Raw genomic sequence first — 55,693 nt, 5'->3', positions numbered from 1 at the left:
TCCTTGGCCTCTATCGACAACGGGGTCAAGGCGCATGGTAATCAGCAGGCTGGCACAGGGCAGCCCGCATATCGGTCATTTACTGGGGTTATCGACGCGACAAGGCTTTGCGCAACGACGCCAAGGTGGCATCGCTGGCACGCTCGGTCTCATGCAACTCGGTTTCCCAAGCCGCCTCGCACGGCGCCAGGTCGGGATGCTCGCGCAACTGCAGCAGCCATTGAACACGATCATGCCAATCGCCCAGATCCCCTTGCGCCTGCTTGAGCAGCCTCTGAAGCTTCTTCCCTGCATGGCGCAACTGCGGGTAGGCCTCATCGCCGTAGCGCACCCGCTTGATCAACAGACGCAAGCGATGCCGGTCGTGGGCCGGATCGTCGATGGCCGCTTCCAGCTTGCGCCATTGCTTGCGCAGGCGTTTGTCGATGCGCGTGCCCAAGTCATTCGCCAGGCCTTCGCGTTGCGAAGCACGCAGGAACAGGGGGAATGAATCCAGTATCGCCAGCAGCCGGGTCAACTGCGGGCTGGCAGCGACGCTGGCGAAAGCTGCCGCCCTGCCCTGCAGGCGCCGCTGCCCGGCCTGCACGTACCCAGCAGAGATCAACTGATCGGCCAGCACCTCACGGTCGCGCAGAGGCGTGGTGAGCGTGCCCAGCGATTTCGCTGCATCCTCCAACTGTTCGACACCCGGCAGCGCGCGCAAGGGTCGCAGCAGACTGCGCAGGCGCCTGACACTGGTGCGCAGGTCGTGCAGGGCTTCGCTGTCGGTATCGGCGGCCAGGCGTTCCCGGCAGGCCAGTAGACGCACCTGCAGGGCCAGGACCTGAGCGACTACATGATCGAGCATCGCGGGCATATCAGCCTCCTCGGTCAACGGCCTGCACGGGACTCACGGATATAGAAACGTGCCCGCTCGGCTTTGCTGCTGCACCCCTCGAACGCCTCGAACTGCTGCTGGGTCTTGGCTCCAGTCAGCAATGACAGCGCCTTGGAGTAGCTCACGGTACCGGCAAACCCTTCGGCCTTGGCGAGGTCGAGTTCCTTCCAGGCCGCATCCAACTGAGTCGCGCAACTGTCGCGATAGGCCGTCTTGCCCGCACAGCCAGCAAGGGCCAGGGCAATCAGGGGAAGGCAGATCCAGGCTTTCATCGGGCATTACCTCAAGAAGGACAAAACAGTCGCTGTTCGACGGCCGGCAACGTGAAAAGTGCCATGCTCAGCGTAGCCCAGCGCGCAACGACATTGAAGCACCGGCACCAATGGGTGCATTGTTGGAATACGCGCGAAATGCCTTGGGGGAAAAAGTATGAGCAAGCGTGTCGCACTGGTGCTCGGTTCGGGCGGTGCCCGGGGATATGCGCACATCGGCGTGATCGAGGAGATCGAGCGTCGCGGCTACGAAATCGCCTGCATCGCCGGTTGCTCGATGGGCGCGGTGATTGGTGGCATCTATGCCGCCGGCAAGCTCGACGAATACCGTCGCTGGATAGAAAGCCTGGACTACCTCGACGTGCTGCGCCTGGTGGATGTGAGCTTTCGCCTGGGCGCCATTCGGGGTGACAAGGTATTTGGACAAATCCGCAAGATCGTCGGCGAGATCAACATCGAACAACTGCGAATCCCCTATACCGCCGTCGCCACCGACCTGACCAACCAGCAGGAAATCTGGTTCCAGGAAGGCTGCCTGCACCAGGCCATGCGCGCCTCGGCGGCGATTCCCAGCCTGTTCACGCCCGTCATGCAGGGCAACCGCATGCTGGTCGATGGCGGTATTCTCAATCCATTGCCGATCGTGCCGGTGGTGTCCAGTCACTGCGACCTGATCATCGCGGTCAACCTCAACGCCACCAATCAGAAGCAGTACCAGTTGCCGGTGATCGAACGCCCCGCGGCGTTCAGGATGCGTTTCGAATCGGTGATCAGTTCGCTGGGGTCGCGCATGCCGTTTCGCCGCAAGCCGGCCGAGCAGCTGATGCGCATCGAGCAGGAAATCGTCGCCGAACGCATGAGCCAGACAAACCCGTGGCTGAGCGACCCCGCCGACCCGGAAAGCCAGCAACCGGCAGCGGCCCCGGAACGCGAAGGCGCCCCCAAGTCGGCGACCGGTTCGTTCATCATCGATAACGTCGGACCTGCATCGCTACTCGACCTGATCAACCAGAGCTTCGAGGTGATGCAGACCTCGCTGGCACAGTACAAGATCGCCGGGTATCCGCCGGATGTACTGATCAACGTGCCGAAGCGGGTATGCCGGTTCTTCGAGTTCTACAAGGCGCCGGAGCTGATCGCACTGGGGCGTGAGATTGCGCGGGATACCCTGGACAGTCATGAGGGGGAGCAGCGCTAGGCAGGAATATCGGCGCTGACTTTTTCGCGGGCCTGACCGCGAAAATACCTGGAGATGCCGAAAACGAAACAGGCCGCATAAGCGGCCTGTTTCGTCACGACAACAGCACTCAGTAACGGGTGATGTCGGCGCTGGCTTCAAGTTGCTTGCGGAAGGCAGCGAAGTCCTGCTGGCCGGCGCGCGAAGCGAGGTAGCGACGAATCTGCACCTTCTCCTCGTCGGAGGCGGCAGCACCTTCGTTGACACCCTTGAGCTGCAACACTACCAGGCTACCGTCACCCAGGACGACACTGCCGTAGACCGGCTTGTCCTTGGACTCAGGCTTGGCCATGCGGAACGCGGCCTGCAGTTCGGCTGGGTCGATGCCTTCCTGGTTGCGGGTCACCGCCTCCTGCACCTTCCACTTCTGCCCTTCCTGGTCGGCGCCCTTGGCGATCGAACCATCACGCAGGCCGGCAATCAGCTTGTCCGCCTTGGCCTTGAGCTCGGCGGTCGCCTTCTCCTTGGCCAGGTGTTCTCTGATGTTCTTCGACACAGCTTCCAGCGCCAGTTGCTCCGGCTTGCGGTGCTCTTTCACACGCAGCACCACCACGGTCTCCGGGTCCAGCTCCAGGGCACTGCTGTTGGCGCCTTCGTCCATCACCTCTTCACTGAACGCAGCCTGGATCACCGAACGGTTGGCAGTGATGCCCTCGCCGCCTTCACGGCCGAACGGTGCCGAGGTCTGTACCTTCAAGCCCAGTTCCTGAGCAGGCTGCGCCAGGTCGGAGGCTTCGAAGGCCGAGTCTTCCAGTTGCTTGGTGACTTCAACGAACTTCTGCTCGACCTGCTGGGTTTTCAGCTCGTGGGTCAGCTTGTCCTTCAGGCTGGCGAAGGTAGGCACTTCGGGCGCCTCGACGCCCAGCAGCTTGATCAGGTGATAGCCGTACTCGGTGCGAACCGGTGCCGACACCTGGTCCTTGTTCAACTTGTACAGGGCATCCTCGAAGGCCGGGTCATAGACACCCGGACCTGCAAAGCCGAGGTCACCGCCATTGGCCGCCGAGCCCGGATCCTGGGAGAACTCCTTGGCCAACTTGGCGAAGTCTTCACCCTTGGACAGGCGCTGCTGAATCTCTTCGATGCGGGCCTTGGCCTGGGCATCATCGGTCTTGTCGTTGACTTCGACCAGGATGTGCGCAGCGCGGCGCTGTTCCGCGAGGTTGGCGATTTCCTTTTCGTACAGCGCCTTGAGCTCGTCTTCGTTGACCGAAACCTGGTCGAAGAACGCAGCTTTCTTCAGCTCGATGTAATCGATGACCACCTGATCAGGGGTCATGAATTCCTTGGCGTGCTGATCGTAATGCGCCTTGATCTCTTCATCGCTCACCTTGACTGCGGCCGGGTTGGCCTTGAAGGTCAGCGAAGCGAAATCGCGGGTCTGGTTTTCCAGACGGGCGAAGGCGTCGACTTGTTTGTCGGTAACGAAGCTGCTGCCTGCCAGGCCGGTACGCAGCTGGCCGATGAGCATTTCCTGGGCGAGCATTTCGCGGAACTGCATGCGGCCGTAGCCCATCTGGCGGATGACGGCGTCGAAGCGCTCGGCGCTGAACTTGCCATCGACCTGGAACTCAGGCGTCTGCAGGATCAACTGATCCAGTGCCGCCTCGGAGAAAGAGAACTTGGCGTCTTCGGCACCCTGCAACAGCAGCTTGCGGTCGATCAGCCCCTTGAGTGCCGCCTCACGCAGCATCTTCTCGTCCAGCATCGCCGGATCGAAATCCTTGCCCAGCTGTTGCATCAGCTGGCGGCGCTGCATGTCAACGGCCTGGCTCAGCTCGTTCTGGCTGATGGTCTGGCCATTGACCTTGGCGGCATCCTGGCTGTGGCTGGCCGCCTGGAAGATGGCCTCGAAACCGGTCAGTGCCATCAGCACGACGATGAGGCCAATGATGGTCTTGGCAATCCAACCCTGTGAATTGTCCCTGATATTCTGCAGCATGCGTCCCCCAGAAACGGTCGTACCACTGCATCGACAACCGCGGAGAGTGGGTAGAATCCTGATAAAAGAAAGGCGCATCCGAGGATGCGCCTTTTCTTAGCAAACGTGGCAGGCGGGAACGTTTGCGGCCCCCGCCGCTACGTGCTCGGACCTGGCCAGGCCGGGTCCGGCTGAAAGAGACGACTTAGTTGACGGCGTCTTTCAGGCCTTTGCCAGCTTTGAAGCCTGGAACCTTGGCGGCAGCGATCTTGATCGCCTTGCCGGTTTGCGGGTTACGGCCGGTGCGCTCAGCGCGCTCCTTGACGGAGAAGGTACCAAAGCCAACCAGAACGACGTCGTCGCCTGCTTTCAGGGCACCGGTTACGGAATCAATTACTGCGTCCAGCGCGCGGCCGGCTACAGCTTTCGGGATGTCAGCAGAAGCGGCGATAGCGTCAATCAGTTCCGACTTGTTCACTCTAAGTCCCCTTATATCTCTATTGAGTTTGTTTCTAAGTATGTAATGAAAAGCTTATGAAACGATCATTGGGTGGCCTGTTGACACTGGCGTGCCGCTTTATAGCAAGGGCCCGAAAAAGCTGTCAACCGAAGGCCCCCAATGAGATACGAACTAGTGCGTGCTAATTCTTTCCTTAGCATCGCTGTCGCGCTTCTCTTCTTTCGCGACAATCTCCGGAGCCACATCTGGCAAGGGCTCCGGGGCGTATTGCAGCGCAATTTGCAGGACCTCGTCAATCCATTTAACCGGTTTGATTTGCAGATCCTGTTTTATATTTTCAGGAATCTCCTTCAGGTCACGCACATTTTCCTCGGGAATGATGACTGTCTTGATCCCGCCGCGGTGCGCAGCAAGCAGTTTTTCCTTCAGCCCGCCGATGGCAAGCACCTGACCGCGCAGGGTGATTTCACCGGTCATCGCCACGTCGGCACGCACCGGAATCTGGGTCAGCGCCGAGACCAGTGCAGTGCACATGCCGATACCGGCACTCGGGCCATCCTTGGGCGTAGCGCCCTCGGGCATGTGGATGTGCACGTCGTGCTTCTCGTGGAAATCGGCAGCGATACCCAGGCTGCGGGCGCGGCTGCGTACCACGGTCTGTGCGGCAGTGATCGATTCGACCATGACATCGCCGAGCGAGCCGGTCTTGATCAACTGCCCCTTGCCCGGAATCACGACCGCCTCGATGGTCAGCAGCTCACCGCCGACCTGGGTCCAGGCAAGGCCTGTGACCTGGCCGATCTGGTCCTGGGTTTCGGCCAGACCATAACGGAACTTGCGCACACCCAGCAGGTGCTCGAGCTGGTCACCGGTAACCTTGACCTTCACCTGCTTGTTGCCGGCATGCTCCTTGACCACCTTGCGGCAGACCTTGGCAATCTGGCGCTCCAGACCACGCACACCGGCTTCTCGGGTGTAGTAGCGGATGATGTCGCGGATCGCGGCGACGTCGACCTCCAGCTCTTCCTTCTTGAGGCCGTTGGCCTTGACCTGCTTGGGCACCAGGTACTTGACCGCAATGTTGACCTTCTCGTCCTCGGTGTAGCCGGGCAGACGAATGATCTCCATCCGGTCCAGCAACGCTGGCGGAATGTTCATCGAGTTGGAGGTGCACAGGAACATCACGTCCGAGAGGTCGTAGTCGACTTCCAGGTAGTGATCGTTGAAGTTGTGATTCTGCTCCGGGTCGAGCACCTCGAGCAGTGCCGAGGCCGGATCGCCGCGCATGTCGCTGCCCATCTTGTCGATCTCGTCGAGCAGGAACAGCGGGTTGCGCACCCCGACCTTGGTCATCTTCTGAATCAGGCGACCCGGCATCGAGCCGATGTAGGTACGGCGGTGACCACGGATCTCGGCCTCGTCACGCACACCACCCAAGGCCATGCGCACGAACTTGCGATTGGTGGCCGCGGCGATCGACTCGGCCAGCGATGTCTTACCCACGCCGGGCGGCCCGACGAGGCACAGGACGGGACCACGGATCTTCTTCACGCGCTTCTGGACCGCGAGGTACTCGAGGATACGCTCCTTCACCTCTTCCAGGCCGTAGTGGTCCGAATCGAGGATCTCTTCAGCCTTGGCCAGATCCAGACGCACCTTGCTCTGGGCTTTCCAGGGCACCTGCACCAGCCAATCGAGGTAAGAGCGCACCACCGTGGCCTCGGCGGACATCGGCGACATCTGCTTGAGCTTGTTCAGCTCGGCCTGGGCCTTGGTGAGGGCATCCTTGGGCAGGCCAGCAGCATCGATACGCTTTTTCAGCTCCTCGACTTCGTTGTGGCCTTCGTCGCCGTCGCCAAGCTCCTTCTGAATGGCCTTCATCTGCTCATTCAGGTAGTACTCGCGCTGGCTGCGCTCCATCTGCTTCTTGACCCGGCCACGGATGCGCTTCTCGACCTGCAGCAAGTCGATTTCGGCGTCCAGCAGCGCCAGTACGTGCTCGACACGGGCAGACAGGTCGATGATCTCGAGGATTTCCTGCTTCTGCTCGATCTTCAGCGCCATGTGTGCGGCCATGGTATCGACCAGGCGCCCCGGCTCTTCGATGCTGTTGAGCGAGGACAGCACTTCGGCAGGCACTTTCTTGCCCAGCTGAACGTACTGCTCGAACTGCGACAGCAGGCTGCGCACGAACACTTCGGACTCGCGCTCGGCCGCCTCGACCTCGTCGATCAGGCTGACTTCGGCGCGAACGTGGCCTTCGACCTCGGTGAAGCGCTCGACCGCACCGCGCTGCTCGCCTTCGACCAGCACCTTGACGGTGCCATCAGGCAGCTTGAGCAGTTGCAGGACGGTAGCGATGGTGCCGACGCGATACAGGGCATCTTCGCCCGGATCATCGTCGGCTGGATTCTTCTGGGCCAGCAGGAGGATCTGCTTTTCGCCCGTCATTGCGGCCTCTAGGGCTTCGATGGACTTCTCGCGTCCCACGAACAGCGGGATAACCATGTGCGGATAGACGACGACATCGCGCAATGGCAAAAGAGGCAAGTCGAGGGTGGTCTTCATGATTTCGCCTCTACAGCGGCCTTGTGGCCGGAAACCGGTGGAAATAGTGCTTGGAGCTAATGTGGGGGCAGGTCCGCAAAAATACAAGCGCTGGCGCCAGAAAAGCAGAAAGGGGCCCGCGGGCCCCTTTCTGCTTCAACGTATCAGGCGTGCGACTCAGGCGTCAGGCACGGCCTTGGCTTGCGGCTCGTTGTTCTCGTAGATCAGCAGCGGCTGCGAAGTACCGTCGATGACGCTCTCGTCGATCACCACCTTGCTGACATCCTTCTGCGAAGGAATCTCGTACATGGTGTCGAGCAGCACGCCTTCGAGGATCGAACGCAGGCCACGGGCGCCGGTCTTGCGCTCCAGAGCCTTGCGAGCAACGGCCTTGAGCGCGTCGCTGCGGAACTCGAGGTCCACGCTTTCCATCTCGAACAGCCTGGCGTACTGCTTGGTCAGGGCGTTCTTCGGCTCGGTGAGAATCTGCATCAACGCAGCTTCGTCCAGCTCGTCGAGCGTGGCCAGAACCGGCAAGCGACCGACGAATTCCGGAATCAGGCCAAACTTGACCAGATCGTCCGGCTCGACTTCGCGCAGCGACTCACCCACCTTCTTGCCTTCCTGCTTGCTGCGCACTTCCGCGCCGAAACCGATACCACCTTTGGTGGAGCGGTTCTGGATGACCTTCTCGAGACCCGAGAATGCGCCACCGCAGATGAACAGGATGTTACGCGTGTCGACCTGCAGGAACTCCTGCTGCGGGTGCTTGCGGCCACCCTGGGGCGGCACGGAAGCCACGGTGCCCTCGATCAGCTTCAGCAATGCCTGCTGCACGCCCTCGCCCGAGACGTCACGGGTGATGGACGGGTTGTCCGACTTGCGCGAGATCTTGTCGATCTCGTCGATGTAGACGATGCCCATCTGGGCCTTTTCCACATCGTAGTCGCACTTCTGCAACAGCTTCTGAATGATGTTCTCGACGTCCTCACCCACATAACCGGCTTCGGTCAGGGTGGTGGCGTCGGCAATGGTGAACGGCACGTTCAACAGGCGCGCGAGGGTTTCGGCGAGCAGGGTCTTGCCCGAGCCGGTAGGCCCGATCAGGAGGATGTTGCTCTTGCCGAGTTCGACCTCGTCGCCCTTCTTGTCACGCTGGTTCAGGCGCTTGTAGTGGTTGTACACCGCTACGGCAAGCACCTTCTTGGCGCGCTCCTGACCAATGACGTACTGGTCCAGGATACCGCTGATTTCTTTCGGCGAAGGTAGTTTGTGCGCGTTGCTCTCGGCCTGGGCTTCCTGCACCTCCTCTCGGATGATGTCGTTGCACAGGTCGACGCACTCGTCGCAGATAAATACCGAGGGCCCGGCAATCAATTTGCGCACTTCGTGCTGGCTTTTGCCGCAGAAGGAGCAATAGAGCAATTTGCCGTTGTCCTCGCCGTTACGGGTGTCAGTCATTCGATCGATCCAATCCGGTAGGCTTGCAACACAAGATGAAGGCAATTGCGGGCTTTTTCAAGTCCGCAGGCGGGCCCTTTCGGCGCCCGCCCGCTCTGGCGCCTGGGCTCAGGATACCAGTTGCCGCTTGTCGTAGACCGAGTCGACCAGGCCGTACTCGGCCGCGCGCGAGGCGCTCATGAAGTTGTCACGCTCGGTGTCGCGCTTGATGGTCTCGAGGTCCTGGCCGGTGTGGAAGGCCAGCAGCTCGTTCAGGCGCGCCTTGATGCTGAGGATTTCCTGGGCATGGATCTCGATGTCGGTCGCCTGGCCCTGGAAGCCGCCCAGCGGCTGGTGAATCATCACGCGCGAGTTCGGCAGGCAGTGACGCTTGCCTGCCGCACCGGCTGCCAGCAGGAAGGCGCCCATGCTGCAGGCCTGGCCGATGCAGATGGTGGAGACGTCCGGCTTGATGAATTGCATGGTGTCGTAGATCGACATGCCTGCGGTGACCGAGCCACCCGGCGAGTTGATGTACAGATGGATATCCTTGTCCGGGTTTTCCGCTTCAAGGAACAGCAGCTGCGCCACAACCAGGTTGGCCATGTAGTCCTCTACAGGACCCACCAGGAAGATCACACGCTCCTTCAACAGGCGCGAGTAGATGTCGTAGGCACGTTCGCCACGGGCGGACTGCTCGATAACCATCGGGACCAGACCGCCTGCGGCCTGGATGTCAGAGCTCTGCTGAATATAAGAATTGCGGGACATGTCCTGCACTCACTCCCAAATAGTCATGGCTTTAATAACGCACAAGCCAGCCCGAAGGCTGGCTTGTGGGGTTTCCTACGAGAGTAGCAAATCACTCAGCTTCGGCAGGAGCCTGTGCTGGCTTGACAGCCTCTTCGTACGAGACCGACTTGTCGGTCACAGTCGCTTTCTGCAGGACAGTATCTACAACTTGCTCTTCCAGCACAACCGAACGGACTTCGTTCAGTTGCTGGTCGTTCTTGTAGTACCAGTTGATGACCTGCTCAGGCTCCTGGTAAGCGGAAGCCATTTCCTCGATCATCTCGCGAACCTTGGCATCGTCCGGCTTCAGCTCGAACTGCTTGACCACCTCGGCGACGATCAGGCCCAGGACCACACGGCGCTTGGCTTGCTCTTCGAACAGCTCGGCCGGCAGTTGCTCAGGCTTGATGTTGCCACCGAACTGCTGGACAGCCTGCACGCGCAGACGGTTGACTTCGTTTTCCAGCAGGGCTTTCGGCACGTCTACCGGGTTGGCGGCCAGCAGACCGTCCATGACCTGGTTCTTGACCTTGGCCTTGATGGCCTGGCGCAGTTCACGCTCCATGTTCTTGCGAACTTCGGTGCGGAAGCCTTCCAGGGTGGATTCCTTGATGCCGAACTGGGCGAAGAAGGCTTCGTTCAGCTCTGGCAGCACAGGTGCGGAAACGCTGTTGACAGTGATGGTGAACTCGGCGGCCTTGTTGGCCAGATCCAGGTTCTGGTAGTCCTCGGGGAAGGTCACGTTGACGACGCGCTCTTCACCGGCCTTGGCGCCAACCAGGCCATCTTCGAAGCCCGGGATCATGCGGCCGGAACCCAGTACCAGCTGGGTGCCCTTGGCCGAACCACCGGCGAAGGCCTCACCGTCGATCTTGCCGACGAAGTCGATGTTGACCTGGTCGTCTTTCTCGGCAGCGCGCTCGACGGCCTCGAAACGGACGTTCTGCTTGCGCAGCACTTCCAGCATGTTGTCCAGGTCGGCGTCAGCGACGTCGGCGTTCAGGCGCTCGACGTTGATCGACTCGAAGCCGGCAACGGTGAATTCAGGGAAGACTTCGAAGATGGCGACGAACTCGAGGTCCTTGCCTTTCTCGAACGACTTAGGCTCGACAGCCGGGGCGCCAGCCGGGTTCAGCTTCTGCTCGACCACGGCTTCATAGAAGGAGGCCTGGACCAGGTCACCGAAGGCTTCCTGGCGGGCAGCGTCTTCGTAACGCTGACGGATAACGCTCATTGGCACCTTGCCTGGACGGAAGCCCGGGACCTTGGCGCGACGGGCAGTCTGTTGCAGACGCTTGTTGACTTCGTTCTCGACGCGCTCGGCCGGAACGGCGATGGTCATGCGGCGCTCGAGAGCGGAAGTGTTTTCAACAGAAACTTGCATGGATATTCCTCGTTGCACAGACGTTAGCCGGCGATAGCCCGACTCCAGAATCAAGGGCGAATATTCTAGTGACTCACGCACCAGAAGTCACCCCACTCGGGACGACGGACAACCACGCCGGTCGATTTCGTTTACAGGCCAGCGCAAAAACGCGCCAGGCCTCGTTACTCAAGGGATGCGCGCCATCTTTGAGGGCGCATTCCGAAAAAACCTGTCAAACAGTTACAACTGCAGAATCGGGCCGTTACTGCGGGTCGATTTCATTGAACTGGCAATATTCTTCCCACGACATACCCAACGCCTCAGCCACCTCGCGGTGAGTCTCCAGGCGCATGGCCTGCAATTGCTCCGGGTTTTCGGCGATCAACTGCAGGGCCAGCTCCCAGGGCTCGATACCCTGCTCCTGAGCCGCATCCTCGAACGCCCACTCTACCTGCTGGGCCTGCTCGCGCGCGTCAAGCTCGCGGATCTCCTCGAGCAATTGCGGGTTGGCTTCGCGAAAGCGCTGCAGCGCCAACGCCTGGCGCGCTTCTTTGGCAATCATCGGTATTTCCCCTGCCGGTCACCGACCGGTGTTTCAACCGGCTGAAATCTATCAGCTTTTATAGCGTTGCCACCAGAGGGCAAGCCCCTCAATCCTTCCGCTCGACAGGTGCGCACGCCAGCGACCGCTGCCGCCAGCTCGGCCAGGCCTGTTGCCAACCCCGCTCATGCGTCACACCCGGCAGGGAAACCAGTTCGAGGCAACGCGCCTCGCCCAACTGCCGAGCATAAAACGCCGCAACGTCAGCAGGCACCTGGCGATCCTCGGCACCCAGCAGATGGCGCTGGGGAATACGCGCCAGGCGTTCCCGATACTGTAAAGGCTCGAGCGAACCTTCCAGCGGCGTCAGCTCAAGCATTCGCGCCCATTCGGCCGGACTCAGATTGCCGGCCAGGGTCTGGACCTGCCACACATCCTCACGCCGCCCCGCCAGCAACAAGGCAAGCGCTCCGCCGCCGGAGTAGCCCACCAGCTCGAAGCCCTGATTGCCATAACGCGCTTTCAGCCGGTCGAGCGCTTGACCAAGACTGTCCAGCACCTCAGGGGAGAAGCGCCGACTGGTCCACAGCGCCGGCGTGCATCCAGGGACGCTGACGAACTGACAGGGCCTGGCCATATATAAGGAAGGTGTCGGATCCTGCATCGCCAGGTCGACCACTAGACTCTGCCGCGGCGTAGGGTCCAGACTCGGCTGCGAGGGCGTGACCCAGGCATGGCCATCACCCTCCAGATAGACCCGCAGCACGTTGGCGGTAGGCATCTGCGCGGGCGCCACGACCAGCAGTGGAAAGCTTTCCAGCGCCAGCACCTGCACCTCACGACCGTACTCGGCAGCCCTGTGCTCGAGCGCCTCGCGCGGCGACTGGCAAGCTGCGAGCACAAGAGCACCCACAACAGCCAGTACACCCCTGCCCCACATCGAAATCAGACGAAGCTGAGGTTGTGACGCTGGGCGCCATAGACCACACGAGCAGCGGTGATCAGTTGGTGAGGGATCTCGACGTAAGGTACGTCGGAGTTGCTCAGCGCCATGTCGAACAGCTGCACCAGCACGGAATTGCGGCGCACCAGGATCACATCAGACCAATCGGTATTGGTCATCGCCACCGGAATGAAGTCCGAACGCTTCATGAAGCTGCCGAGCGCTTCGAGCACACCCAGGTTCTGCTTGGTGCCATTGTCACTGAAGCAGCAGTCGTTGAGCATCATGATGCCGTCCGGACCAAGCAGCTCCTGGTAATACATCATGTCGCGCAGGACGTACTCGTACTGGTGGTTGGCATCCACGTAGACGAAATCGAACTGCTCGATGCCGGTCTGCTCACGGATTCTGTCGATCGCACCGATGGTTTCGGAGCGAATTACCGTGACCTCGGGCATGTCGACGAACTTTGATACACACTCCTGGTACAAGCGGTCCCAGGTCGCATCGTCGTGCAGCGAGCCACCATAGTAGTACTCGTAGTCGTCCACCGGAGAGACCCAAGGCGGCAACTGATCGAATGGACTGTAAGCCTTGTTCGCCTCCTTGCTCCAGCTGTCGGCCAGCACCATGCGCTCTGGCGTCAGTGCTGCGCGCAGCTTGAGGGCGTTCTCGCCGCGCAGCACACCGAGCTCGGCAACCACCGGGCGTTTTTCCAGCGCATTGAAAACCGCGCCGACCACGTAATACAGACTTTCCCTATGCGTGCTGCAGACTTTCATGTTCGTTCCTTTTTATTCGCGGAATCGCATCAACGCCAAACGCCAAGCAAGAATCCGACCAGCCGCCAACACCGAGGCACAACCCGCATGAACACTGGACTGGGAGGTGATGCCGAATGATGAACACAAAAAATCCCGCCAGCGAACTGACACGGATGCGCCAGAATTCCGCTGCCCTGGGAATTTGCTGCAGAAATGAAAAATGCCGCACAAGGCGGCATTTTCAGGAGGTTTTCATGCGCTTGAGCGTGCATTGAAAACAGAAGATGGTGCGGACGAAGAGACTCGAACTCTTACAGCTTGCGCCGCTGGAACCTAAATCCAGTGTGTCTACCAATTTCACCACGTCCGCGTGATGCGCTTAAAACAAAGGCGCCTGATTATACAATCAAGGCGCCTTCGAAGAATATGGGGTGGACGATGGGAATCGAACCCACGACAACTGGAATCACAATCCAGCGCTCTACCAACTGAGCTACGCCCACCATATTGCGGTGTTACGTTATCTACTTGCTTGCCTAAGCTGCCTTATGGCGCACCCGGCAGGACTCGAACCTGCGACCATCCGCTTAGAAGGCGGATGCTCTATCCAGCTGAGCTACGGGCGCATATTCAATCTGCTTTCCATTACGATTGCAAATCAATTTTCAGCCTTACCGAACGAGCTAACAAATCCGCTCATTCTGCCTGACTTTGCTAACCAGTGCTAGGTTGTGCCCGACAAGTGCGACGAATGTTATAGACGAGCCGAAAGGTCGTCAACACTTTTTTCAAAAAAATTTAAATTATTTAAGGGGTTAGGGGATTTGCCCGACCACGCGCCTTTGCCCTCGGCCCGGCTCGTGCGAGAATGCGCCCTCTTTATTGTTCCCTTCTCGATGGTTAATCACGCGTCTATGACTGCACACCTTATAGATGGCAAGGCGATCGCCGCCAACCTGCGCAAGCAGATCGCCCAACGTGTCGCCGAGCGCCGCCAGCAAGGCCTGCGCACGCCAGGCCTGGCGGTGATCCTGGTCGGCACCGACCCGGCCTCCCAAGTCTATGTTTCGCACAAGCGCAAGGACTGTGAGGAAGTCGGCTTCATCTCCCAGGCGTTCGACCTGCCCAGCGACACCACGCAGCAAGCCCTGACCGAGCTGATCGACCGTCTCAACGACGACCCGGCCGTCGATGGCATCCTGCTGCAACTGCCGCTGCCAGCGCATCTGGACGCTTCGCTGCTGCTCGAGCGCATCCGTCCGGACAAGGACGTCGATGGTTTCCACCCCTACAACATCGGTCGCCTGGCCCAGCGCATCCCGCTGCTGCGCCCATGCACCCCGAAGGGCATCATCACCCTGCTGGAAAGCACCGGGCAAGACCTGTACGGCATGAACGCGGTGATCGTCGGCGCCTCCAACATCGTCGGTCGCCCGATGGCCATGGAACTGCTGCTGGCCGGTTGCACCGTCACCGTCTGCCACCGCTTCACCAAGGACCTGGCCGGCCACGTCGGCCGCGCCGACCTGCTGGTGGTAGCGGCCGGCAAACCGGGCCTGGTCAAGGGTGAGTGGGTCAAGGAAGGCGCCATCGTCATCGACGTGGGCATCAACCGCCAGGAAGACGGCAAGCTGGTGGGCGATGTGGTCTACGAGACTGCCCTGCGCCGCGCCGGCTGGATCACGCCGGTTCCAGGTGGCGTCGGGCCCATGACCCGTGCGTGCCTGCTGGAGAACACCTTGTATGCGGCTGAAGAGCTGCACAAGTAATCGTTCTCGGCACACAGCAATGAAAAACGGCACCCCAAGGGTGCCGTTTTTCATTAGACGGTGAATCTACCAACGCTATCGCGGGAGCGCAGGGCTGCCCGCGTGGAGGTCAGTACGCTCGGCAACTGATCACTTGCGCGCCTCCTCCCACGACTTGAGCAGCTCGTTGTAGCTGACCGTCTCGCCCTTGGGCTTTTCGTTGGCCAGCTTCGGTTTCGGCGCACCTGGCTGGTCGAACCAGTACTGCGCATCGCGCTCTGGGTTGAGCTTGGGCGCACAGGTGGCCTGGGCATTGGAACGCTGCAGCCGCTCCATCATGCGGTCCTGGTCACGGGCCAGGCCGTCGAGGGCCTCCTGCGGGGTCTTCTCGCCACTGGCCACCTCGGCGATATGACTCCACCACAGCTGCGCCAGGCGCGGATAGTCAGGCACGTTGGTGCCGGTCGGGGTCCACTGCACCCGTGCCGGGCTGCGGTAGAACTCCACCAGCCCACCCAGCTTGGGCGCCATCTCGGTCATGGCCTGGGAGTTGATGTCTGACTCGCGAATCGGCGTCAGACCGACGATGGTCTTCTTCAGCGACACGGTTTTCGAGGTCACGAACTGCGCGTACAGCCATGCCGCGAGACGCTGCTTTTCCGGGGTGGACTTGAAGAAGGTCCAGGAACCGGTGTCCTGGTAACCCAATTTCATGCCCTCCTCCCAATACGGCCCCTTCGGCGACGGCGCCATGCGCCACTTCGGCGTGCCATCGGCGTTGACCACCGGCAGCCCGGGCTTGACCATGTCGGCGGTGAAGGCGGTGTACCAGAAGATCTGCTGGGCGATATTGCCCTGGGCCGGCACCGGGCCTGACTCGGAGAAGGTCATGCCCTGCGCTTCCTTCGGCGCATAGGCGCGCATCCAGTCCACGTACTTCTGCGTCGCGAACACCGCTGCCGGGCCGTTGGTGTCGCCACCGCGGGTGACGCTGGAGCCAACGGGGTGGCAGTCCTCAACGCGAATGCCCCACTCGTCCACCGGCAAGCCATTGGGCAGGCCTTTGTCGCCGCCGCCGGCCATGGAGAACCAGGCGTCGGTGAAACGCCAGCCGAGCGAGGGGTCTTTCTTGCCGTAGTCCATATGGCCGTAGACGCGCTTGCCATCGATCTCCTTGACGTCCTCGGTGAAGAACTTGGCAATGTCTTCATAGGCCGACCAGTTCACTGGCACGCCCAGCTCGTAGCCGTACTTTTCCTTGAACTTGGCCTTCAGGTCAGGGCGTTCGAACCAGTCGGCGCGGAACCAGTAAAGGTTCGCAAACTGCTGGTCAGGCAACTGGTAGACCTTGCCGTCTGGCGCGGTGGTGAAGGAAATGCCGATAAAGTCTTTCAGGTCGAGCGTAGGCGAGGTGTAGTCCTTGCCTTCGTTGGCCATCAGGTCAGTGATCGACTGCACCTTGCCATAGCGAAAGTGCGTGCCGATCAGGTCGGAATCGTTGACCCAGCCGTCGTAGATGTTCTTGTCCGACTGCATCTGCGTCTGCAGCTTCTCCACCACATCGCCTTCCTGCAACAGGTCATGGGTGAGCTGGATGCCGGTGATCTCGCTGAATGCCTTGGCCAGGACCTTGGATTCATACTCATGGGTGGTGAGGGTTTCCGACACCACGTTGATCTTCATCCCACGAAACGGCTCGGCGGCCTTGATGAACCACTTGAGTTCCGCCATCTGCTGCTCGGCACTCAAGGTGGAGGGCTTGAACTCGCTGCCGATCCATTTTTTCGCCGCGTCCTCGTACTGATCGGCCCACGCCGTGCCCTGCAGGCCGCCGAGCAGCAGCGCCGCGGCCAGAGTCAAATGTCGCCGCTTGTTGTCGTTATCGAACATTGTGATCTCCCGATTGAAATGATCCGCCGCCCCGGGCTAACCCCAGCGCAGCACCACCACGAGCCAGGCCAGCGACAGCAGCGAGGCCACCCACAGCGGCCAGTCGCTGGCGCCGATCACCGCAAGGTGCAGGTAGGCACTGGCCAGCAGGCCGATGAACAACCGATCGCCACGGCTGGTGACGAGCGGCAGGAAACCGCGCCGCTCCACGCAGGGGCGACGCAGCTCGAACACTGTCATGCACGACAGCAGCACACCGACGGCGACAAAGAACAGCGCCGTGGGCAAGGTCCAGGCCATCCACTCCATCGTTGCGCCCTCCTATACCCGACCCAGGGCAAAGCCCTTGGCCACATGGTTGCGGACAAACCAGATCACCAGCATGCCAGGCAGGATGGTCAGCACCCCGGCCGCAGCCAACACCCCCCAGTCGATACCCGAGGCCGACACGGTGCGGGTCATCACCGCCGCGATCGGCTTGGCGCTCACCGATGTCAGGGTTCGCGCCAGCAGCAGCTCGACCCACGAGAACATGAAGCAGAAGAAGGCCGTCACGCCGATCCCGGAGCCAATCAGCGGTATGAAGATCTTCACGAAGAAGCGCGGGAAGCTGTAACCATCGATGTAGGCGGTTTCATCGATCTCTTTCGGCACCCCCGACATGAAGCCCTCCAGGATCCATACCGCCAGTGGCACGTTGAACAAGCAGTGGGCCAGGGCCACGGCAATGTGGGTGTCGAACAGGCCGATGGACGAATACAGCTGGAAGAACGGCAGCAGGAACACCGCCGGTGGCGCCATGCGGTTGGTCAGCAGCCAGAAGAACAGGTGGCGATCACCGAGAAAGCGATAGCGCGAGAAGGCATACGCGGCCGGCAAGGCCACCGCCAGTGAGATCACCGTGTTCAGGCACACGTAGTACAGCGAGTTGAGGTAGCCGCTGTACCAGCTCGGGTCGGTGAAAATGACCCGATAGTTGTCAAAGGTGAACGCCTGCGGCCACAGGGTCAGCCCGCCCAGGATCTCGGTGTTGCTCTTGAACGACATGTTCAACAGCCAGTAGATCGGCACCAGCAGGAAGAAGAAGTACAGCAGCAGCGGCACCGCTTTGCGCAAGGTCATGGCCTAATCCTTGTCGGCGTGGGTCATGGCGGTATAGAACAGCCACGACACCAGCAGGATGATCAGGAAGTACACCAGCGAGAACGCCGCCGCCGGCCCCAGGTCGAACTGTCCTACCGCCATGCGCGTGAGGGTCTGGCTGAGGAACGTGGTGGCGTTGCCCGGCCCGCCACCGGTGAGCACGAAAGGCTCGGTATAGATCATGAAGCTGTCCATGAAGCGCAGCATCACCGCGATCAGCAGCACGCTCTTGAGCTTCGGCAGCTGGATATGGCGAAACACCGCCCAACCCGAGGCGCGATCGATGCGTGCAGCCTGGTAATACACATCGGGAATGGCGCGCAACCCCGAGTAGCACAGCAGTGCCACCAGTGAGGTCCAGTGCCAGACATCCATCACCAGCACGGTGACCCAGGCATCCAGCGGATCGCCTGCATAGTTGTAGCTGACCCCAAGCTTGGCCAGGGTGGCGCCAAGCAGCCCGATATCGGCGCGGCCGAAGATCTGCCAGATGGTGCCGACCACGTTCCACGGGATGAGCAGCGGAATGGCCATGATGATCAGGCACACCGAAGCCATGCGCCCCTTGGTCGGCATGGTCAGGGCAATGGCGATGCCCAGCGGGATCTCGATCAGCAGCACGCAGCCCGAATAGATGAACTGACGCAGCAGTGCATCGTGCAGCGCGGGGTCGCGCAACACCTGGCGGTACCAGTCGGCGCCAACGAAATAGCGGTTGGAGGCGTCGAAGATGTCCTGCACCGAGTAATTGACCACCGTCATCATCGGCACCACGGCGCTGAAGGCCACCAGCAGGAACACCGGCAGCACCAGCCACCAGGCCTTGTTGTTCGGCACCTTGTTCATGGCGTGGCCTCCAGCAGCAGGTCATCGACATAGAGCATCAGCCATTGCGCTGGCAGGCTGACCCACGCGCGCCCTTCAGGCAGGGGACGGTCCTCACCCATGCGAGCCTTGAGGGTGACGCCACCCAGCTCCAGGGTGAGGATGCGGTAGGTGCCCAAGTCTTCTATATCCAGGACCTGGGCCTCGAAGGCATCATCGATCGGACGGTCCCAGACCTGCACGAACTCCGGGCGAATCCCTACCTGCAAGCGCTCGCGCGGTTGCTCGGCGAGGCGCTCGCGCAGGCCATCCGGCAATGGCAGGTGCAGACCGCCGAAACTCACGCCATCGGCTTCGGCATGCACTTCGATCAGATTCATCCCGGGGCTGCCAATGAAGTAGCCCACGAAGGTATGGCGCGGGCGCTCGAACAATTCGCGCGGGGTGCCGAACTGGACAATGCGCCCACCGTGCATCACCGCGATCTTGTCAGCGAAGGTCGATGCCTCCAGTTGATCGTGGGTGACATAGATCATGGTGATGTTGAACTGCTCGTGAATCTGCTTGAGCTTGCGCCGCAGCTTCCACTTCAAGTGCGGGTCGATCACCGTCAGCGGCTCGTCGAAAAGGATCGCCGACACATCGTCGCGCACCAGGCCGCGGCCCATCGAAACCTTCTGCTTTTCGTCGGCGCTCAGGTTGCGCGCCTTTTTCTTCAGTACCGCCCCCAGGTCGAGCACCTCGGCGATCTCTTCGACGCGCGCCCTCACCCGCTGCTCATCCAGGCCCTGGTTACGCAGGGGGAAGGCCAGGTTGTCGAATACGCTCATGGTGTCGTACACCACCGGGAACTGGAACACCTGGGCAATGTTGCGCTGCTGCGGCGACAGCGCATTGACCGGTTGACCGTCGAACTGCACCTCGCCCTGGGACGGACTGAGCAGGCCGGAAATGATGTTGAGCAAGGTCGACTTGCCGCAGCCGGACGGTCCGAGCAAGGCGTAGGCCCCGCCCTGCTCCCAGACATGCTCGAGCTCGTGCAAGGCATAGTCGCCAGCGCCGGAGGGCTGGCGGCTGTAGCTGTGGGCCAGGCGATGCAAGCGGATCTCGGCCATCAGCGGCGCCTCCCCTGACGCAGGCCGGGGGCCTGTACCAGTTGACCGGTGCTGTCGAAGACGAACAGCTTGTGGGTGGGGATGAACACCGGGACCTGGGTGTCCACCTGATACTCATGCACCCCCGGCAGGTGCAAGATCATCCGCCAGTGCTCGTTGCGCACATGCAGGAAGGTCTCCGAGCCGCTGATTTCAGCCAGCTCGACCAGCACGGTCAGCTCGAGGTCGTCGTCATGGGAGGGCACCAGGGTGATGTGGCTGGGGCGCACACCGAAGCGGTAGTCGCCATCGGCCAGGGCGCGCAGATCGTCGGTACGGGCGAAGTGCACGGCGCCGGCCAGGCTCACCTCGTTGCCCGCGACCCGCCCGCTGACCAGGTTGATCGGCGGCTCCGAGAACAGCTCGGCAGCCAGCACGTTGCAAGGCTTGTGGTAGACCTCGGCGGTCGGGCCGCTCTGCAGCAGCCGGCCTTCGTGGAGGATGGTGGTGGTGCCACCCAGGGCCAAGGCTTCGTTCGGCTCGGTGGTGGCGTACACGGCGATGCAGTTGCGTTCGGCGAACAGCGCGCGCAGCTCCTGGCGCAGCCCTTCACGCAGCTTGTAGTCGAGGTTGACCAGCGGCTCGTCGAAGAGGATCAGCGAAGCGTCCTTGACCAGCGCGCGAGCCATTGCCGTGCGCTGCTGCTGGCCACCGGAGAGCTCCAGCGGCAAGCGCTGCAGGTAGGCTTCGATACGCAACATCTCGGCGGTCTGGCGCACCCGCTGGCGAATCTGCGCCTCTGGCAGGCGCGCCTGGCGCAGCGGTGAGGCGATGTTCTCGAACACGCTGAGGGTGGGGTAATTGATGAACTGCTGATAGACCATCGACACATTGCGTTCACGCACCGGGCGCCCGGTAACGTCCTCGCCGTCCATCAGCACCCGCCCGCTGTCCGGCCGATCCAGGCCGGCCATCAGGCGCATCAGGCTGGTCTTGCCAGACAAGGTACGGCCAAGCAACACATTGAACGAGCCCGGCTCGAAACGCAGACTGGCCTCGGCGATCCAGGCCTGGTTATCGACGTGGCGGCTGACCTGCTCCAGCACCAGGGTCATGGCGTAGCCTTCTTGTGATTGTTGTCCGCCGAACGGAGCCAGAACCGTGCCAGAAACCGCCGAACGCTCTGGCACCGGCTCCACGCAGCAGCGCCCTGTTCGCCTGCGAACACAAATGAACAGTTTCGCTGGACAGTTGAACAACCACGGCATTGACAATGAACAGTTGTGAACGACACTCAAGGGCGGTCGTCGACAACAACAATCACACAGGGACAGGCCCATGGCCGCTGATACCCCGACCCACGCCCACCTGATCCAGGCCTCCTGGGCCCGCTGCCGCGAATACGGCCTGCAACCGCACAGCGCGCCGGATTTCGACTGCCTGACCGGCGCGCAACTGAGCGAACTGCTCGAGCACCGCCAGGCCCTGCTGCAACTGACCCGCGACGCCGTGCTGCCGCAGTACACGCACCTGCTGGGCAATTCCAGCTATCTGGTGATGCTCGCCGACGCCGGAGGCTGCCTGCTCGACGCCTGGGGCACGCGGCGCTTCGTCGAACCGCGCCAGCAGCATGGTTTCACACCGGGTGCACACTGGCAGGAGCGCGGCGTGGGCACCAACGCGCTGGGCACGGCATTGGCCTGCGGTGAGGCCATCCATGTCGGCCAGGACGAACACTTCCTGCGTCAGAACCGCTACATGGCCAGTGCCGCCGCGCCCCTGTTCGATGCCGAGCGCCGCCTGGTGGGCGTACTGGATGTCTCCAGCGATGGCTACCTGCCCGTCGCCCAGACCCTCGGCCTGGTGCGCATGATGGGCCAGAGCCTGGAGAACCGCCTGATCCTCGCCGCCCACGGCGACCGGCACGGGCAACTGGTGTTCAATACCGCACCCGACAACCTCGACAGCCCCTGGGCCGGCTTGCTGCTGTTCGACGAACGTGGCCGGGTGCTGGCAGCCAATCATCGCGCAGACAGCCTGCTGGGCCAGGATCCGCGGCAATGCACGCTCGAACAGCTGTTCCAGACCTCGCTCAAACAGATCCTCGCCCACCCGCAGGAGAGCGCCTTCGCCCTGCAAGTCGCCGGTCGCCACCGTTTCCACTGCCAGTGGCGCGCACCGCATCAACCCATGCGCAGCACACCGCCAAGCAGCGACCCGCGCGTGAGCAAGGCGCTGGCCCAGGCCGGCCTGCTACTGGAGAAGGATATTCCGGTGCTGATCCAGGGCGAGACGGGCGTTGGCAAGGAGGTCTTCGTCAATACCCTGCATCAGGCCAGCAGCCGCGTCGGCCAGCCGTTGATCGCGGTGAACTGCGCAGCGATCCCGGCAGAACTGGTGGAGTCGGAGCTGTTCGGCTACGAGAAAGGCGCCTTCACCGGTGCCCACCACAAAGGCAACACCGGGCTGATCCGCAAGGCTGACGGCGGCATCCTGTTTCTCGACGAAATTGGCGACATGCCCCTTCCAACCCAGGCCCGACTGTTGCGTGTACTGCAGTCGCGCTGCATCCAGCCGCTGGGCAGTGGTGAGCCGGTGGCGGTGGACATTCGCGTGGTCTCGGCGAGCAACCTCGACCTGGCTGCCGAAGTCCGCGCCGGGCGATTTCGCCAGGACCTCTACTACCGCATCGCCGGGCTGGCACTGGTACTGCCCCCGTTGCGCGAGCGCAGCGATCGGCGGGCGCTGATCGAGCAGGTGCATGCACGTTACCGCGAACCCGGACAGGTACAACGCTTGTCGCCACGGATGCTGGCGCTGTTCGAGCAGCACCCCTGGCCGGGAAACCTGCGCGAGCTGGTGACCGTGATGCAGGTTGCCCTGGCGTTGGCGGGGCCTGATGCCATCAGCGAAGAGCACCTGCCAGCGGCGTTCCTGGTGGAAGCTTCGGCCCCCCTGCCTGCACCCGAACGGGCCGACACCGGGCAAGACCTCAATACGCTGCTGCGCGAAGCCAACGGTAATCTTTCCTCAGTGGCGCGGGCGCTGGGGATCAGCCGTACGACACTGTACAAGCGGCTGCGCTCGACGGCCGCAGGCTGAGCGAGCCTGCACCGGGGCACCGCAGCCGATTCCGCTGCAACGCCCACCATTTCAGCTGGAGCCGCTGCCCGTCACCTGCCGTTCAGCAGGCTTTTCCTACTTCCGCACCGGAAAATGGACACACAGCCACCTGTGGATGCGTGCCCAATGCAAACAACAAATACCGTCCTCATGATTCGCCCGGCGCGGTTCGCCTTCAACCCCGACACCGCCCTGACCAACCGCTTCCAGAGCGCACCGCTGGACCCTGACGCCGCCAGCAGCAAAGCCCTCGAAGAGTTCGACGGCTATGTGCAGACCCTGCGCCAGCACGGCGTCGAGGTGTTGGTGGTGCAGGACACGCCCGAACCGCACACACCCGATTCGATCTTCCCCAACAACTGGTGGAGCAGCCATGCCGATGGCAGCCTGGTGCTCTACCCGATGGAAGGTCACAACCGTCGCCTGGAGCGCGAAAAGGGTGTGCTGCAGGTGATCGAGGAACGCTTCGCCATCGAACGCACCATCGACCTGAGCCCACTGGAACAGCAGAATCTGTTCCTCGAAGGCACTGGCAGCATGGTTCTGGATCGCGAGCACCGTATCAGCTACGCCTGCCATTCCGGCCGCACCCACGAACAGGCGCTGCGCCAGTTCGCCGAACGCCTCGGCTACCGCCTGTGCCTGTTCCACGCCCTCGATCGCCAGCAGGCACCGATCTACCACAGCAACGTGATGATGAACGTCGGCCGCACCCTGGCTGTGGCCTGCCTTGACGCCCTGCCCCACGCCGACGAACGCCGCACCCTCGAACATTCCCTGCGCGACACCGGCAAGGAGGTGCTGGCACTGGGTTTCGACCAGTTGGAGGGCTTCGCCGGCAACATGCTCGAAGTGCACGACCGCAGCGGCCGCTCGCTGCTGGTGATGTCGCGCAACGCCTGGCGCTCGCTGGACGCTGGCCAACGCCGCCAGGTCGAGCGCCACAGTCATCCGCTGGTGGTCGATATCGACCACATCGAACGCATTGGCGGGGGCAGCGCACGCTGCATGCTCGCCGAAATCCACCTTCCCTCGCGCCACTGAGCCCCAAAGGAGCACTCCATGACCCGCTATATCGACGTGCAAGACCTCGCCCGCCTGGTCAACCGCAAGGGCCTGCCCACCTGCCTGGCCGAGATGGCCGAATACATTCGTGACGACTACCTGCGCTGGCACGACTTCGAAAAGTGCCCGCGCCTGGCCAACCACTCGCCCGATGGCGTGATCGAACTGATGCCGGTGTCCGACGCCAGCCTGTACGCCTTCAAGTACGTCAACGGCCACCCGAAGAACACCCACAACGGGCTGCTCACCGTGATGGCGTTCGGTGCGCTGGGCGATGTCGACACCGGCGCCCCGGTGCTGCTCAGCGAAATGACCCTGACCACCGCTATTCGCACCGCCGCCACCTCGGCCCTGGCCGCAGGGTACCTGGCACGCAAGGACAGCCGAAGCATGGCGCTGATCGGCAACGGTTCGCAAAGCGAGTTCCAGGCCATCGCCTTCCACACCCTGCTGGGCATCGAAGAGATCCGCCTGTTCGACATTGACCGCGCCGCCTCGCAGAAACTCGCGGCCAACCTGGCCGGCTACCCCAAGCTCAAGCTGATCATCGCAGCATCCGTGGCCGATGCGGTACGCGGTGCCGACATCGTCACCACGGTCACGGCCGACAAGGCCTATGCCACCATTCTCACCCCCGAAATGATCGAACCGGGCATGCACCTCAACGCCGTGGGCGGCGACTGCCCGGGCAAGACCGAACTGCACCGCGAGATCGTCGAGCGCGCACGGGTGATCGTCGAGTACGAACCGCAGAGCCGCATCGAGGGTGAAATCCAGCAGATGCCGGCGGATTCGCCAACCACAGAATTCTGGCAGGTGATCGAAGGGATCGCTGCCGGTCGCGAGAACGCCGCGCAGGTGACCCTGTTCGATTCGGTGGGCTTTGCCCTGGAGGACTACTCGGCGCTGCGCTATGTGCTGGATGTGGCCAAGGCGCTGGATATCGGCCACGACATTGCCCTGGTGCCCGAGCTCGAGAACCCGAAGGACCTGTTCGCTCTGCTGCAACCAAAAGCCGCGGTGCGTAAGGCCAGCGCAGCATAAAAAAGTGGGGGCTGTAGTGCACAGCCCCCGCAGGCCTGGATCAGTCGCCGGCCACTGCAGCCTGGACGGCACGGGCGAAGCGGTCGGCCACTTCGTCGATCTGCTCGGCGCTGATGATCAGCGGCGGCAGGAAACGCACTACAGCGCCATGCCGGCCGCCCAGTTCGAGAATCAGGCCGCGCTTGAGGCACTCGCGCTGAACCTTCGGTGCCAGGCTGCGTGAGGCCGCCGGGTGGCCGAGGGCATCCAGCGCACCGTCCGGATCGATCAACTCGACCCCCAGCATCAAGCCTCGACCGCGAATATCGCCCAGGTGCGGGTAGTCACGCTGCAGGTGCTGCAGATGGCCGCGCAGGCGCTGGCCCATGGCGGCGGCGTGTTCGTCCAGGCGATGCTCCACCAGGTAATTGATCACCGCCGACCCTGCGGCCATGGCCATCTGGTTGCCACGGAAGGTCCCGGCGTGAGCCCCAGGCGCCCAGGTGTCGAGCCAGTCACGGTAGACCACTACCGCCAGCGGCAGGCTGCCGCCAATGGCTTTGGACAGGGTCACCACGTCTGGCACGATGCCCGCATGCTCGAAGGCGAACATACGCCCGGTGCGGGCGAAGCCGCTCTGGATCTCGTCGACGATCAGCGCCACCCCAGCCTGCTCGGTGATACGGCGCACACCGCGCAGCCACTCGATATCGGCCGGAATCACACCGCCCTCGCCCTGCACCACCTCAAGAATCACCGCCGCCGGCAGCTGTACCCCGGCCTCAGGGTCGAGCAGCAGGTTTTCCAGGTAATGCAGGTTGGCACGCACCCCCGCCTCGCCGCCCAAACCGAACGGGCAGCGGTAGTCATAGGGATAGGGCATGAACTGCACGCCGCTGTTGAGCAGTGCACCCAGGGGCTTTTTCGGCCCCAGGCTGCCCATCAGGCTCAGGGCGCCCTGGGTCATCCCGTGGTACGCCCCCTGGAAAGCCAGCACCGTGCTGCGCCCGGTGGCGGTACGCACCAGCTTCAACGCAGCTTCCACCGCATCGGTGCCAGTCGGCCCGCAGAACTGGATCTTCGCCTCGCGACGCGATGCCTCGGGCAGTACCGCAAACAGGTCCTGAACGAAGCGATCCTTGACCGGCGTGGTCAGGTCGAGGGTGTGCAGCGGCAGCTCATCGGCCAGCACGCGCTGGATCGCTTCGACCACAACCGGGTGATTGTGCCCCAGCGCCAGGGTACCGGCACCGGCCAGGCAGTCGATGAACTCACGGCCTTCGACGTCCTCGACATGGATGCCCCGGGCGCGCTTGAGCGCCAGCGGAATGCGACGTGGGTAGCTGCGGGCATTGGACTCCTGTTGCTGCTGGCGCAGCAGCAAGGCTGAATCCTCGAACTGGTACAGAGATTCCGGCGCAACAGCCGGCAGTGCCTGGGCAAGGCTGGAAGCGGTAGACATCGGCGAACCCTCGCAAGCAAGTAGGAATGCCCGCCACGTCCCTGTAACCGGATGTGTGTCGGGAAGTCATCGCTTGGGAGACGCTTGAGTAGGGTGTGGATTTAGCACATTTTGGGGCCAAGGTGGCTTTTCACAGACGCACCCGCGAAAAGCCACATGCACCGGTGATCAGGCCCGAGCCTCCCGCGCAGGCACCTGCAGCCAGACCCGCAGCCCGTCACTGCGACTGTCGAAACGCAAGCTGCCCGCGCAGCGCTGGACGATCGCCTGGACAATCGCCAATCCCAGCCCACTGCCGACACTCTTGCTGTTGCGCCAGAAACGCTCGGTCAGGTGCTTGAGGTCCTCGTCGGCAATGCCCGGGCCATGATCGCGAACCAGGAAGCCCACCTGCCCATCAGCCATCTGCACCTCCAGCTCCACCGCCTCATTGCCACCATGGCGCAGGGCGTTGTCCAGCAGGTTGCGCAGCGCCGCCACCGCCAAGGGCGCGGGCATGCCCAGGTAGATGCGGGTGGCCTCTTCGGGCAGGCGCAGGACGATCCGCCGGTTGTCGCCGCCACCGGCGTCCTGAACCGCTTGGCGCGCGACTTGCTCGGCACTGCACAGCACGCCATCTTCGAACGACAGGCTACCCTCGACCCGGGCCAGCATCAGCAGTTGCTCCAAGGTCCGGTGCATGCGGTCGGCACCCTGCTCGGCGTGCTCCAGGGCCTGCTCGCGCACGCTTCCATCGGTCATGCGCGCCACTTGCAGGTGGGTCTTGATGGCGGTCAGAGGGCTGCGCAGTTCGTGCGCGGCATCATCGGTCAGGCGTCGCTCGCGCTCGATGGTCTGGGCGATCCGCAGGAACAGCTGGTTCTGGGTTTCCAGCAATGGCTGCAGCTCGCTGGGCATGCCCGCCACCTGCAAGGGTTCGACGCTGTCTGCGCGGCGCTTGCGCAGGGCATCGCGCATGCGGTTGAGCGGCTCCAGCCCCTTGCCCAGACCAATCCACAGCAGCCCCAGGCTGCCGAGCAAGGCCATCAGCACCGGTGCCGAAGCGGCCAGCAGGATCGACTGGTTGAGCGCCTCGCGTTCCTGATGGCGATCGGCCGTGGTGATCCGCACATCGCCGTGGTTGTAGGTGAAGGTGCGCCATGAACTGCCATCGATCGTCTGGTCACGGAAGCCGCTGCGCTGATCGTCCATGCTGCCATCGTGCTTGTGGTTGCTGGCCAGGATCTCGCCGCGCAGGGAACTGACCTGGCAGGCCATGCCGTCCGGCACACTGAACTGGTCGGCCGCAAAGTGCGCGTCCCGGCCCTTGGCCCCCAGCGGCTGCGGCAACTGGTCGACCAGGCCCGCCACCATCCGTGCCGAAGCCACCAGGCGCTGGTCGAGGGAGAACATCATCTGCTGGCGCAGGTCGCGCAACATCCAGGCCGCGGCCAGGATCCAGATCAGGATGAAGGCACTGCCCAGGATCAGCGACAGACGAACCCGCAGGCTCATGGCGCGGTCTCCTGCGGGGCCTGCGCTGCACCCAGGCGATAGCCCAGCCCGCGTACGGTCTCGACGATACTGTTGCCAAGCTTGCGCCGCAGGTGGTGGATGTGAACGTTCAGGGCATTGCTCTCGACTTCATCGCTGAAGCCATAGACGCAATCCTTGAGCTGTTCGCTGGACAGCACACGCCCGGGGTTCTGCAGCAAGGCCTGAAGCAAGGCCTGCTCGCGTCGGGACAGATCGACCGCACGACCGGCCAGGGTCGCCTCGCAACTGCTGGGGTTATAGACCAAGGGGCCGTGCTCGATGACATTCACGGCGCGCCCGGCCACGCGGCGCAGGAGCGTGTGCAGGCGCGCCGCCAGCTCGCGCAGGTCGAAAGGTTTGAGCAGGTAGTCGTCGGCGCCGGCCTGCAGGCCATCGACCCGGTCGGTGACCGCATCACGGGCCGTGAGCACCAACACTGGCAGCACCTCGCCCTGCTGGCGCAGGCGCCGCAACAGCTTGAGGCCGTCTTCGTCGGGCAACCCCAGGTCGAGGATCATCACGTCGAACTGGGCCGCCTGGAGCAGTGCACGTGCCGCCGAGGCGCTGGCGACCCGATCGACGGTCAGGCCCTGGGCCGTGAGGCCGGCGCAGATGCCGCTGGCGATCAGGTCGTCGTCCTCGCAGAGCAGTACGTGCATGGGAAATCTCCGGGTAGGTGGATGCGCAGTGCAACAAAACGGGATTAAGCGCCGATTATGAACCTCACCCCGCGTTTCGTCGCCTGCGCCAGCCGTCGATTACTCGAGTACCTCGACCGGCATGCCGACTTCAAGTCGCCCGCTGCCATCGACCGCCAGGTTCTGCCCGAACAGTACGTCCCCTTCCCGCTCACGAAAGGTCTTGAGGGTGGTCAACGGCTCCCGGTCGCTACTGCGCTCACCCGTCTGTGGGTCGAGGGTCGTAAGGATGCAGCGCACACTGGGCTTGAGCACCCGCAGGGTCAGGTCGCCGATACGGATACGCTTCCAGCCGTCTTCGGCAAACGCCTCGGCGCCCTCGACCACCAGGTTGGGACGAAAACGCAGCATCTGCATCGGCCGGCCGATGCGCCGGTTGAGTTCATCGAGCGAGCCCTGGCCGATCAGTAATAACGGAAAGCCGTCGGGGAAGGCCGCACGGTCACTGTTGAGCCCATAGCCGCTGGGCAGGTAGCGTGCCCGCTGCTGCGGACAGTGCACCAGACGTACCGCCTTGCCGAGCATCTGACTGAGCCACGCAGCGGCCTCGTCGCCGGCATCGGGCACGCGCAAGGTGTCGCGCCAGATGGTCACCCCGCGCAGGTCGTCGTCGGCACCCGGCACCTTGACCGTCAGCGGCGCCTGCCCAGGTGTTTGCAGCAGCAGGCTTTCTTCATCGCCACCGGTGGCCGTGAGCCGTCCCAATTGTGGCCAGGCACGCTGGGTAAGGAAGCGCCCGGTGTCCTGCTCGACCACCATCCAGCGCCGATCGCCCGACAGCCCCATGGCATCCACGGTCGACTCGCCCAGGCTCTGCGCCTGGCAAGACTTCACTGGATACCGATACAACGCACTCAGAAACATCCCCGCCCGCCTCGTGCCAGTCAAAAAGCCAAGCTTATACCCACCACGGGGCGTGTGCAGGTATCAGACTGGCGCATGATCGAGCGACAGACGCTCGCGCACCACATCCACCAGGCGGTCCGGCTGGAACTTGGAGAGGAAGTTGTCGCAGCCGACCTTCTTTACCATCGACTCGTTGAAGCTGCCCGACAGCGACGTGTGCAGCACCACGTAAAGCCCGCGCAGACGCGGGTCATTGCGGATCTCGGTGGTCAGGCGGTAACCGTCCATCTCCGGCATTTCGGCATCGGTGAAGATCATCAGCAGTTTTTCGCAGACATCCTCTCCGGCATCGGCCCAGCCCTTGAGCATGCGCAGCGCCTTCAGGCCATCACTGGCGATGTGCAGCTTCACACCCAGTTGCGACAAGGTGTCACGCAGTTGGGCCAGGGCCACGCTGGAGTCATCCACCAGCAGCACTTCACGACCGCGGGCACGGGCGAGCACCGGGTCTTCGAGCTTGTCGCGCGACACCTTGGCGCTGTAGGGCACGATCTCGGCCAGCACTTTCTCCACGTCGATGATCTCCACCAGTTTCTCGTCGACCTTGGTGATCGCGGTCAGGTAATGCTGGCGGCCGGCGCTGGTAGGCGGTGGCATGATGGCTTCCCAGTTCATGTTGACGATGCGGTCGACGCCGCCCACCAGGAACGCCTGTACCGAGCGATTGTACTCGGTGACGATGATGGTGCTGTCCGGCCCTGGCTGCAGCGGGCGCATGCCGATTGCCTGGGACAGGTCGATCACCGGCAGCGTCTGGCCGCGCAGGTTGACCACGCCACAGACGAAGGTGTGGCGCTGCGGCATCAGGGTCAGCTTGGGCAGTTGCAGCACCTCCTGCACCTTGAACACGTTGATCGCGAACAGCTGTCGCCCCGCCAGGCGGAACATGAGGATTTCCAGGCGGTTCTCGCCTACCAATTGCGTGCGTTGATCTACCGTGTCGAGAATGCCAGCCATTGCGCAACCCCCTGGCTCTGTGCCGGAAAAAGTGGATACATCCGCCCTGTATCGGCACAATCCGCCAGAGCTTGACCCCTGCAGAAAAATGCCTGAACGGCGATTGATATCACTTTACCATCATGCTTTACTGCTGCCACATCCCTCCTCATCCGCCGCGCTGCGGACGTACCACTGCCTCTGAGACCTCATCAGGGAAACCCCTAGGAGCAATCGGGAGCAACCTGATATTCGCAATATCCATTAGCCATTAATGTGACGCCATTCTCACTGCATGAACGGAGTCAGGCTCTTGTCAGCGAACATCTCGGTGTGGCCAACCCCTGCTCCAACCCCGCACGTTGGAGTTTCATGATGGAGCGGGTGCTCTCGAACACAGCGATCCTGCAGGACTTCCTGCTGGATGCGCAGGTCCTGCTGAACGAGTCCCAGGAATGCCTGCAACACCTGGAGCTGATCAGCAATGACGCTGACGCCTGCCATTGCCTGAGCAAAGCCCTCGAGACACTCGCCCGTCGAGCAGACGCCTCGGGCGTGCTCGAGATCGCCCACTACGCCTCGGCCCTGCACCGCCTGCTGGCGCCTGGCTGCACCAGCCGCAACCTGCCGCAGGGCGCGCTGCCGGCACTGGCCGACTGCCTGACACTGCTGGCCTGGCAACTGGAACTGGTCGATGAACGCACCGGACACCTGAACCTGGACAGCAGCGAGCAACACCTGCTGCTGGTCACCCTGGCGGGTGTGCTGGATCAGCCACTCCCGCAGGCCTGTGCCCTGTGCGACGAAAACGAGCGCCACTGCGTGCACCCCCAGCTGCTCAACATGCCCATTGAGCCCAAGCACGCCCACGGCACATCAACTCGCAAAGACTAGGGGTCTGTATGAAATGTGCAGACACATTTCAGACAGACCCCTAGCGATGTGGCCCCACGTAACTCGTCTGACTGGACGGCCCCAAACACATGCCAACTTGGCAAGTTTGTACAAGTTCTGTCTAGTTCCGCAGACTCGCCGCGTTAGTTGAGTTTGGAAGTTACTGCCTTCTCAAACGATAATGGCTTATTGCCACTTCTACAGGCATTGCACCCCACTGCCATGCCTCGGAAACATCTTGGTTCCAGGCAACTAACCAGCCGGGACCAAACCAACTCGAAGTGATACCATGCGCGCAAATGAACGAACGCCCAACGGCTCTTCAGCGATTACAACAGGGCTCGTTCCTGGTTGAAAGGCAGGACATTCACGATTCTCCAGAAAGATTGGCGACCTGCGCCAGCAATAATTCAGTGGCTTTCCTATCTATGCTCCCACGCTTGAAGATTTCCCTGCGTTGTCGCTCTCGCACCGCCTTGCTGCGTGCGGCAACCGCCGTGCTGTGCGTGGCATCGCTGGTCACCAACCTGGTGCTCTACAGCAGCGGGCAACCTGTATCGGCCGGTGCCCTGGCGCTGCAGTTGGCCGCCCTGCTCGGGGCCGGCTGGCACCTGCGTCGTGGCGCCCGATCGATCAATCTGCTGCCGGCGGAGCTGGCCGACCGCATGCTCAAGGTCCAGGAAAGCGAACGCCAGCACCTGAGCCGCGAGTTGCACGATGACATCGGCCAATTGCTCACCGCCGCCAAGCTTCAGCTCGACTGGTTGCAACGTCGCGTGCCTGCACCGCTGCAGGCGCAGTGCGACACGCTGCGCAAGACCCTCGACGACACCCTGGGCAACGTGCGTGACGTCTCGGCGTTGCTCAACCCACGGCAACTGGCCAGCCTGGGCCTGGAGGCCAGCCTGCGTGCGCACCTGCTGCGTGCCCTCGAGAACAGCGAGGTGCACTGGAGCCTGGAATGCAACCAGCGCTTGGGCGGCATCTCCGAGGAAGTGACCATGGCCGCCTTTCGCATCACCCAGGAAGCGGTCACCAACGTGCTGCGCCATGCCCAGGCGCGCAACTTGCTTATCAGCCTGCAACGCACCCCCGCCGGGTTGCTGCTGACGATCCTCGATGACGGTGTGGGCTTCATCCCGGCCAGCAAACCGGGCGAAGTCGGGCAGCGTGGCATGGCCGGCATGCAGGAGCGGGCCACCGCCCTGCAGGGCAGCCTGAGCGTGACCAGCCAGCCCGGAGCGGGCACCCGAATCGAAGCGCTGTTCCCCTGGCCTGCACGCAGCCAGGCACGTGCCAGGACACCCGCCACCGATGATTAGACTGCTGTTGATCGACGACCATTCGCTGATTCGTGCGGGCGTGCGCGCACTGGTGTCCGATATTCCCGACTACACCGTGGTCGGTGAAGCCGACGACGGCCAGCACCTGTTGGAGATGGTCCAGCGCCTGGGCCCCGACATCGTCCTGCTGGACATCTCGATGCGCTCGACCAACGGCCTCGACGCTCTGACGCAATTGCGCGCAAACGGTTGCACCTGCAAGGTGCTGATCCTGTCGATGCACACCGACCCCGACCTGATCATGCGTGCCCTCGAAAGCGGCGCCCACGGCTACCTGCTCAAGGACACCACCGCCAACGAGCTGGAGCACGCCCTCGCCGCGTTGCGCAACGGCGAGCGCTACCTCAGCCCCGCCATCGCCCACACGGTGATCAACCAGGCCCTGCTGCGCGCGCAGGCCAGCAAGCAGCCGAGCAGCGATCGCCACAACCTCACCGCCCGGCAACTGGAAATCCTGCGTCTGATCGTGCGTGGCAAGTCCACCCGCGAGATCGCCGCAGGCTTGGGGCTGTCGATCAAGACCGTTGAAACCCACCGCTCGCAAATCATGAAACGTCTGCAGATCTACGATGTGGCGGGCCTGGTGCTGTTCGCGGTGCGCGAGAAAATCATCAGCCTGGACGACTGAACAGCGGCGAATCGGCGGGCAGGTGCACGCGCAGGGCGCCCGGCGCCGCCTCGAAACGCAGGCTGCCGGCCTGCAACGGCTCACCGTCCAGGTTGATGTCCAGCCCCTCAGCCTGACCGATCTCGACCCAGGGCAGGCGCGCACGCACGAACAGCTCCTCGCCCGTCAGCAAGTCACGCAGTGCGCCCACCATCGCCTCGGGTGCAGGCAGAATCGCGACCTCCAGCAAGCCATCATCGACCAGCGCCTCGGGGCACAGCACATGGCCGCCGCCGGCCTGGCGACCGTTGCCGATGGCCAAGGCCAGCAACTGCCCCTGCCAGTGGAAATCAGGCCCGTGCAGGGTCGCCGAAGCAGCCTGCAACTCACTGAAGCGCGACAGCCCGGTGAACAGGTACGCCGCCCCACCCAGTACCTTCTTCAAGTCTTCGGACGTATTGGCTGTCACCTGGCTGCCAAAGCCGCCGGTGGCCATGTTGAGGAACATCTGCTCACCCACCCGCCCCAGGTCGATGGGACGGGCCGGTACATCCAGCAAGGCCAGGGCGGCCGCTGGCTCCAACGGCACGCCGGCGGCGCGGGCAAAGTCGTTGGCAGTGCCCAGCGGCAGCAAGGCCAGGCTGGCGTCGGCCTGCATTTGGGCCATGGCCTCGGCGATATCGCGAAGGGTACCGTCGCCACCGCCGGCTACCACTTGCGTGTAACCGCCCGCCAGGGCTTCTTCGACCAAACGCCGAGCATCGCCCGCCTCCCAGGTCAGACGCACATCCAGTACCTGCCCGCGCTCGCGTCGCACGCCCACGGCGCTGCGCACCTCTTCGTTCATGGCCTGCTTGCCATGCAGGATCAACATCGCCTTGTGCCCGTGCATACGAGATTCTCCTTAGAACACGCCAACCTCAATCTCGACCACAGGCAACCGGCAATTGCTGCACGGCAACGCAAAATTCAACCCAGGCCATCACTCGACAAATAATTGGCTACGCTTAAGAGAGCCCCGCCACACAGTCATATTATTGACCCTTGTGCAGCCTCACCTGACAGGAGCGGTCATGCGTATTCTCTGGACATTGCCCTACCTGCCCTGGCCCACCACCAGCGGCAGCAAGACCCGCCAGTACCACTTGCTGCGCGAACTGGCACATCACGGCCACCGCATCACGTTGCTGGTGCAATCGAAGGTGCCTCTGTCCGATCCCGCGCGCCAAGCCCTCGAACCGCTGCTCGAACGCCTGATCGTGTTGCCACGGCGCCCCGTGCAGAGCCCGCTCAACCTGCTCGCCTCGCCCATCATCGACTACCCCATGCGCGCCATCATCAATGGCTTGGCGCCCTGCCTTCGGCACCGCTTCGAGCAGTTGCTCGACGAGCACTGGGATGTCATCCAGATCGAACACAGCTACGCGTTCCAGCCCTTCGAGAAGGCCCTGCAACGGCGCGGCCTGCCCTACCTGCTCAGCGAACACACCCTCGAGTCGGTGATGGGCGCAGCCTGCCATGATCGCCTGCCCTTGTGGTTGCGTCCGCTCAACGCCTTCGATCGCTGGCGCTACCGGCGCTGGGAGCAGCGCGTGCTGCGCCAGCCCAACGAAGTCGTGGCGGTCAGCCCGCACGACGCCGAGCTGATCGGGCAGATCAGCGGGCGGACGGTGAACGTGGTGGTCAATGGCGTCGACTGCGATCACTACCAGCACGTGCAACCGGCCCTGCACAGTCAGCGCCTGTTGTTCGTCGGCAACTTCGAATACGGCGCGAACCTGGAGGCCATCGAGTGGGCATTGGAAGACATCCTGCCCCAGGTCTGGCAGAGCAATCCGGCAGTGCGCTTGGCCATCGCCGGGCACGCCCTACCCGCGCACTGGAAGCTGCACTGGAACGACCCGCGCATCGAATGGCTTGGCTACCGCCCCGACCTTCGCGAAGTGCAACGGCGCTCGGCGCTATTCTTCGCGCCGCTGCGTTATGCCGGCGGGTCGAAGGTGAAGATTCTTGAGGCGATGGCCGCCGGGATGCCGGTGATCACCACCGGCAAGGGCGCTTCGGGCCTGGCAGTGAACAATGGCGAGCACTACTTGGGCGGTGACGACGGCAGCCAACTGGCGCTGCTGCTGACCCAGTTGCTCAACCAGCCCTGGCGCATGAGCCAACTGGGGGAAGCCGGGCGACAGTTCGCCCGGCAGCGCCATGACTGGAGCGTTGCCGCCCAGCAACTGGAGAACGTGCACATGCGCCTGACCCAATTGGCACCGGCGCAGGCCGCGCCGCTCGGCACGATGCTAGCCAAGTAGCTCGCTGAAGGGGATGAACGTCACGCTGTCACCAGGGCTCACCGTCCTGCCCTCACGCACCTCGACCAGCCCCTCGGCCCAGGCTGCGCTGCGCAGTACACCCGAGCTCTGGTTCGAGTAGATGCGTACCTGCCCACCCTCGATCCGCGCCCGCAGGTATTCGCGACGATTGCCCGGCTTGGGCCAGTCGAAACCTGCCGGCACGTCGAAACGCAGCGGCGTGACCTGCTCGACGCCCAGGCGCCGCAGCAAGTAGGGACGTGTCAGCAAGGCGAAGGTAACCAAGGTGGACGCCGGATTCCCCGGCAGGCCGATCACCGGCACGCCACGGAAATGCCCGAAGGTCAGTGGCTTGCCCGGCTTGATCGCCAGCTTCCACAGCGCCAGCTCGCCAGCCTCGCGCAGGGCCATGCCCAGGTAGTCGGCCTCCCCTACCGACACACCGCCGGTAGAAAGAATCAGGTCGACGTCGCCCAGATTGGCCAGGCACTGGCGGGTCAGCGCCAGGTCATCGGCGAGAATGCCGGCATCGATGACCTCGCAGCCCATGCGCTGCAACCAGCTGACCAACAGACGACGGTTGCTGTTGTAGATCTGCCCCGGCCCCAGCGGCAGCCCCGGCTCGACCAGCTCGTCACCGGTCGACAACACCGCGACCCGCACCCGGCGCCGCACACGCAGGTGGCCGTGGCCCAGGGTGGCGGCAAGACCCAGTTCGATCGGGCCCAACAGCGTGCCGGCGTTCATCACCTGCTCGCCAGCGCGGGTTTCCTGGCCTTGGGGGCGCACATTCTGGTGCGGCGCCAAAGCTTCGACAAAGCGCACGCGGCCATCGTCGAGCACCTCGGCGTTTTCCTGCATTTCGACGCAGTCGGCACCTTCAGGCAGCGGCGCACCGGTGAAGATCCGCGCGCAGGTGCCAGGTTGCAGCGGTGCCGGAGCGTGACCGGCAAAGATGCGCTGGCTCACCGGCAGCGGTTCGCCCTGCCAGTCGGCAAGACGCAGGGCGTAGCCGTCCATGGCGCTGTTCGGCCAGGGCGGCAGGTCGACGCTGGCGAACAGGTCCTGCGCCAGTACACGGCCTTCGGCATCGGCCAGCTCGACCTCTTCGGTTTCACTGATCGGAGCCGCCTCGGCCAGCGCCAGCAGGCGCTCCAGCGCTTCTTCCACCGGCATCAACGGCCGGCTCGGCGCAGCCTCAGCCACGGCTGTCACAGGCCTGCGCCTGCTTCAGGTGCGCGACGAAATTGCAGGGACGATGGCGGGCGTCGAGCTGCTCGGCGAGGATGCCGTCCCAGCCCGTGCGCACCGCATTGGTCGAGCCGGGCAGGCAGCACACCAGGGTGCCGTTGGCCAGGCCCGCAAGGGCGCGGGACTGTACGGTGGACGTGCCGATGTCCGGCACCGAGATCTGCCGGAACAGTTCGCCGAAGCCATCGACCTGCTTGTCCAACAGGCAGGCGACGGCTTCGGGGGTGCTGTCGCGACCAGTGAAGCCGGTGCCGCCGGTGATCAGCACCACCTGTACCTGGTCGTCGGCGATCCAGGTGGCGACCTGGGCGCGGATCTTGTAAAGGTCATCCTTGAGCAGCACCCGTTCTGCAAGGCGGTGGCCTGCGGCGCTGAGGCGATCGACGAACATCTGCCCGGAGGTGTCGTTGTCGAAGGTACGGGTGTCGCTGACTGTCAGCACGGCAATGTTCAACGGCACGAAGGGGGTATCTGCCTTGGCTTTCATGAGGGTCCGTCGCAGGGGGAAAGAATGCGCCAGTTATATCACAGCGCAGCCTTGTTCTTGGTCAATGCCCGCTGATTGCCGCTATGCTCGACTATGCGAGGAACTTTGCAAGGACGCCTCGCGTCATAACGTCATCAAGCACCATCGCACTGGAGAAACACGATGATTCAACGGACAATTCCCGCCTTCATGCTCGCCCTGGGCCTGGCCACCCTCGCCGGTTGCGCTTCGCCAACCGTCATCACGTTGAACGACGGCCGCGAGATTCAGGCCGTGGACAAACCTTCCTATGACGAAGACTCCGGCTTCTACGAATTCGAACAACTCGATGGCAAGCGTACACGCATCAACAAGGATCAGATTCGCACCGTGAAAGAGCTCTGATCTGCACCTCGTTTTGAGCAAACGGCCTTTTAACAACAAGGGCTTGCGTTCAAAAATACGATGCAGTAGGATTTTCGAAATCGGAGTGTAGCGCAGCCAGGTAGCGCGTCTCGTTCGGGACGAGAAGGCCGCAGGTTCGAATCCTGTCTCTCCGACCAGATCCTTCGAAAAAGCCCGCCTAGTGCGGGCTTTTTCGTGCCTGGGTGATCGCCATTCAGGCGCTGCCTGCAGCGAATTGCAGCGCCGCCAACCTGGCATAGAGTGGGTTTTCCTCGACCAGTTGGCGATGACTGCCGACAGCAACCATCCTACCTTGGTCGATCACCGCAATGCGATCGGCATGCTGCACGGTCGCCAGCCTGTGGGCGATCACCAAAGTGGTACGCCCGGCCATCAACTGCGGCAAGGCCTGCTGGATCAGGTGCTCGCTCTGCGCGTCGAGCGCGCTGGTGGCCTCATCGAGCAACAGCACCGGCGCATCCACCAGCAGCGCCCGGGCAATCGCCAGGCGCTGGCGCTGACCACCCGACAGGCCGACACCACCCTCGCCCAGCGGCGTCTGGTAGCCCTGGGGCAATTGCTGGATGAATTCGTGAGCATGGGCACTGCGCGCCGCCGCCTCGACCTGGGCAGCACTCGCCTGCGGCCTTCCGTAGCGGATATTGGCCTCGACCGTGCCACGAAACAGCGCAGGGTTCTGCGCCACCAGGGCGAACTGGCGACGCAGGTCGTCGGGGTCTAGCGCTGCAATCGGCTGTCCATCGAGCAGAATGCTACCGGACTGTGGATCGTGAAAACGCAGCAGCAGGTCGAACAGCGTCGACTTGCCCGCCCCCGATGGCCCCACCAACGCCACGGTCTGCCCAGGTGCTATGACCAGGCTCAGGCCATCGATGGCAGCCACCGACGGGCGTGACGGATAAGCGAAGTGCACATCGCGCAACTCGATCTGCCCGCTGGCCCGAGCGCCGGGCAGTGTCGAGGGCTGCGACGGCGGTACGATCGCGCTGCTTGCCGCGAGCAACTCGGCAATACGCTCGGCGGCCCCGGCAGCCCGCTGCAACTCACCGATCACTTCGCTCAAGGTGCCCACGGCGCTGCCCACGATCAGGCTGTAGAACACGAACGCGGCCAGCTCGCCCCCGGAGATGCGGCCGGCAATCACATCCATGCCGCCGACCCAGAGCATCACGGCCACGGCGCCCAGGACCAGAACGATCACCACGGTGATCAACCACGCCCGCTGGGCAATGCGCCGGCGCGCCACATCGAAAGCCGCCTCGACGGTATCGGTGAACAACTGGCGATCATGGGCCTGGTGGTTGTAGGCCTGCACGGTCTTGATCTGTCCCAACGTCTCGGCGACGTAGCTGCCGACGTCAGCGACCCTGTCCTGGCTCTGGCGTGACAGGCTGCGCACCCGGCGGCCGAACAGCAGGATCGGCGACAGCACCAGCGGCAGCGCCAGCACTACGATACTGGTCAACTTGGGATTGGTGACGAACAGCAACACCACCCCGCCCAGCACCATCAGCGCATTACGCAGGAACATCGACAGCGACGAGCCGATCACCGATTGCAGCAGCGTGGTATCAGCCGTCAGCCGCGACTGGATCTCCGAGCTGCGGTTATCCTCGAAGAACCCCGGATGCAGGCTGATCAAGTGATCGAATACCGCACGGCGGATATCGGCGACGCAGCGCTCGCCGATCCACGACACCAGGTAGAAGCGGCTGAAGGTTCCGACCGCCAAGGCCAGCACCAGCACCATGAACAGCGCAATCGTCTGGTTGAGCTGGTGCGCAGAACCGGTCATGAAACCCTGATCCACCAGCAGCCGAATACCCTGGCCCATGGACAGGGTGATGGCTGCCGTGACGATCAGCGCCAGCAAGGCCAGCATGGCCTGTCGGCGATAGGGACGCACGAATTGCCAGGCCAGCCCCAAGGCGCGGCGCTGGCGGGAGGAAAGCGGATCGGACATGGCGCGGACCGGTGAGCGGGAAACCTGCAGACTACCATTCATCTGCCCGAGTGGAACGCCTGCAACCGCCGCGGGGTCGCAGTTCGGTAGGGCCAGTGGCTATAGCTTATCGATCTAACCTGTCACTGGAGCTTTACTGCACTTTCTGTTGCACTGTGCCTGTCGTGATACCGAAGGAGCTGTCACAGGTCAGTCACGGCGAGTGGTTACCCTGAGCTTGCAACCTGATGAGGAGACAGGAAATGAGCTTGCAACATAGCAGCGACACCGTGAAAAACGCCCAGCCCCCGAAGCCGCAGGTGTGTGGCTCGATCATCGATGCCCAGGGTCGTGAGGTTCCGATCACCGAGCAGATGATCCAGAAGGCCTGCAAGGAGCTCGAGGAGAGCCGGGTGGAGAAAGTCCGCAAGGCTTGAAAGCCAATGAATCCCTTACAACCCGGCGCTCGCGCCGGGTTTTTCGTTTCCGCGCCCTGGGCAGGCCCGAGAATCCAAAACAATCATTTATTTTTTTGTACACGAAATATGCGCTAAAGATTTCACCGCGACGCGCCGAAACAGGATAAATAGCAGTTAGCCATCACGCGTGCGAATGGCCCCCTGCTTTTCACTCCCACGAATGGTTCGTCCCGATGAAGATAAAAAATAAGCTGGTGCTTGCGTTCGTATTGGTGGCTTTCATCCCGGTGGCCCTGGTCGGTGTGATTTCCGTGGTGAACATCCGTGCTGAGGCGGTGGATCAGTTCCTCGACGGCAGCACCCGCGAAATTCGTCAGATCGACGGCAACATGCGGCAGTTCTTCGACGGCACGCTGCAGAACGTAGAACAAATGGCGACGGATCCTGTATACACATCAGTGAGTACACTCAAGGATTACACCTCTGCCGACGCTGCCAGCCACCCGCTGCCTGCAGCCACCCAACAGGTCATCGACGCCTTTGCCCGCTACGGCGCCACTCATCCTGCGGCCGCCATCATCTCCATCGGCCTCGAAGACGGCACCTACGCCAAATGGCCGGATGACCCGAAACTGGCCAGCTACGATCCACGCGCACGCCCCTGGTACAAGGCCGCCATGGCCACCCCAGGCAAGACCGTGCGCACCGCCGCCTACTACTACGACAAGGACGACGTCGCCCTGGTCGGCACCGCGCGCACGCTCAACGATGCCAGCGGCAAGCCCAAGGGGGTGTTCGTGGTCAGCGTGTCGCTGAAGAACCTCACCGAGCTGGTCAAGAGCATCAAGCTGGGCAAGAGCGGCTACGTGATGCTGATCGAGAACGGCACCGTACTGGTTGATCCACGTGATGCCAGCCATGGCTTCAAGCAACTGAAGGACCTTGGCGAGCCCTACGCACAACTGGCAGCCACCGAGCAAGGATCCACCGAGGTGGTGATCGATGGTGTGCGCTACATGGCCAATGTCTGGACCTCGCCTGACCTGGGCTGGCGCTTCGTCGGTCTGATCGAGTACAGCGAAGTGATGGGCGCGGCCACCCACATGACCTACCTCACCGCCGTCATTGTGCTGGTGCTGGCACTGGTCTTCGCCCTGGTTGCAGCCGCGTTCTCGCGGGTCATCGTCAAGCCTATCGGCCAGGTCAGCACGGGCTTGCAGCAGATCGCCCAGGGCGAAGGCGACCTGCGCCAGGACCTGGTCATCCAGGGCAAGGACGAAACCGCCGAGCTGGCCGGCTGGTTCAACAAGTTCCTCGCGGCGATCCGCCAACTCATCCAGCACATCGGCGCCGCCTCGGGCAACCTGCACGAGGCATCGCGGGCCAACAGCGAACTGGCCGGCAACATGAACGAAGCCGCAGGGCGCCAGCGTGAGGCCGTGGAACTGGTGTCCACCGCCTTCAACGAGATGGTCGCCACCGCCAACGAGGTCGCGCGGTCCTGCAGCAGCGCAGCCGACGCCGCAGAGAACGGCCATCACCGCGTCGCCGAGGGCAAGCAGCAGATCGAGTTGACCACCGACAACGTCAATCGCCTGGGTAGCCGTCTGAGCGAGTCGTCGCAGGCGATGATCGAGCTCGAGGAAGGCAGCCGCAACATCAACCAGATACTCGGCACCATCCGCGCCATCGCCGAGCAAACCAACCTGCTGGCACTGAACGCAGCGATCGAGGCCGCCCGTGCCGGTGACCAGGGCCGCGGTTTCGCCGTGGTCGCCGATGAAGTGCGGGCGCTGGCCAAGCGTACCGCCGATTCCACCGGCGAGATCGACCAATTGCTCAACACCCTGGGCAACAAGACCCAGGAGGTGTCGCAGAAGATGGAAAGCTGCCTGGACCTGTCGCGGGCCAGCGTGTCGTCGATCGCACGTGCGCGGGACAGCTTCGAGGGTATCCAGCTGTCGGTGAACGAGATCCGCGATCAGAACCTGCAGATCTCGGCGGCTGCCGAGGAGCAGCACAGCGTGGCCGAAGAGATCAACCGGCACATCCAGCAGATCTACGACGAGGCAAGGCTGGTGGAAGGCCTGGCCAGCTCGGCGCAATCGGACTCGGGCAGGCTGTCGCAGCTATCGGAAGAGTTGAACGGTCTGGTCGGGCGCTTCAAGTCCTGACCCTCCTTGTGGGGCGCCGATTCGGCGCCCCGACGTGCCGCGCACCTGCACACTCAACAACCGACCGCACGCTCCTCGGCACACAGGGGCGTGGCCTGGGCGTAGAAGACGCTGGTCAAGGCCCCGACCACGCCCATGATCAGGCAGAACCCGACGCACACCCAGGGGCTCCACGGCATCAGCGCAATCAGTGCCAAGGGCGTGGTGCTCGCCCAAAGGGCATAGGCCAGGTTGTAGGTGAAGGAAATCCCCGACACCCGGATCTGCGCCGGGAACAGCCCGACCATCACCGATGGCACCACCCCCACCACGCCACACGACAACCCGGCTAACGCATAAGCCGCCCAGGTCCAGCCCCACTGCCCTACCAGGCTGGCATACAGCACGCCGATCCCCAGCGGCAGCAACAGGCTGTAGATCGTCACCGCGCGCCAGGCGCCGATGCGGTCGACCAGCAGCCCCGCCAGTACGCAACCGATATTGAGAAAGACGATACCCACACTGCTGAGCGCGAAGGTATGCCCGGCATCGATCCCGAAGCGCTGCTGCATGACCGTCGGGGTGATCACCACCAGCACCACCACCGCAGAGGTCAACACGCACGTCAGCAACGCGGCCGGGATCAACGAAGCGCGGTGGTCGGTGAGCACCATGCGCAGCGGAAATGCCACGGGCGGCGCCTGCCGCTCACGCAGGGCAAGAAACACTGGCGTCTCGCTCAGCCAACGGCGCAGCCAGACACCGAACACGCCGAACACCCCACCGAGCAGGAAGGGATAGCGCCAGGCGAAGTCGAGGATTTCCTGTGGGGTGTAGAGCCGCGCCAGCAAGGTGGCTACCAGCGCGCCAAGCAGGTAACCGAAGGTCAGCCCCGCCTGCAGGAAGCCCAGGGCGTAGCCGCGACGCCCAGGCGGTGCGTGCTCGGCCACGAAGGTCCAGGCGCTGGGCACCTCGCCGCCGACCGCAGCACCCTGCAGGATACGCAGGGCCAGCAGCAGCAGAGGAGCGGCGTAGCCGATGTCGGCATAGGTCGGCATGACTCCGATCAGCAGGCACGGCAGGGCCATCATCAGGATGCTCAGGTTGAACACGCGCTTGCGCCCAAGGTGGTCGGCGAAGTGCGCCATGAGGATGCCGCCCAGAGGGCGTGCCAGGTAGCCGGTGACGAAGATCCCGAAGCTCTGCAGCAGGCGCAGCCACTCCGGCATCTGTGGCGGGAAGAACAGCTGGCTCAGGGTCAGGGCGAAGAACACGAAGATGATGAAATCGTAGATCTCCAGCGCGCCGCCAAGGGCCGCAAGGCCCAGGGTACGGTGATCGCCGCGGCTGAAACGAGGCGCGCGGGCGGTATCGATGGCAGTCATTTCTGGGTTCCGCAGATCGGCAAAGGGCAAGAGGATAGCAAAAGCCGATGCGTCTCAGCTGGAACGGCTGAAGGCGTTGTGCGAGAAGTTCATCCGCCGCCAGGAGCAGCCTGCGCCGCCAGCCAGCGCCGACGGCAGCGCAACCTGCCCCAGCAACTGCGGGGTGTCGATGATCGCCATGAACGATTCCAGTGCCTCGCTATCGGGCACCTTGGGCAGGCTGACACTGACCGCCTGGCGTTCGCTCTGCGCGACGCTCGGCACTTTCAGATGCTGGGAGTGGTACAGCAGCACATGCTGGATCTGCGGGCTGACGCGGCAGAAGCGGGCCAGATCGACGCCGGCATGGCTGCCCAGTTCGATATTGCCCACCAACAGCTGGAACGGGTGCAACGCGCTCTGCACCAGGCGCTGCAGGTCTTCGAAGTTTTCAACCGGGGCGATCCGGTAATAGCCCAGGCCATTGAGCATGCGTTCCAGCTGCAGGCGCTGAGCGGGATGCTCGTCGGCGATGAGGATACGCATGGACTTGTTCGGCATGGTCCGGACCCTGGCGGCAAGGTGGTCAGAGACACTGCCTGGCCTTGCTGCGCCTGTGCGGGCAATGACGGGTCTCTGTCTTGATAGTTGTCGGGAACCGACGATAAATCAAGGCGCTGCACAGGGATTTTTCACCCCTGTTTCACCGGCCTTTCACTGCTCCCACTGACGCATGCGCAAGCGACAGTGCTTCATGGCATTGACGATGTGCTTTTCCACCACGCTCTGCGAAACCCCGAGGCGCTCGGCGATCTGCGGATGCGACAGACCCTCGAGCTTGCGCAGCAGGAAGCTCTCGCGGCACGGCACACTCAACTCATCCAGTGCGCGCCGAACCATCTCCAGGCGCTCATCGAGGTGCAGCAACTGGGACGGTGCCGGACTGTGCCAGCGCTCGTCGCTGTCCAGCACTTCAAGCGGCTCGGACTGGCGCACCGACTGACGCCGGTGCCGGTCGATCACCAGGTTCAGTGCCGTGCGGTAAAGGAAGGAACGGGGTCGCTCGATCGGCGGATGACCGCCGCGCTCGAGCAGGCGCAGGCAGGCGTCATGGGCAACATCTTCTGCCGCGTGCCGGCTGCCCAGCCGCGAGGAGAGGAAACTCACCAGTTCGCGATAGTAATGTTCCACCACGGCCCTTGCCTCTCCCGTTGGGCAACGTCAATGCGATTGAAAATACACATCAGTGATATCAGCGTGTCATCTTACAAATTACAACCATTCTCAGCAACACACCCTCTCACCTGCGGCTAAATCCGTTTCCCCAGCGTTCGTCTAACTGTGACCTCCGTGCGTGCCCTGAAAGGCGCGACACGCCCTTCATCCCTGGCTGGAAGTCTGCATGAGACGTACATCCAAACTCCGTCGCCGCCTCGTTCTCGGCGGCCTGGGCCTGATCGCGCTGGGCAGCCTGCTAGCCTGGAAAGCCCTGCCGTTCGGCACTCTGCCGGTCAGCACCGTGCAGGTCACCCGCGGCGACATCGAAAGCAGCGTCACCGCCCTTGGCACCCTGCAGCCCCGTCGCTACGTGGATGTCGGCGCCCAGGCCTCCGGGCAGATCCGCAAACTGCACGTGGAAGTCGGCGATGAAGTGCGCAAGGGCCAACTGCTGGTGGAGATCGACCCCTCCACTCAACAGGCGCGCCTGGACGCCGGCCGCTACTCGATCGAGAACCTCAAGGCCCAGCTTGCCGAACAGCGTGCCCAGTACCTGCTGGCCCAACAGCAGTTTCAGCGCCAGCACGAACTGGCCAGCGCCGGCGCGACCCGTCAGGAGGATGTCCAGCAGGCCCAGGCGCAGCTCAAGGTGACCCAGGCACGCATCGACATGTACCAGGCGCAGATCCGCCAGGCCCAGGCCAGTCTGCGCAGCGACGAGGCAGAACTCGGCTATACGCGGATCTACGCACCGATGGACGGCACCGTGGTGGCGGTGGACGCGCGCGAGGGCCAGACCCTCAACGCCCAGCAGCAGACCCCGCTGATCCTGCGCATTGCCCGCCTGTCGCCGATGACCGTCTGGGCCCAGGTTTCGGAGGCCGACATTGGCCAGGTCAAGCCTGGCATGACCGCCTACTTCACGACACTGGCCGGTGGCAAACGCCGCTGGACCAGCACCGTGCGCCAGATCCTGCCGATCCCACCCAAGCCGCTCGACCAGACCAGCCAGGGCGGCGGCAGCCCGGCCAGCGCCAGCAGCGGCACCACCGGCAGCAAGGTGGTGCAGTACACGGTACTGCTCGACGTGGAAAACCCTGACGGCGCACTGATGGCCGAGATGACCACCCAGGTGTTCTTCGTCGCAGGCCAGGCCAGCCAGGTGCTCACCGCGCCGCTGGCGGCGCTGGACGACGCGCCCACCGAGGGCATGCGCCTGGCGCAGGTCCTGAACCGTAACGGCAAGGTCGAACAGCGCCAGGTACGCACCGGCTTGAGCGATCGCCTGCGGGTACAGATCCTCGACGGCCTGAGCGAAGGCGAGCAACTGGTCATCGGCGCACCACGCGCCAGCGGAGGCTGAATGAACGCACCGCTGATCGAGCTCGATGACATCCACAAGGTCTACGGCGGCATCGACTCGCCCGAGGTCCAGGTGCTGCGTGGTATCAGCCTGAGCATCCAGCCTGGCGAGTTCGTCGCCATCGTCGGCGCCTCCGGGTCCGGCAAATCCACCCTGATGAACATCCTGGGCTGCCTCGACCGCCCCTCCCGAGGCAGCTATCGCTTCGCTGGCCGTGACGTCGCCGAACTCGACAGCGACGAACTGGCCTGGCTGCGCCGCGAGGCCTTCGGTTTCGTGTTCCAGGGCTATCACCTGATTCCCTCAGGCTCGGCCCAGGAGAACGTCGAGATGCCGGCGATCTACGCCGGTACACCTGCAGCCGAACGCCATGCGCGCGCCGCCGCGCTGCTCGAACGCCTGGGCCTGGCCAGCCGCACCGGCAACCGCCCGCACCAGCTGTCCGGGGGCCAGCAGCAACGGGTATCGATCGCCCGGGCACTGATGAATGGCGGCCACATCATTCTCGCCGACGAACCCACCGGCGCCCTCGACAGCCACAGCGGCGCCGAGGTCATGACACTGCTGGACGAGCTGGCCAGCCAAGGTCACGTGATCATCCTCATCACCCACGACCGTGAGGTGGCGGCGCGGGCGCGGCGGATCATCGAGATCCGCGACGGCGCGATCGTCAGCGACTCGGCCGCCGATCGCTCGCCCGCTGCGCCCACACCTGGCTTGCAGGCTGATGATCTGCGCCAGCGTCTGGACCGCGGCGCCAGCCTGCGCGGCGCCTGGAAAGGCGAGTTGGTCGAATCGCTGCAGGCCGCCTGGCGGGTCATGTGGATCAACCGCTTCCGCACCGCCCTGACCCTGCTCGGCATCGTCATCGGCGTGGCCTCGGTGGTGGTGATGCTCGCCGTCGGCGAAGGCAGCAAGCGCCAGGTGATGGCGCAGATGGCCGCCTTCGGCTCCAACATCCTCTACCTGAGCGGCAAGCACGCCACCGCCCGTGAAGCGGCGGGCCTGGTGTCCCTCGACGACGTTGCCGCCATCGCCGGCCTGCCCCAGGTGCAGCGCATCATGCCGGTGATCGGTGGCGAGCTGATGGTTCGCCATGGCAACAACAACCAGTCGTTCTACGTGGGGGGCAACAACACCGAATTCCCGCATATTCTCAACTGGCCGGTGGTCGAAGGCAGCCTGTTCACCGACGCCGACGAGCGCAGCGGCGCCGCCGTGGCGGTGATCGGCCAGAAGGTCAAGGAAAAGCTTCTGCCCCCCGGCAGCAATCCGCTGGGCCAGTACCTGCTGATCGAGAACGTGCCCTTCCAGATCGTCGGCGTGCTCGCGGCCAAAGGCGCAAGCTCCGGCAACCAGGACAGCGACGAGCGCATCGTGGTGCCCTACTCGGCCGCCTCCATGCGCCTGTTCGGCAAGCACGATCCCGAATACGTGATCATCACCGCTGCCGACTCCAGCCGGGTCTCGGAGACCGAAGCGGCCATCGCCCACCTGATGCGCAAACGTCACCAGGGCAAGCAGGATTTCGACCTGACCAACGACGCGGCGCTGATCCAGGCCGAGGCGCGCACCCAGAACAGCCTGTCGCTGATGCTCGGCGCGATTGCCGCCATCTCGCTGTTGGTCGGCGGCATCGGGGTGATGAACATCATGCTCATGACCGTGCGTGAACGTACCCGCGAGATCGGTATCCGCATGGCCACCGGCGCTCGCCAGCGCGACATCCTGCGCCAGTTCCTCACCGAGGCGGTGATGCTGTCGATGGTCGGCGGCGTGACCGGCATCGCCCTGGCCCTGGCCATCGGCGGCGCGCTGCTGCTGGCCGATATCGCCGTGGCCTTCGCCCTGCCCGCCATCCTCGGCGCCTTTGCCTGCGCCGTGATCACCGGTGTCGTGTTCGGCTTCATGCCGGCGCGCAAAGCCGCCCGACTCGACCCGGTCAAAGCCCTTACCAGCGTGTAGCCCATGACATTGCCAAGCCGCATCAGCCTGCTGACCCTGAGCCTCTGCCTCGCCGCCTGCAACAGCACACCGCCGCCGCAGGCCGACATCACGCCACCGCCCACCTGGCAAGGCACCACCGACACCCACCAGGCGCCGCCGGACAGCGCCTGGTGGCAGGCGTTCGCCAGCCGCGAACTGGATCGCCTGATCGAGCGCGCCCGCAGCAACAGCCACGACCTGGCGGCCGCTGCCGCACGGGTGCGCCAGGCCCAGGCGCGCGCCGTGATCGCCGGAGCGCCGTTGTTGCCCGAACTGCAGTTCGGGGTGGACGGCAGCCGCCAACGCCTGCTGCGCGGCGACGGTAACGACCAGCTCGACGCCACCAGCAGCGAACGCACCAGTACCGCCTTCGCCACGCGCCTGAGCGCCAGTTACGAAATCGATTTCTGGGGCGGCCTGCGCGCCGCCCGCGACAGTGCATTGCGCAACCTCGACGCCAGCCGATTCGACCGCCAGACGGTCGAGCTCACCTTGTTCAGCGCTGTCGCCGACAGCTACCTGCAAGGGCTGGCATTGCAAGAGCAGCGGCGTATCGCCCGGCTCAACCTGGACAACGCGCGCAATGTCCTGCGCCTGGTCGAAGCCCGTGAACGCTCCGGTTCGGCGACCCGCCTGGAACTGGCCCAGCAACGCGGCCTGGTCGCCGCCCAGGAGCGCCAGGTGCCGTTGCTGGAGCAACAGTGGCAGGACAACCGCGTCACACTCGCCACCCTGCTCGGTGATCCGGTGCAGAGCCTGGGCACCAGCCAGGAGTCGATCAGTGCACTGAACTGGCCAGGCATCGGCAGCGGCGTACCCAGCGCACTGCTCAGTCGCCGCCCGGACATCGCCGCCGCCGAGGCACGCCTGGCGGCGGCCAGCGCCGACGTGCAGGTCGCCAGGGCCGCCATGCTGCCGCGCGTGGTACTGGGCGCCGACTTGGGCAGTGGCGCCCGGACCTTCGCCAACGTACTCGACAGCCCCTTCTATACCCTCACCACCGCCCTCACCGCACCCATCTTCGACCGTGGCCGACGCGGCGCCGAACGCGACCAGGCCAAGGCGCGCCAGGAAGAGTTGCTGGAGAATTATCGCGCCCAGATCGTGGCAGGCTTTGCCGATGTGGAGAAGGCGCTCAACGCGATCGACGGCGTCGACCGGCAACGCCAGTGGCAGGATCAGGAAGTGGAACAGGCGCGCATCGCCTTCAGCCTCGCCGAACAGCGCTATGCCTCGGGGGCCGAAACCTTGCTGACGGTACTGGAAACGCAGCGCACCCTGTACCTGGCTGAAGACCAGCAGGCGCAGCTGCGCCTGGCCAGGTTGCAGGGGAGCGTGGCGCTGTACAAGGCGTTGGGCGGGGGATGGAGGCTCTGAGGTCAGCCCGTCGGCGCGGGTTGTCTTCTTCGCGGGCAAGTCGCAGCGGCGAACCGCCGCTGCGACTTGCCCGCGAAAAGCACGACTCGGTGTTACTCAGGAAAGAATATTTTTCATCGACAGGTTACGCGCATACCAAGGCCGACGCGGCACCCGCCGCAGCAGGTCGGCAATGCCGTCCTCTTCGCCGAAGGTGATACGCAGCGCAAGCTTCATCACCTCGACATCCATCTCCACCGTCTTGCCCGGACGAATCCCCGGCGTGGTGCTGCACCCATGCGTGTCCGGCCCCAGCCAAGGGTCTGCGACTTCCACCCAAGGGCCCGGCGCGAACCACTTCACGCCATTGACCTCCAGGCGCCGCACCTGGCCCGGGTGATAGCGCTCATGGGCGCGATACCAGTCTTCGATCCGGTCGTCGATCCAGCCGTGGAAACCCCAGAACACCGGGTGTACGTGAGAGGAAAACGGATCGCCCAGGAAGTCGTTCTCGCGGCCGAACCAGCGCCCGGCAAAATCCGACGGGTCGCGCGCAAAGGGCACCGGTGCACTGTTGGACGGGTCCCGGGGGACCGAGGCCCAGCACATGTGCAGCCAGTCGTGCAGGTTCATTTCCACTTCCGAACCGAAGGTGCCGAGGCTCAGCTTCGACAGGTACTGCGGGTCCTGGTATTGCGATTCCCAGACCTGGAAATTGCTGCAGAAGGTCTCCCCGGCCTTGATCGCCGACACCCACTGGCCATACTCGTCGTCGCCCGGCGCTTGCCAGGGCGGCGGCACGCAGCAGCCGTCGTGATTGTCGTAATAGCGGGCAAAACCCTGCCGGTCGAACTCGACATTGGGCTGCGGCAGCGGAAAGCGCTGCCAGGAGGGCAGGTCCTGCAGGGCGCGTGCAGCATCGAGCATGTGCCGGTGCATGAACAGAAAGTCCACGCCCGAACCATTGCGGTGCTTGCGCGGCCCGCGGGCATCGCGTTCGCGGTCCCGCGGCCCTGGCTGCCAGCCCAGGCCGCGCAACGCATTGCGCTTGTCTTCGGGAATCTTGTGCCACTGATCGCGGGTCGCATGCCAGAGCTGATGGAAAAGACGGTGCTCGGGGCTGATGACCCAGGCCTGCATGGCCGGGGTATAGGGCAGACGCTCACGCGCCTCTGGGAACAGGCGCTTGACGGCAACGAAACGGCTGTCCGCCACCGGCAAGGTCAAGGGCCGGTCCAGGCGCTGCAAGCGGCCGCTGAGGGTGCCGCTGCCGGCGTTGGCGAACTCGCCCCAGACCTCGTCGAGGCTGGCCACGCACTCATAGCCCGGCCCGCCTTTCTCACTGAGCAGACGCCAGCGCACCTGGGCAGACGACGCGCCGACCAGATCGCCCAGCACCCGGTAGGCGGCGGGCCCATCAGCCCGCAGGCGCTCGCCGGTATCGACGAAACCGCGCAGGCCACGGCCTTTGGTGGCGACGTCGAAGAACACTTCGACCCCCTCACGCGGCAGGCCTTCAAGGCCGCCATCGGCGCCTTCGAAACGGATATCCCAGACACCGCGCAAATGGTCGGCCAGCAGTTGCCCGGCAAGATCGGCAAGCTCGACGCTGGCCTCGCCCGGGGTGACGATGTCGTCTTCAGGGTCGTGGGTCAGTTCCTTGTGCGCATAGTAGGCGGCGGTACCCGCGGCCCCCGCCACTGCCAGGCCTGCGATGAATCCTCGTCGGGAAATGGTCATTGCGCCTCTATCCGTTCCAGCCATGCTGCGGCTTCTATCCAAGCTAGAACGTACGCTGGCGGGCAAAATTTACCGGGTCTAATTCACCGCCGCTGGCGCTCGTTCCTTCAGAAGACTCCTTGCCAGCAGAGGCTGCCGATGACCTCCTTCCTGTCGCGCCTGATACGCCCGAATCGCGCCAGCGCCTACCGGATCTTCGATGTCGAACTCAAGACCATCGTGCCCCTGAGCCCTTCGCTGTGTCGCTTCGTCTTCACCGGAGAAGACATCGGGCAGATGACCACCCTGGCGCCGGACCAGCGCATCAAGCTGTTCTTCCCCTCCCCTGACGGCCAGCCGCCACGACTCCCCCAGCACGAGAAATGGCAGCAGGCACGCCGCGACCTGCCACCGGAGCAGACGCCGCCCATGCGCACCTACACGCTGCGCGCCCTGCGAAGCGCGCAGCGGGAGGTGGAGGTGGATTTCGTCCTGCATGGGATCAATGGCCCCGCCTCGGCCTGGGCGACCCATGCGCGTCCCGGTGATCGGCTGCAGATGGTTGCACCGAACCTCGCCTATGACGGCGACCCCGGCGGTTATGAGTGGAAGCCCCCACGCGAGGCACGGCAAATTCTGCTGGTAGGCGACGAGACCGCGCTGCCGGCGATCGCCGGGGCGCTCGAACAGTTGGCCGACAACCGCTCGCACCTGGCGGTCGAAGCCTTTATCGAGGTTCCCCTGGAACTCGACTGCCTTGATCTGCGCCATGGCCCGGCCACCCGGGTGCACTGGCTGCCCCGCGACGTGCTGGCCTGCGATCACGGCCAAGGCATGCTGCACGCGATACACGAACTTGCCACGCTGCCGAACGCGACAGCGCCCCGCAACGCCGAGCTCGAGGAGGTCGACATCGACCAGCGCCTCTGGGAGCTGGCCAGCGACCAGGCCGCCGCCTTTCACGCCTGGATCGCCGGCGAGTCAGCGACGGTGATGGAGATCCGCCGCTACCTGATCAAAGAGCGTGGCCTGGCACGCGACAGCCTGACGCTGATGGGCTACTGGCGGGCCGGACGCACCCTGGAATAGCGGCGACCGAATAGCGACGACCAGGATCGCACCCGCCCTATTTCCGGGCCCACCCACCAAAACCGCTGTCGCACATCTGTAAATCGATGTCATGACAGCGGATTCCGCCGTCGCTCCGCCGTTAACGACCGAATCCGGTCTCCAGCACCCGCACAAACGACACAAAAAAACCCTCTGCCTCGCGCATCCTGACCCCGACTCCAGAGTCACGGACAGACCTACGCACTTGCGCCGCCCTACAACCAATAACAACACCCAGGGACCACACTTATGCTCTCCATGCGAAAACGCTTCGGCGTCCTGCTGTTCTCGCTGTGTGCCACTGCCGTCCAGGCCAAGGAATGGACAGAAATCCGCTTCGGCGTCTTCCCCGAATACCCACCCTTCGAATCCGTCGCCGCCGATGGCAGCCTGCAAGGCTTCGACATCGAGCTGGGCAATGCCATCTGCGCCAAGCTGCAGGTCAAGTGCACCTGGGTGCACAACGAGTTCGACGGCATGATCCCGGCGCTGCGTGCGCGCAAGTTCGACGCCATCATGTCATCGATGGCGGTCACGCCCGCGCGCCTGAAGCAGATCGATTTCACCGACCGTCTGTTCCTCAGCCCCACCTCGGTGGTGGCGCGCAAGTCCGCCACCTTCGGCGACACCCCCGAGTCGCTCAAGGGCAAGCAGGTTGGCGTGCTGCAGGGTTCGCTGCAGGAAGCCTACGCCCGCGCCGTGCTGACCCCGCTCGGCGCGCAGGTCAAGGCCTACCAGTCCCAGGACCAGAACTACGCCGACCTGCAGAACGGTCGTCTCGACGCGACCGTCACCGACCGCCTCGAAGCCCAGCTGAATTTCCTCTCCAAGCCTGAGGGCGCCGATTTCAAGAGCGGCCCGGCGATCAAGGACCCAAGCCTGCCGCTGGACATCGCCATGGGCCTGCGCAAGACAGACCCGGAGCTCAAGGCCCTGCTCGACAAGGGTATCGCGGCGATCCACGCCGATGGCACCTACACCGAAATCCAGAAGAAGTACGTGGGCGACCTGGACATCTACAACGAGTGATCGTCGCTGCCAGCGCTGGCCCCGACTTGCCCGCGAAGCGGCCAGCGCAGACAGCTTCGATCCCCAAGCCATCCCGTCGCACGAGACCCCTCTCATGAACGACTTGCTTTTTCTGCAAGGCTTCGGCCCGTTGCTGGCCCAAGGCACCTGGATGACCCTGAAGCTGGCATTGCTGTCGTTGCTGCTCAGCCTGCTGCTCGGCCTGGTCGGCGCCAGCGCCAAGCTGTCGCACTCCAAGCTGCTGCGTATCCCGGCCACCCTCTACACCACACTGATCCGCAGCGTCCCGGACCTGGTGCTGATCCTGTTGCTGTTCTACAGCATGCAGATCTGGCTCAACGACCTCACCGAAGCACTGGGTTGGGACTACGTGGAGATCGACCCCTTCGGCGCCGGCGTGCTGACCCTGGGCTTCATCTACGGCGCCTACTTCACCGAGAACTTTCGCGGCGCGATCCTCAGCGTGCCAGCGGGTCAACTGGAGGCAGCCACCGCCTACGGCCTGAGCCGTGCCCAGCGCTTTCGCCTGGTGCTGTTCCCACAACTGATGCGTTTCGCCCTACCGGGCCTTGGCAACAACTGGCTGGTGTTGCTCAAGTCCACTGCACTGGTGTCGATCATCGGCCTGGCCGACCTGGTCAAGGCCGCGCAGAACGCCGGCAAGACCACCAATGACATGCTGTTCTTCCTGTGCCTGGCCGGGTTGGTCTACCTGCTGATCACCACCCTTTCCAATCGTCTGTTCAAGCACCTTGAGCGGCGCTACAACACCGGCGTGCGGGGGCTGGCACGATGATCGAACTCCTTCAGCAATACGGCATCGCCTATCTGTACAACGATGGCAGTGGTCTGTCGGGCCTGGCCATGACGCTGTGGCTGTTCCTGGCGAGCATGGTCCTGGGGTTCGTACTTTCGCTACCCCTGGCGCTGGCGCGGGTGTCGCGCCACAGCTGGCTGCGCGTGCCGGTGCAGGTGTACACCTTCGTGTTCCGCGGCACACCGCTCTATATCCAGTTGCTGATCTGCTACACAGGCCTCTACAGCCTGGAGGTGGTGCGCGAACACGCGCTGCTCGACCAGTTCTTGCGCAACGCACTCAACTGCACCCTGCTGGCGTTCGTGCTCAACACCTGCGCCTACACCGTGGAGATTTTCGCCGGGGCGATCCGCAACCTGCCCGCTGGCGAACTGGAGGCGGCTCAGGCCTATGGCCTGCGCGGCTGGAAGCTGAACCTGTTCCTGGTACTGCCGGCGGCCCTGCGCCGCTCGCTGCCGGCCTACAGCAACGAGCTGATCCTCATGCTGCATGCCACCTCGCTGGCCTTCACCGCCACCGTCGCCGACATCCTCAAGGTGGCGCGCGACGCCAACGCCGCGACCTTCCTGACCTTCCAGGCTTTCGGCGTGGCTGCGCTGCTGTACATGTTGCTGTCCTTCGCCCTGGTCGGCTTGTTCCGACTCGCCGAGCGCCGCTGGATGCGCTTCCTTGATCCCGTACGAGGCTGACCCCATGACCGCCACCGCACTGCCTTTGAACTTCGAACACGCGCCCTCCACCCAGGCCCATGCGAGCGCGATCAAGCTCAGCGTCGACGGCCTGCACAAGCATTACGGCGAGCACCAGGTGCTCAAGGGCGTATCGCTGCAAGCCCGCAAGGGCGACGTGATCAGCCTGATCGGCGCCAGTGGCTCGGGCAAGAGCACCTTCCTGCGCTGCATCAACTTCCTCGAACAGCCCGATGCCGGCAGCATCACCCTCGACGGCCAGACCCTGCAGATCCGCCCCGGCACCCGCACGCCGCCACCTGCACAACTGCAAAACCTGCGCACACGCCTGGCGATGGTGTTCCAGCATTTCAACCTGTGGAGCCACCTGACCGTGCTGGAAAACATCTGCCTGGCGCCGCGCAAGGTACTGGGCATCAGTGCCGCCGAGGCCCAGGCGCGAGCGCGCACCTATCTGGACAAGGTCGGCCTGCCCGCGCGCGCCGCTGAGCAATACCCTGCCTTCCTCTCCGGCGGCCAACAGCAGCGGGTGGCGATCGCCCGCGCACTGGCCATGGAGCCGGAGATCATCCTGTTCGACGAACCGACCTCGGCACTCGACCCCGAGCTGGTCGGCGAAGTGCTCAAGGTGATACAGACGCTCG

Annotated in this window: 50 protein-coding genes, 4 tRNA genes and 1 pseudogene (1 of these 55 running past the window's edge); 22 read left to right on the top strand and 33 right to left on the bottom strand. The window is 63.6% G+C overall.

Going from position 1 to position 55,693, the window contains the following annotated elements; translation table 11 throughout:
- Window positions 1-88: 88 nt before the first annotated feature.
- Window positions 89-856: a CHAD domain-containing protein gene (locus ACMGGG_RS06990; protein WP_063544116.1), complete on the bottom strand. Its 768-nt coding sequence runs from the start codon at window positions 854-856 to the stop codon at window positions 89-91.
- Between the two features lie 14 nt (window positions 857-870).
- A complete protein-coding gene (locus ACMGGG_RS06985; RefSeq protein ID WP_054892384.1) occupies window positions 871-1,149 on the bottom strand; it encodes a hypothetical protein in 279 nt (92 codons plus the stop codon).
- Between the two features lie 157 nt (window positions 1,150-1,306).
- Here ACMGGG_RS06985 and ACMGGG_RS06980 point away from each other — a divergent pair, with 157 nt between their 5' ends.
- Window positions 1,307-2,347: a patatin-like phospholipase family protein gene (locus tag ACMGGG_RS06980; protein WP_112897885.1), complete on the top strand. Its 1,041-nt coding sequence runs from the start codon at window positions 1,307-1,309 to the stop codon at window positions 2,345-2,347.
- A 109-nt stretch (window positions 2,348-2,456) separates the two neighbouring features.
- Here the strand turns inward: ACMGGG_RS06980 and ACMGGG_RS06975 are convergent, their stop codons facing one another.
- From ACMGGG_RS06975 to ACMGGG_RS06920, 12 genes are all read right to left on the bottom strand, one after another.
- Window positions 2,457-4,328, bottom strand: a complete 1,872-nt coding sequence (locus ACMGGG_RS06975; protein ID WP_112897884.1) for a SurA N-terminal domain-containing protein — start codon at window positions 4,326-4,328, stop codon at window positions 2,457-2,459.
- 184 nt (window positions 4,329-4,512) lie between these two features.
- The gene (gene hupB, locus ACMGGG_RS06970) at window positions 4,513-4,785 is read right to left on the bottom strand and encodes a nucleoid-associated protein HU-beta (RefSeq protein ID WP_054892387.1); all 273 of its coding nucleotides are present in this window, start codon (window positions 4,783-4,785) and stop codon (window positions 4,513-4,515) included.
- Window positions 4,786-4,938: 153 nt separating this feature from the next.
- Window positions 4,939-7,335, bottom strand: a complete 2,397-nt coding sequence (gene lon, locus ACMGGG_RS06965; protein WP_054892388.1) for an endopeptidase La — start codon at window positions 7,333-7,335, stop codon at window positions 4,939-4,941.
- Window positions 7,336-7,491: 156 nt separating this feature from the next.
- Window positions 7,492-8,775, bottom strand: coding sequence for an ATP-dependent Clp protease ATP-binding subunit ClpX (clpX, locus tag ACMGGG_RS06960; RefSeq protein ID WP_065861265.1), 1,284 nt, complete (start codon window positions 8,773-8,775; stop codon window positions 7,492-7,494).
- Window positions 8,776-8,883: 108 nt separating this feature from the next.
- A complete protein-coding gene (clpP, locus tag ACMGGG_RS06955; RefSeq protein ID WP_029613529.1) occupies window positions 8,884-9,525 on the bottom strand; it encodes an ATP-dependent Clp endopeptidase proteolytic subunit ClpP in 642 nt (213 codons plus the stop codon).
- Window positions 9,526-9,616: 91 nt separating this feature from the next.
- On the bottom strand, window positions 9,617-10,930 hold the full coding sequence (tig, locus tag ACMGGG_RS06950) for a trigger factor (RefSeq protein ID WP_414155111.1): 1,314 nt from the start codon (window positions 10,928-10,930) through the stop codon (window positions 9,617-9,619).
- Window positions 10,931-11,174: 244 nt separating this feature from the next.
- A complete protein-coding gene (locus ACMGGG_RS06945; protein WP_112897882.1) occupies window positions 11,175-11,474 on the bottom strand; it encodes a DUF6388 family protein in 300 nt (99 codons plus the stop codon).
- Between the two features lie 88 nt (window positions 11,475-11,562).
- On the bottom strand, window positions 11,563-12,393 hold the full coding sequence (locus ACMGGG_RS06940; protein WP_112897881.1) for an alpha/beta hydrolase: 831 nt from the start codon (window positions 12,391-12,393) through the stop codon (window positions 11,563-11,565).
- 5 nt (window positions 12,394-12,398) lie between these two features.
- Complete coding sequence (locus ACMGGG_RS06935) at window positions 12,399-13,178, bottom strand: class I SAM-dependent methyltransferase (protein ID WP_054892393.1); 780 nt, start codon at window positions 13,176-13,178, stop codon at window positions 12,399-12,401.
- 267 nt (window positions 13,179-13,445) lie between these two features.
- Window positions 13,446-13,530 (bottom strand) — tRNA-Leu (locus tag ACMGGG_RS06930).
- Between the two features lie 57 nt (window positions 13,531-13,587).
- Window positions 13,588-13,663 (bottom strand) — tRNA-His (locus tag ACMGGG_RS06925).
- A 46-nt stretch (window positions 13,664-13,709) separates the two neighbouring features.
- Window positions 13,710-13,786 (bottom strand) — tRNA-Arg (locus ACMGGG_RS06920).
- A 288-nt stretch (window positions 13,787-14,074) separates the two neighbouring features.
- Here ACMGGG_RS06920 and folD point away from each other — a divergent pair.
- Complete coding sequence (gene folD / locus ACMGGG_RS06915) at window positions 14,075-14,929, top strand: bifunctional methylenetetrahydrofolate dehydrogenase/methenyltetrahydrofolate cyclohydrolase FolD (protein WP_414155110.1); 855 nt, start codon at window positions 14,075-14,077, stop codon at window positions 14,927-14,929.
- A 129-nt stretch (window positions 14,930-15,058) separates the two neighbouring features.
- Here folD and ACMGGG_RS06910 read toward each other — a convergent pair whose 3' ends face one another.
- From ACMGGG_RS06910 to ACMGGG_RS06885, 6 genes are read right to left on the bottom strand one after another with little or no spacing between them, the layout of a single operon-like run.
- Window positions 15,059-16,798, bottom strand: a complete 1,740-nt coding sequence (locus ACMGGG_RS06910; protein ID WP_054892395.1) for an ABC transporter substrate-binding protein — start codon at window positions 16,796-16,798, stop codon at window positions 15,059-15,061.
- 36 nt (window positions 16,799-16,834) lie between these two features.
- Window positions 16,835-17,107 (bottom strand): DUF2160 domain-containing protein, encoded by a 273-nt coding sequence (locus tag ACMGGG_RS06905; protein WP_054892396.1) that lies wholly within the window; start codon window positions 17,105-17,107, stop codon window positions 16,835-16,837.
- 12 nt (window positions 17,108-17,119) lie between these two features.
- Complete coding sequence (locus ACMGGG_RS06900) at window positions 17,120-17,920, bottom strand: carbohydrate ABC transporter permease (protein ID WP_054892397.1); 801 nt, start codon at window positions 17,918-17,920, stop codon at window positions 17,120-17,122.
- Between the two features lie 3 nt (window positions 17,921-17,923).
- A complete protein-coding gene (locus ACMGGG_RS06895) occupies window positions 17,924-18,787 on the bottom strand; it encodes a carbohydrate ABC transporter permease (protein ID WP_054892398.1) in 864 nt (287 codons plus the stop codon).
- Window positions 18,784-19,881 carry an ABC transporter ATP-binding protein gene (locus ACMGGG_RS06890; RefSeq protein ID WP_063544094.1) on the bottom strand — a complete coding sequence of 366 codons (1,098 nt, stop codon included), beginning with the start codon at window positions 19,879-19,881 and terminating at the stop codon, window positions 18,784-18,786. Before ACMGGG_RS06890 ends, ACMGGG_RS06895 begins: the two co-directional genes overlap by 4 nt.
- Complete coding sequence (locus tag ACMGGG_RS06885) at window positions 19,881-20,975, bottom strand: ABC transporter ATP-binding protein (protein WP_054892400.1); 1,095 nt, start codon at window positions 20,973-20,975, stop codon at window positions 19,881-19,883. Before ACMGGG_RS06885 ends, ACMGGG_RS06890 begins: the two co-directional genes overlap by 1 nt.
- A 223-nt stretch (window positions 20,976-21,198) precedes the next feature.
- Here ACMGGG_RS06885 and ACMGGG_RS06880 point away from each other — a divergent pair, with 223 nt between their 5' ends.
- From ACMGGG_RS06880 to ACMGGG_RS06870, 3 genes are all read left to right on the top strand, one after another.
- Complete coding sequence (locus tag ACMGGG_RS06880; protein WP_414155109.1) at window positions 21,199-22,962, top strand: sigma-54-dependent Fis family transcriptional regulator; 1,764 nt, start codon at window positions 21,199-21,201, stop codon at window positions 22,960-22,962.
- Window positions 22,963-23,109: 147 nt separating this feature from the next.
- Window positions 23,110-24,027, top strand: a complete 918-nt coding sequence (gene ctlX, locus ACMGGG_RS06875; RefSeq protein ID WP_414155108.1) for a citrulline utilization hydrolase CtlX — start codon at window positions 23,110-23,112, stop codon at window positions 24,025-24,027.
- 18 nt (window positions 24,028-24,045) lie between these two features.
- Window positions 24,046-25,092, top strand: a complete 1,047-nt coding sequence (locus tag ACMGGG_RS06870) for an ornithine cyclodeaminase (protein ID WP_414155107.1) — start codon at window positions 24,046-24,048, stop codon at window positions 25,090-25,092.
- Between the two features lie 40 nt (window positions 25,093-25,132).
- On the opposite strand, the gene ACMGGG_RS06865 is transcribed toward ACMGGG_RS06870, so the two are convergent.
- From ACMGGG_RS06865 to ACMGGG_RS06845, 5 genes are all read right to left on the bottom strand, one after another.
- Window positions 25,133-26,533: an aspartate aminotransferase family protein gene (locus tag ACMGGG_RS06865; RefSeq protein ID WP_414155106.1), complete on the bottom strand. Its 1,401-nt coding sequence runs from the start codon at window positions 26,531-26,533 to the stop codon at window positions 25,133-25,135.
- 168 nt (window positions 26,534-26,701) lie between these two features.
- Entirely contained in the window at window positions 26,702-28,027 is a 1,326-nt protein-coding gene (locus tag ACMGGG_RS06860; RefSeq protein WP_054892405.1) for an ATP-binding protein, read from the bottom strand.
- A complete protein-coding gene (locus ACMGGG_RS06855) occupies window positions 28,024-28,707 on the bottom strand; it encodes a response regulator transcription factor (protein ID WP_054892406.1) in 684 nt (227 codons plus the stop codon). The genes ACMGGG_RS06860 and ACMGGG_RS06855 overlap by 4 nt, the downstream gene beginning before the upstream one ends.
- 99 nt (window positions 28,708-28,806) lie before the next feature.
- Window positions 28,807-29,610 carry an MOSC domain-containing protein gene (locus tag ACMGGG_RS06850; RefSeq protein ID WP_063544082.1) on the bottom strand — a complete coding sequence of 268 codons (804 nt, stop codon included), beginning with the start codon at window positions 29,608-29,610 and terminating at the stop codon, window positions 28,807-28,809.
- Between the two features lie 63 nt (window positions 29,611-29,673).
- The gene (locus tag ACMGGG_RS06845; RefSeq protein ID WP_063544080.1) at window positions 29,674-30,609 is read right to left on the bottom strand and encodes a chemotaxis protein CheV; all 936 of its coding nucleotides are present in this window, start codon (window positions 30,607-30,609) and stop codon (window positions 29,674-29,676) included.
- A gap of 354 nt (window positions 30,610-30,963) precedes the next feature.
- Here ACMGGG_RS06845 and ACMGGG_RS06840 point away from each other — a divergent pair, with 354 nt between their 5' ends.
- The 3 genes from ACMGGG_RS06840 to ACMGGG_RS06830 all read left to right on the top strand — a co-directional run bounded on the left by ACMGGG_RS06840 (window position 30,964) and on the right by ACMGGG_RS06830 (window position 33,453).
- Complete coding sequence (locus tag ACMGGG_RS06840) at window positions 30,964-31,482, top strand: histidine kinase (RefSeq protein ID WP_414155783.1); 519 nt, start codon at window positions 30,964-30,966, stop codon at window positions 31,480-31,482.
- Between the two features lie 428 nt (window positions 31,483-31,910).
- Window positions 31,911-32,804, top strand: coding sequence for a sensor histidine kinase (locus ACMGGG_RS06835; protein WP_414155105.1), 894 nt, complete (start codon window positions 31,911-31,913; stop codon window positions 32,802-32,804).
- Complete coding sequence (locus ACMGGG_RS06830; RefSeq protein WP_112897869.1) at window positions 32,797-33,453, top strand: response regulator; 657 nt, start codon at window positions 32,797-32,799, stop codon at window positions 33,451-33,453. Before ACMGGG_RS06835 ends, ACMGGG_RS06830 begins: the two co-directional genes overlap by 8 nt.
- Here the strand turns inward: ACMGGG_RS06830 and yegS are convergent.
- Window positions 33,437-34,324, bottom strand: coding sequence for a lipid kinase YegS (gene yegS / locus ACMGGG_RS06825; RefSeq protein ID WP_063544072.1), 888 nt, complete (start codon window positions 34,322-34,324; stop codon window positions 33,437-33,439). The two genes, ACMGGG_RS06830 and yegS, sit on opposite strands and share 17 nt — an antisense overlap.
- A gap of 181 nt (window positions 34,325-34,505) precedes the next feature.
- Here yegS and ACMGGG_RS06820 point away from each other — a divergent pair, with 181 nt between their 5' ends.
- The gene (locus ACMGGG_RS06820) at window positions 34,506-35,741 is read left to right on the top strand and encodes a glycosyltransferase family 4 protein (protein WP_054892413.1); all 1,236 of its coding nucleotides are present in this window, start codon (window positions 34,506-34,508) and stop codon (window positions 35,739-35,741) included.
- Here ACMGGG_RS06820 and glp read toward each other — a convergent pair.
- Together glp and moaB are read right to left on the bottom strand one after the other, a co-directional pair.
- Window positions 35,730-36,917 (bottom strand): gephyrin-like molybdotransferase Glp, encoded by a 1,188-nt coding sequence (gene glp, locus ACMGGG_RS06815; RefSeq protein WP_196759901.1) that lies wholly within the window; start codon window positions 36,915-36,917, stop codon window positions 35,730-35,732. The two genes, ACMGGG_RS06820 and glp, sit on opposite strands and share 12 nt — an antisense overlap.
- Window positions 36,918-36,939: 22 nt before the next feature.
- Window positions 36,940-37,479 carry a molybdenum cofactor biosynthesis protein B gene (gene moaB, locus ACMGGG_RS06810; protein ID WP_054892415.1) on the bottom strand — a complete coding sequence of 180 codons (540 nt, stop codon included), beginning with the start codon at window positions 37,477-37,479 and terminating at the stop codon, window positions 36,940-36,942.
- Window positions 37,480-37,641: 162 nt separating this feature from the next.
- Between moaB and ACMGGG_RS06805 the strand changes: the two genes are divergently transcribed.
- Both ACMGGG_RS06805 and ACMGGG_RS06800 read left to right on the top strand, forming a co-directional pair.
- Window positions 37,642-37,863 carry a YgdI/YgdR family lipoprotein gene (locus ACMGGG_RS06805; protein ID WP_054892416.1) on the top strand — a complete coding sequence of 74 codons (222 nt, stop codon included), beginning with the start codon at window positions 37,642-37,644 and terminating at the stop codon, window positions 37,861-37,863.
- 81 nt (window positions 37,864-37,944) lie between these two features.
- Window positions 37,945-38,021 (top strand) — tRNA-Pro (locus ACMGGG_RS06800).
- Between the two features lie 56 nt (window positions 38,022-38,077).
- Here the strand turns inward: ACMGGG_RS06800 and ACMGGG_RS06795 are convergent.
- Window positions 38,078-39,847, bottom strand: coding sequence for an ABC transporter transmembrane domain-containing protein (locus ACMGGG_RS06795; RefSeq protein ID WP_414155104.1), 1,770 nt, complete (start codon window positions 39,845-39,847; stop codon window positions 38,078-38,080).
- A 242-nt stretch (window positions 39,848-40,089) separates the two neighbouring features.
- Here ACMGGG_RS06795 and ACMGGG_RS06790 point away from each other — a divergent pair, with 242 nt between their 5' ends.
- The 3 genes and pseudogenes from ACMGGG_RS06790 (at window position 40,090) to ACMGGG_RS06780 (ending at window position 42,419) form a co-directional block, all read left to right on the top strand.
- Window positions 40,090-40,263 carry a PA1571 family protein gene (locus ACMGGG_RS06790; RefSeq protein ID WP_176717846.1) on the top strand — a complete coding sequence of 58 codons (174 nt, stop codon included), beginning with the start codon at window positions 40,090-40,092 and terminating at the stop codon, window positions 40,261-40,263.
- Window positions 40,264-40,478: 215 nt separating this feature from the next.
- A pseudogene (locus ACMGGG_RS06785) lies at window positions 40,479-41,516 on the top strand (cache domain-containing protein); the annotation flags it as partial.
- 135 nt (window positions 41,517-41,651) lie between these two features.
- Window positions 41,652-42,419 (top strand): methyl-accepting chemotaxis protein, encoded by a 768-nt coding sequence (locus ACMGGG_RS06780; protein ID WP_414155782.1) that lies wholly within the window; start codon window positions 41,652-41,654, stop codon window positions 42,417-42,419.
- Window positions 42,420-42,472: 53 nt separating this feature from the next.
- Here the strand turns inward: ACMGGG_RS06780 and ACMGGG_RS06775 are convergent, their stop codons facing one another.
- The 3 genes from ACMGGG_RS06775 to ACMGGG_RS06765 all read right to left on the bottom strand — a co-directional run bounded on the left by ACMGGG_RS06775 (window position 42,473) and on the right by ACMGGG_RS06765 (window position 44,953).
- Window positions 42,473-43,783 (bottom strand): MFS transporter, encoded by a 1,311-nt coding sequence (locus ACMGGG_RS06775; protein WP_414155103.1) that lies wholly within the window; start codon window positions 43,781-43,783, stop codon window positions 42,473-42,475.
- A 54-nt stretch (window positions 43,784-43,837) separates the two neighbouring features.
- A complete protein-coding gene (locus tag ACMGGG_RS06770; RefSeq protein ID WP_414155102.1) occupies window positions 43,838-44,323 on the bottom strand; it encodes a histidine kinase in 486 nt (161 codons plus the stop codon).
- A gap of 153 nt (window positions 44,324-44,476) precedes the next feature.
- Complete coding sequence (locus tag ACMGGG_RS06765; protein WP_063546695.1) at window positions 44,477-44,953, bottom strand: sigma-70 family RNA polymerase sigma factor; 477 nt, start codon at window positions 44,951-44,953, stop codon at window positions 44,477-44,479.
- 211 nt (window positions 44,954-45,164) lie between these two features.
- On the opposite strand from ACMGGG_RS06765, the gene ACMGGG_RS06760 reads away from it, so the two are divergent.
- From ACMGGG_RS06760 to ACMGGG_RS06750, 3 genes are read left to right on the top strand one after another with little or no spacing between them, the layout of a single operon-like run.
- Window positions 45,165-46,343 (top strand): efflux RND transporter periplasmic adaptor subunit, encoded by a 1,179-nt coding sequence (locus ACMGGG_RS06760; protein WP_414155101.1) that lies wholly within the window; start codon window positions 45,165-45,167, stop codon window positions 46,341-46,343.
- Window positions 46,344-48,308 carry a MacB family efflux pump subunit gene (locus ACMGGG_RS06755; protein WP_414155100.1) on the top strand — a complete coding sequence of 655 codons (1,965 nt, stop codon included), beginning with the start codon at window positions 46,344-46,346 and terminating at the stop codon, window positions 48,306-48,308.
- Window positions 48,309-48,311: 3 nt separating this feature from the next.
- Window positions 48,312-49,706, top strand: a complete 1,395-nt coding sequence (locus tag ACMGGG_RS06750; RefSeq protein ID WP_414155099.1) for an efflux transporter outer membrane subunit — start codon at window positions 48,312-48,314, stop codon at window positions 49,704-49,706.
- Between the two features lie 96 nt (window positions 49,707-49,802).
- On the opposite strand, the gene ACMGGG_RS06745 is transcribed toward ACMGGG_RS06750, so the two are convergent.
- A complete protein-coding gene (locus ACMGGG_RS06745; protein ID WP_054892424.1) occupies window positions 49,803-51,425 on the bottom strand; it encodes a twin-arginine translocation signal domain-containing protein in 1,623 nt (540 codons plus the stop codon).
- 138 nt (window positions 51,426-51,563) lie between these two features.
- Here ACMGGG_RS06745 and ACMGGG_RS06740 point away from each other — a divergent pair, with 138 nt between their 5' ends.
- The 5 genes from ACMGGG_RS06740 to ACMGGG_RS06720 all read left to right on the top strand — a co-directional run.
- Entirely contained in the window at window positions 51,564-52,493 is a 930-nt protein-coding gene (locus ACMGGG_RS06740) for a siderophore-interacting protein (RefSeq protein WP_414155098.1), read from the top strand.
- 270 nt (window positions 52,494-52,763) lie between these two features.
- Window positions 52,764-53,543, top strand: coding sequence for an ABC transporter substrate-binding protein (locus ACMGGG_RS06735; protein ID WP_414155097.1), 780 nt, complete (start codon window positions 52,764-52,766; stop codon window positions 53,541-53,543).
- Window positions 53,544-53,637: 94 nt separating this feature from the next.
- The gene (locus ACMGGG_RS06730) at window positions 53,638-54,339 is read left to right on the top strand and encodes an ABC transporter permease (protein WP_414155096.1); all 702 of its coding nucleotides are present in this window, start codon (window positions 53,638-53,640) and stop codon (window positions 54,337-54,339) included.
- A complete protein-coding gene (locus ACMGGG_RS06725) occupies window positions 54,336-55,049 on the top strand; it encodes an ABC transporter permease (protein WP_054892428.1) in 714 nt (237 codons plus the stop codon). Before ACMGGG_RS06730 ends, ACMGGG_RS06725 begins: the two co-directional genes overlap by 4 nt.
- Window positions 55,050-55,053: 4 nt before the next feature.
- On the top strand, window positions 55,054-55,693 hold the 5' portion of the coding sequence (locus ACMGGG_RS06720) for an ABC transporter ATP-binding protein (protein WP_226938276.1). It continues 176 nt past the right edge of the window; only the first 640 of its 816 coding nucleotides appear in the window; it begins with the start codon at window positions 55,054-55,056; its stop codon lies off the right edge, out of view.

This window comes from Pseudomonas sp. BNK-44-b, assembly GCF_047456245.1.
GTDB lineage: Bacteria > Pseudomonadota > Gammaproteobacteria > Pseudomonadales > Pseudomonadaceae > Aquipseudomonas > Aquipseudomonas machongensis.
Note: the sequence above shows the minus strand (reverse complement) of the source record. Positions and strands in the feature narration are given on the sequence as shown.

Excerpts from the sequence above, each read along its gene's own strand:
- ACMGGG_RS06990 (WP_063544116.1), bottom strand. The coding sequence starts at position 856 with ATGCCCGCGATGCTCGATCATGTAGTCGCTCAGGTCCTGGCCCTGCAG.
- ACMGGG_RS06985 (WP_054892384.1), bottom strand. The coding sequence starts at position 1,149 with ATGAAAGCCTGGATCTGCCTTCCCCTGATTGCCCTGGCCCTTGCTGGC.
- ACMGGG_RS06980 (WP_112897885.1), top strand. The coding sequence starts at position 1,307 with ATGAGCAAGCGTGTCGCACTGGTGCTCGGTTCGGGCGGTGCCCGGGGA.
- ACMGGG_RS06975 (WP_112897884.1), bottom strand. The coding sequence starts at position 4,328 with ATGCTGCAGAATATCAGGGACAATTCACAGGGTTGGATTGCCAAGACC.
- lon (WP_054892388.1), bottom strand. The coding sequence starts at position 7,335 with ATGAAGACCACCCTCGACTTGCCTCTTTTGCCATTGCGCGATGTCGTC.
- clpX (WP_065861265.1), bottom strand. The coding sequence starts at position 8,775 with ATGACTGACACCCGTAACGGCGAGGACAACGGCAAATTGCTCTATTGC.
- clpP (WP_029613529.1), bottom strand. The coding sequence starts at position 9,525 with ATGTCCCGCAATTCTTATATTCAGCAGAGCTCTGACATCCAGGCCGCA.
- tig (WP_414155111.1), bottom strand. The coding sequence starts at position 10,930 with ATGCAAGTTTCTGTTGAAAACACTTCCGCTCTCGAGCGCCGCATGACC.
- ACMGGG_RS06945 (WP_112897882.1), bottom strand. The coding sequence starts at position 11,474 with ATGATTGCCAAAGAAGCGCGCCAGGCGTTGGCGCTGCAGCGCTTTCGC.
- ACMGGG_RS06940 (WP_112897881.1), bottom strand. The coding sequence starts at position 12,393 with ATGTGGGGCAGGGGTGTACTGGCTGTTGTGGGTGCTCTTGTGCTCGCA.
- ACMGGG_RS06935 (WP_054892393.1), bottom strand. The coding sequence starts at position 13,178 with ATGAAAGTCTGCAGCACGCATAGGGAAAGTCTGTATTACGTGGTCGGC.
- folD (WP_414155110.1), top strand. The coding sequence starts at position 14,075 with ATGACTGCACACCTTATAGATGGCAAGGCGATCGCCGCCAACCTGCGC.
- ACMGGG_RS06910 (WP_054892395.1), bottom strand. The coding sequence starts at position 16,798 with ATGTTCGATAACGACAACAAGCGGCGACATTTGACTCTGGCCGCGGCG.
- ACMGGG_RS06905 (WP_054892396.1), bottom strand. The coding sequence starts at position 17,107 with ATGGAGTGGATGGCCTGGACCTTGCCCACGGCGCTGTTCTTTGTCGCC.
- ACMGGG_RS06900 (WP_054892397.1), bottom strand. The coding sequence starts at position 17,920 with ATGACCTTGCGCAAAGCGGTGCCGCTGCTGCTGTACTTCTTCTTCCTG.
- ACMGGG_RS06895 (WP_054892398.1), bottom strand. The coding sequence starts at position 18,787 with ATGAACAAGGTGCCGAACAACAAGGCCTGGTGGCTGGTGCTGCCGGTG.
- ACMGGG_RS06890 (WP_063544094.1), bottom strand. The coding sequence starts at position 19,881 with ATGGCCGAGATCCGCTTGCATCGCCTGGCCCACAGCTACAGCCGCCAG.
- ACMGGG_RS06885 (WP_054892400.1), bottom strand. The coding sequence starts at position 20,975 with ATGACCCTGGTGCTGGAGCAGGTCAGCCGCCACGTCGATAACCAGGCC.
- ACMGGG_RS06880 (WP_414155109.1), top strand. The coding sequence starts at position 21,199 with ATGGCCGCTGATACCCCGACCCACGCCCACCTGATCCAGGCCTCCTGG.
- ctlX (WP_414155108.1), top strand. The coding sequence starts at position 23,110 with ATGCAAACAACAAATACCGTCCTCATGATTCGCCCGGCGCGGTTCGCC.
- ACMGGG_RS06870 (WP_414155107.1), top strand. The coding sequence starts at position 24,046 with ATGACCCGCTATATCGACGTGCAAGACCTCGCCCGCCTGGTCAACCGC.
- ACMGGG_RS06865 (WP_414155106.1), bottom strand. The coding sequence starts at position 26,533 with ATGTCTACCGCTTCCAGCCTTGCCCAGGCACTGCCGGCTGTTGCGCCG.
- ACMGGG_RS06860 (WP_054892405.1), bottom strand. The coding sequence starts at position 28,027 with ATGAGCCTGCGGGTTCGTCTGTCGCTGATCCTGGGCAGTGCCTTCATC.
- ACMGGG_RS06855 (WP_054892406.1), bottom strand. The coding sequence starts at position 28,707 with ATGCACGTACTGCTCTGCGAGGACGACGACCTGATCGCCAGCGGCATC.
- ACMGGG_RS06850 (WP_063544082.1), bottom strand. The coding sequence starts at position 29,610 with ATGTTTCTGAGTGCGTTGTATCGGTATCCAGTGAAGTCTTGCCAGGCG.
- ACMGGG_RS06845 (WP_063544080.1), bottom strand. The coding sequence starts at position 30,609 with ATGGCTGGCATTCTCGACACGGTAGATCAACGCACGCAATTGGTAGGC.
- ACMGGG_RS06840 (WP_414155783.1), top strand. The coding sequence starts at position 30,964 with ATGGAGCGGGTGCTCTCGAACACAGCGATCCTGCAGGACTTCCTGCTG.
- ACMGGG_RS06835 (WP_414155105.1), top strand. The coding sequence starts at position 31,911 with ATGCTCCCACGCTTGAAGATTTCCCTGCGTTGTCGCTCTCGCACCGCC.
- ACMGGG_RS06830 (WP_112897869.1), top strand. The coding sequence starts at position 32,797 with ATGATTAGACTGCTGTTGATCGACGACCATTCGCTGATTCGTGCGGGC.
- yegS (WP_063544072.1), bottom strand. The coding sequence starts at position 34,324 with ATGCACGGGCACAAGGCGATGTTGATCCTGCATGGCAAGCAGGCCATG.
- ACMGGG_RS06820 (WP_054892413.1), top strand. The coding sequence starts at position 34,506 with ATGCGTATTCTCTGGACATTGCCCTACCTGCCCTGGCCCACCACCAGC.
- glp (WP_196759901.1), bottom strand. The coding sequence starts at position 36,917 with ATGCCGGTGGAAGAAGCGCTGGAGCGCCTGCTGGCGCTGGCCGAGGCG.
- moaB (WP_054892415.1), bottom strand. The coding sequence starts at position 37,479 with ATGAAAGCCAAGGCAGATACCCCCTTCGTGCCGTTGAACATTGCCGTG.
- ACMGGG_RS06805 (WP_054892416.1), top strand. The coding sequence starts at position 37,642 with ATGATTCAACGGACAATTCCCGCCTTCATGCTCGCCCTGGGCCTGGCC.
- ACMGGG_RS06795 (WP_414155104.1), bottom strand. The coding sequence starts at position 39,847 with ATGTCCGATCCGCTTTCCTCCCGCCAGCGCCGCGCCTTGGGGCTGGCC.
- ACMGGG_RS06790 (WP_176717846.1), top strand. The coding sequence starts at position 40,090 with ATGAGCTTGCAACATAGCAGCGACACCGTGAAAAACGCCCAGCCCCCG.
- ACMGGG_RS06780 (WP_414155782.1), top strand. The coding sequence starts at position 41,652 with ATGAACGAAGCCGCAGGGCGCCAGCGTGAGGCCGTGGAACTGGTGTCC.
- ACMGGG_RS06775 (WP_414155103.1), bottom strand. The coding sequence starts at position 43,783 with ATGACTGCCATCGATACCGCCCGCGCGCCTCGTTTCAGCCGCGGCGAT.
- ACMGGG_RS06770 (WP_414155102.1), bottom strand. The coding sequence starts at position 44,323 with ATGCCGAACAAGTCCATGCGTATCCTCATCGCCGACGAGCATCCCGCT.
- ACMGGG_RS06760 (WP_414155101.1), top strand. The coding sequence starts at position 45,165 with ATGAGACGTACATCCAAACTCCGTCGCCGCCTCGTTCTCGGCGGCCTG.
- ACMGGG_RS06755 (WP_414155100.1), top strand. The coding sequence starts at position 46,344 with ATGAACGCACCGCTGATCGAGCTCGATGACATCCACAAGGTCTACGGC.
- ACMGGG_RS06750 (WP_414155099.1), top strand. The coding sequence starts at position 48,312 with ATGACATTGCCAAGCCGCATCAGCCTGCTGACCCTGAGCCTCTGCCTC.
- ACMGGG_RS06745 (WP_054892424.1), bottom strand. The coding sequence starts at position 51,425 with ATGACCATTTCCCGACGAGGATTCATCGCAGGCCTGGCAGTGGCGGGG.
- ACMGGG_RS06740 (WP_414155098.1), top strand. The coding sequence starts at position 51,564 with ATGACCTCCTTCCTGTCGCGCCTGATACGCCCGAATCGCGCCAGCGCC.
- ACMGGG_RS06735 (WP_414155097.1), top strand. The coding sequence starts at position 52,764 with ATGCTCTCCATGCGAAAACGCTTCGGCGTCCTGCTGTTCTCGCTGTGT.
- ACMGGG_RS06730 (WP_414155096.1), top strand. The coding sequence starts at position 53,638 with ATGAACGACTTGCTTTTTCTGCAAGGCTTCGGCCCGTTGCTGGCCCAA.
- ACMGGG_RS06725 (WP_054892428.1), top strand. The coding sequence starts at position 54,336 with ATGATCGAACTCCTTCAGCAATACGGCATCGCCTATCTGTACAACGAT.